Source organism: Desulfobacterales bacterium (assembly GCA_028704555.1).
Classification (GTDB): Bacteria; Desulfobacterota; Desulfobacteria; order Desulfobacterales; family JAQWFD01; genus JAQWFD01.
The window spans coordinates 57,672-102,400 of record JAQWFD010000007.1 but is presented as its reverse complement, the minus strand read 5'-3'; the positions used below and the strand labels follow the sequence as shown (position 1 = coordinate 102,400).

The 44,729-nt window shown below is 49.3% G+C and carries 40 protein-coding genes (1 of these 40 only partly in view); 15 read left to right on the top strand and 25 right to left on the bottom strand.

All coding sequences use genetic code 11. The features are described from left to right. Window positions 1-202: 202 nt before the first annotated feature. The 9 genes from PHQ97_04600 to rhuM all read right to left on the bottom strand — a co-directional run bounded on the left by PHQ97_04600 (window position 203) and on the right by rhuM (window position 14,856). A complete protein-coding gene (locus PHQ97_04600; protein MDD4392016.1) occupies window positions 203-3,007 on the bottom strand; it encodes a DEAD/DEAH box helicase in 2,805 nt (934 codons plus the stop codon). Next, window positions 3,004-4,206 carry a hypothetical protein gene (locus PHQ97_04595; GenBank protein MDD4392015.1) on the bottom strand — a complete coding sequence of 401 codons (1,203 nt, stop codon included), beginning with the start codon at window positions 4,204-4,206 and terminating at the stop codon, window positions 3,004-3,006. Before PHQ97_04595 ends, PHQ97_04600 begins: the two co-directional genes overlap by 4 nt. Window positions 4,207-4,209: 3 nt before the next feature. Continuing rightward, window positions 4,210-4,917 (bottom strand): OmpA family protein, encoded by a 708-nt coding sequence (locus PHQ97_04590; GenBank protein MDD4392014.1) that lies wholly within the window; start codon window positions 4,915-4,917, stop codon window positions 4,210-4,212. Further along, the gene (locus tag PHQ97_04585) at window positions 4,914-7,034 is read right to left on the bottom strand and encodes a MotA/TolQ/ExbB proton channel family protein (GenBank protein MDD4392013.1); all 2,121 of its coding nucleotides are present in this window, start codon (window positions 7,032-7,034) and stop codon (window positions 4,914-4,916) included. The genes PHQ97_04590 and PHQ97_04585 overlap by 4 nt, the downstream gene beginning before the upstream one ends. A 194-nt stretch (window positions 7,035-7,228) precedes the next feature. Continuing rightward, a complete protein-coding gene (locus PHQ97_04580) occupies window positions 7,229-8,719 on the bottom strand; it encodes a class I SAM-dependent DNA methyltransferase (protein ID MDD4392012.1) in 1,491 nt (496 codons plus the stop codon). A 313-nt stretch (window positions 8,720-9,032) separates the two neighbouring features. Beyond that, window positions 9,033-9,680, bottom strand: coding sequence for a Fic family protein (locus PHQ97_04575; protein MDD4392011.1), 648 nt, complete (start codon window positions 9,678-9,680; stop codon window positions 9,033-9,035). Window positions 9,681-9,806: 126 nt separating this feature from the next. Then, on the bottom strand, window positions 9,807-11,450 hold the full coding sequence (locus PHQ97_04570) for a restriction endonuclease subunit S (protein ID MDD4392010.1): 1,644 nt from the start codon (window positions 11,448-11,450) through the stop codon (window positions 9,807-9,809). Further along, the gene (locus PHQ97_04565; GenBank protein MDD4392009.1) at window positions 11,447-14,251 is read right to left on the bottom strand and encodes a type I restriction-modification enzyme R subunit C-terminal domain-containing protein; all 2,805 of its coding nucleotides are present in this window, start codon (window positions 14,249-14,251) and stop codon (window positions 11,447-11,449) included. Before PHQ97_04565 ends, PHQ97_04570 begins: the two co-directional genes overlap by 4 nt. Window positions 14,252-14,622: 371 nt before the next feature. Beyond that, window positions 14,623-14,856, bottom strand: a complete 234-nt coding sequence (gene rhuM / locus PHQ97_04560; protein MDD4392008.1) for a RhuM family protein — start codon at window positions 14,854-14,856, stop codon at window positions 14,623-14,625. A 213-nt stretch (window positions 14,857-15,069) separates the two neighbouring features. Between rhuM and PHQ97_04555 the strand changes: the two genes are divergently transcribed. Further along, window positions 15,070-15,303: a hypothetical protein gene (locus PHQ97_04555; protein MDD4392007.1), complete on the top strand. Its 234-nt coding sequence runs from the start codon at window positions 15,070-15,072 to the stop codon at window positions 15,301-15,303. A gap of 579 nt (window positions 15,304-15,882) precedes the next feature. Here the strand turns inward: PHQ97_04555 and PHQ97_04550 are convergent. The 3 genes from PHQ97_04550 to PHQ97_04540 all read right to left on the bottom strand — a co-directional run bounded on the left by PHQ97_04550 (window position 15,883) and on the right by PHQ97_04540 (window position 17,703). Next, window positions 15,883-16,110: a hypothetical protein gene (locus PHQ97_04550; GenBank protein MDD4392006.1), complete on the bottom strand. Its 228-nt coding sequence runs from the start codon at window positions 16,108-16,110 to the stop codon at window positions 15,883-15,885. A gap of 305 nt (window positions 16,111-16,415) precedes the next feature. Continuing rightward, complete coding sequence (locus PHQ97_04545) at window positions 16,416-17,063, bottom strand: LysE family translocator (protein MDD4392005.1); 648 nt, start codon at window positions 17,061-17,063, stop codon at window positions 16,416-16,418. A 175-nt stretch (window positions 17,064-17,238) separates the two neighbouring features. Further along, on the bottom strand, window positions 17,239-17,703 hold the full coding sequence (locus tag PHQ97_04540; GenBank protein ID MDD4392004.1) for a YbaK/EbsC family protein: 465 nt from the start codon (window positions 17,701-17,703) through the stop codon (window positions 17,239-17,241). Window positions 17,704-18,482: 779 nt separating this feature from the next. Here PHQ97_04540 and PHQ97_04535 point away from each other — a divergent pair. The 3 genes from PHQ97_04535 to PHQ97_04525 all read left to right on the top strand — a co-directional run bounded on the left by PHQ97_04535 (window position 18,483) and on the right by PHQ97_04525 (window position 22,590). Then, window positions 18,483-19,811: a KamA family radical SAM protein gene (locus tag PHQ97_04535; protein ID MDD4392003.1), complete on the top strand. Its 1,329-nt coding sequence runs from the start codon at window positions 18,483-18,485 to the stop codon at window positions 19,809-19,811. A 191-nt stretch (window positions 19,812-20,002) separates the two neighbouring features. Beyond that, window positions 20,003-20,998 carry an ATP-grasp domain-containing protein gene (locus PHQ97_04530; protein MDD4392002.1) on the top strand — a complete coding sequence of 332 codons (996 nt, stop codon included), beginning with the start codon at window positions 20,003-20,005 and terminating at the stop codon, window positions 20,996-20,998. Between the two features lie 11 nt (window positions 20,999-21,009). Beyond that, a complete protein-coding gene (locus PHQ97_04525) occupies window positions 21,010-22,590 on the top strand; it encodes a GNAT family N-acetyltransferase (GenBank protein MDD4392001.1) in 1,581 nt (526 codons plus the stop codon). Here the strand turns inward: PHQ97_04525 and PHQ97_04520 are convergent. The 11 genes from PHQ97_04520 to PHQ97_04470 all read right to left on the bottom strand — a co-directional run bounded on the left by PHQ97_04520 (window position 22,568) and on the right by PHQ97_04470 (window position 33,588). Then, window positions 22,568-23,110 carry a hypothetical protein gene (locus PHQ97_04520; GenBank protein MDD4392000.1) on the bottom strand — a complete coding sequence of 181 codons (543 nt, stop codon included), beginning with the start codon at window positions 23,108-23,110 and terminating at the stop codon, window positions 22,568-22,570. The genes PHQ97_04525 and PHQ97_04520 overlap by 23 nt on opposite strands. Before the next feature lie 67 nt (window positions 23,111-23,177). Beyond that, a complete protein-coding gene (locus PHQ97_04515) occupies window positions 23,178-23,696 on the bottom strand; it encodes a type 1 glutamine amidotransferase (protein MDD4391999.1) in 519 nt (172 codons plus the stop codon). Between the two features lie 40 nt (window positions 23,697-23,736). Further along, window positions 23,737-24,354 carry a YceI family protein gene (locus PHQ97_04510; GenBank protein ID MDD4391998.1) on the bottom strand — a complete coding sequence of 206 codons (618 nt, stop codon included), beginning with the start codon at window positions 24,352-24,354 and terminating at the stop codon, window positions 23,737-23,739. A 360-nt stretch (window positions 24,355-24,714) separates the two neighbouring features. Next, window positions 24,715-25,218: a hypothetical protein gene (locus PHQ97_04505; protein ID MDD4391997.1), complete on the bottom strand. Its 504-nt coding sequence runs from the start codon at window positions 25,216-25,218 to the stop codon at window positions 24,715-24,717. Between the two features lie 202 nt (window positions 25,219-25,420). After that, on the bottom strand, window positions 25,421-26,173 hold the full coding sequence (locus PHQ97_04500) for a tetratricopeptide repeat protein (protein MDD4391996.1): 753 nt from the start codon (window positions 26,171-26,173) through the stop codon (window positions 25,421-25,423). 2 nt (window positions 26,174-26,175) lie between these two features. Further along, window positions 26,176-27,912: a BatD family protein gene (locus PHQ97_04495; GenBank protein MDD4391995.1), complete on the bottom strand. Its 1,737-nt coding sequence runs from the start codon at window positions 27,910-27,912 to the stop codon at window positions 26,176-26,178. A gap of 214 nt (window positions 27,913-28,126) precedes the next feature. Beyond that, window positions 28,127-29,998, bottom strand: coding sequence for a VWA domain-containing protein (locus tag PHQ97_04490; GenBank protein ID MDD4391994.1), 1,872 nt, complete (start codon window positions 29,996-29,998; stop codon window positions 28,127-28,129). Then, on the bottom strand, window positions 29,995-30,993 hold the full coding sequence (locus PHQ97_04485) for a VWA domain-containing protein (protein MDD4391993.1): 999 nt from the start codon (window positions 30,991-30,993) through the stop codon (window positions 29,995-29,997). The genes PHQ97_04490 and PHQ97_04485 overlap by 4 nt, the downstream gene beginning before the upstream one ends. A gap of 9 nt (window positions 30,994-31,002) precedes the next feature. Beyond that, complete coding sequence (locus PHQ97_04480) at window positions 31,003-31,689, bottom strand: hypothetical protein (GenBank protein ID MDD4391992.1); 687 nt, start codon at window positions 31,687-31,689, stop codon at window positions 31,003-31,005. Between the two features lie 33 nt (window positions 31,690-31,722). Next, a complete protein-coding gene (locus PHQ97_04475; GenBank protein MDD4391991.1) occupies window positions 31,723-32,592 on the bottom strand; it encodes a DUF58 domain-containing protein in 870 nt (289 codons plus the stop codon). Between the two features lie 15 nt (window positions 32,593-32,607). Beyond that, window positions 32,608-33,588 carry a MoxR family ATPase gene (locus PHQ97_04470; protein MDD4391990.1) on the bottom strand — a complete coding sequence of 327 codons (981 nt, stop codon included), beginning with the start codon at window positions 33,586-33,588 and terminating at the stop codon, window positions 32,608-32,610. A gap of 831 nt (window positions 33,589-34,419) precedes the next feature. Between PHQ97_04470 and PHQ97_04465 the strand changes: the two genes are divergently transcribed. The 7 genes from PHQ97_04465 (at window position 34,420) to PHQ97_04435 (ending at window position 40,734) form a co-directional block, all read left to right on the top strand. After that, on the top strand, window positions 34,420-35,172 hold the full coding sequence (locus PHQ97_04465; protein ID MDD4391989.1) for an ABC transporter substrate-binding protein: 753 nt from the start codon (window positions 34,420-34,422) through the stop codon (window positions 35,170-35,172). A 122-nt stretch (window positions 35,173-35,294) separates the two neighbouring features. Next, window positions 35,295-35,969 (top strand): amino acid ABC transporter permease, encoded by a 675-nt coding sequence (locus tag PHQ97_04460; GenBank protein ID MDD4391988.1) that lies wholly within the window; start codon window positions 35,295-35,297, stop codon window positions 35,967-35,969. A gap of 9 nt (window positions 35,970-35,978) precedes the next feature. Beyond that, window positions 35,979-36,746 carry an amino acid ABC transporter ATP-binding protein gene (locus tag PHQ97_04455; protein ID MDD4391987.1) on the top strand — a complete coding sequence of 256 codons (768 nt, stop codon included), beginning with the start codon at window positions 35,979-35,981 and terminating at the stop codon, window positions 36,744-36,746. Window positions 36,747-36,749: 3 nt separating this feature from the next. After that, window positions 36,750-37,418 carry an amino acid ABC transporter permease gene (locus PHQ97_04450; protein MDD4391986.1) on the top strand — a complete coding sequence of 223 codons (669 nt, stop codon included), beginning with the start codon at window positions 36,750-36,752 and terminating at the stop codon, window positions 37,416-37,418. A gap of 13 nt (window positions 37,419-37,431) precedes the next feature. Continuing rightward, window positions 37,432-38,853 carry an FAD-linked oxidase C-terminal domain-containing protein gene (locus PHQ97_04445; protein MDD4391985.1) on the top strand — a complete coding sequence of 474 codons (1,422 nt, stop codon included), beginning with the start codon at window positions 37,432-37,434 and terminating at the stop codon, window positions 38,851-38,853. Then, entirely contained in the window at window positions 38,850-40,055 is a 1,206-nt protein-coding gene (locus PHQ97_04440; GenBank protein MDD4391984.1) for a pyridoxal phosphate-dependent aminotransferase, read from the top strand. Before PHQ97_04445 ends, PHQ97_04440 begins: the two co-directional genes overlap by 4 nt. 175 nt (window positions 40,056-40,230) lie before the next feature. After that, entirely contained in the window at window positions 40,231-40,734 is a 504-nt protein-coding gene (locus PHQ97_04435) for a ferritin family protein (protein ID MDD4391983.1), read from the top strand. 45 nt (window positions 40,735-40,779) lie between these two features. Here PHQ97_04435 and PHQ97_04430 read toward each other — a convergent pair whose 3' ends face one another. Next, window positions 40,780-40,938: a hypothetical protein gene (locus tag PHQ97_04430; protein MDD4391982.1), complete on the bottom strand. Its 159-nt coding sequence runs from the start codon at window positions 40,936-40,938 to the stop codon at window positions 40,780-40,782. A 331-nt stretch (window positions 40,939-41,269) separates the two neighbouring features. Here PHQ97_04430 and PHQ97_04425 point away from each other — a divergent pair, with 331 nt between their 5' ends. Then, a complete protein-coding gene (locus PHQ97_04425; protein MDD4391981.1) occupies window positions 41,270-41,908 on the top strand; it encodes a MarC family protein in 639 nt (212 codons plus the stop codon). 90 nt (window positions 41,909-41,998) lie between these two features. Then, window positions 41,999-42,742, top strand: coding sequence for an RluA family pseudouridine synthase (locus PHQ97_04420; GenBank protein MDD4391980.1), 744 nt, complete (start codon window positions 41,999-42,001; stop codon window positions 42,740-42,742). 1 nt (window position 42,743) lies between these two features. Here PHQ97_04420 and PHQ97_04415 read toward each other — a convergent pair whose 3' ends face one another. Further along, entirely contained in the window at window positions 42,744-43,226 is a 483-nt protein-coding gene (locus PHQ97_04415; protein MDD4391979.1) for a cyclic nucleotide-binding domain-containing protein, read from the bottom strand. 364 nt (window positions 43,227-43,590) lie between these two features. Between PHQ97_04415 and PHQ97_04410 the strand changes: the two genes are divergently transcribed. Together PHQ97_04410 and PHQ97_04405 are read left to right on the top strand one after the other, a co-directional pair. Then, window positions 43,591-44,208 carry a CBS domain-containing protein gene (locus PHQ97_04410; protein ID MDD4391978.1) on the top strand — a complete coding sequence of 206 codons (618 nt, stop codon included), beginning with the start codon at window positions 43,591-43,593 and terminating at the stop codon, window positions 44,206-44,208. Between the two features lie 385 nt (window positions 44,209-44,593). Next, a protein-coding gene (locus PHQ97_04405) for a hypothetical protein (protein MDD4391977.1) crosses the window boundary here: on the top strand, window positions 44,594-44,729 show its 5' portion. It continues 317 nt past the right edge of the window; 136 of the gene's 453 nt are visible here — the first part of the coding sequence; the start codon lies at window positions 44,594-44,596; the stop codon falls past the right edge of the window.

Genomic DNA, 44,729 nt, shown 5'->3' with positions numbered 1-44,729 from the left:
TCAGCCACTGCATTACTGCAATTGCCGCATGACTCGAGGCTGGTGTGATTCGCTAAATCTTCTACCATAAGACTCTTTCATTCTCTATCTCTTACCGGTTTTAATCGGCGCTTTCGGTCCGACCCCGGTTCCCTGCTTAAATCTCGGTTGGGTGACTTTTTTATATTTTTTAACCACGAAAAAGATGAACTAAAAAAATTATCTAAATTGAAAGACATTCCATCATCTCTTCCGGTTTTATGCTCCTATCCGCTGTCGGCCTGAGAACATCCCTCGCCAGATCCGCCTTGGATTTTATCAACTCATTCAGCCGGTCTTCCACGGTTACAAATCCAGCCTCTTTTACAATCGGATAATAGACATTCACAGTTTTTCTCTGCCGGATACGATGGACCCGGTCTGTGGCCTGATTTTCCTTAGCCGGATTCCAAGGGCGGGTGTAATGGATCACATGGTTGGCGGCTGTAATATTCAACCCCACGCCTCCTACCTGATGGCCGAGAATAATCACGTTAAATCCCTGCTTCTCAGAAAATATATCGATAATGCATTGTCTATTTTCCGTGATTTCTCCATTGATAATATCAGGCCAGATTCCAAATCTTTCATGGATGCTTTGGCGCAGGATTCGTTGAACTTTTTTAAAATCCGAAAAAATGATCACTTTTTCAGATACTGCCTGAATACCAGAGATAATATCAAGGGTCGCCTTGAGTTTAGGGCAATCGGATATATCTATTTTCGGCCTGATATTATAATCTGTCGTCAGCGCCGAAGGGTGCGCGCAAAACATGATAAGTTTTTGAATCGCCGCCAGGGCAGCCCCTCTGCCTCCGGTTTTTCCAGCGTCAGCGATTTCCCGGTATATTCTCAGTTGCGCTTTTGAAAGAGACACATGAGCGTAATTGATATTTTTTGGCGGCAGATCAAGCGTTTCGGATTTAAGTCGCCGCAGATAATGCCCTTTGACCTTGCCGAGCAATTCCTGAATTTTTTCCTCACGTTTTTCTTCCCCGCTTTCGATAATAGGACGCTCATAGTATTTTCTAAAATCGGCCCAGCTACCCAACAACCCAGGTTGGACAAAATCCATGATGCACCAGAATTCAATCAATCCGTTTTCAACCGGTGTTCCTGTCAAGGCCGCCCGATGCTTGGTTTTCAATGCTTTGACCGCACAGGTGCGTTGTGTTGTTGGATTTTTGGCATACTGCGCCTCATCACAGACAACCATGTTCCAGTCGATTCTCCCAAGTCGCGTCTGATCGCGCCGGAGAGTATCATAGGTCGTCAGCACAACATCAACTTGTTGAAAAGAACTGTCCGGCACACTACGTTGCCGCCTTTCGTATAAAAAAATACGCAGCTTTCCCTTTGAAAACAGTTGGATCTCTCTTTTCCAGTTTTCCATTAGTGTTTTAGGCAAAACGACCAGATGCGGGCCTTTCTCCCCAGATTCTTTCATATTCATAAAATGGGCAATAACCTGAACGGTTTTACCCAAACCCATTTCGTCAGCCAGCAAGCCACCGATAAGATGAGTATTGAGTCTGGTCAGCCACCTGAAACCGTTGAGCTGATACGGATAAAGATCCCCGTTGAAAGTTTCCGGAGGATCAATCACGGGAAGATCATCCGGCAGAAGCTCTACCTCTTCCGGCAACAATTTTTTATCGACAAATTCCAACAACTGAAGATTTTCATAGATGTCCAGCACTGCCCCGGCTGGAATTTTATACGTACCGTTTTCCTGCCTTGTCAGGGTGTTCAAAATTTTGTCAAATTTTTCACCTCTCTCGGGATCGATCCGTACCCAATCCTCGGCATGTAAGACATATTCTTCACCGGTTTCTCTGGAACGTTTGACAAGCTCCCGGTAAGTTTCCGGCGACAATCCTTCCGGCACCTGGAATCCATCCCCACCATGGGATTCTGTGGGTTCCTCATCTAAATTCGCAGCAGGAGACCAATCTTCCAGATCCACTTTCGGGACGGCGTCAAACCAACCACCTGTGGTTTTATTGACATGAATGTAGGGCCGGGAATTATAAACTTTTGTTTTTATGCCTTTTACACGCTCACTGAACAATGAAAGATCAAATCCTTCAGGAATTATCTGCTCAGGATTGGTCAAGAGCTTAGGAACACCTGTACCCTTGATTTTCCCCCCTTTTGGTAGCTCAGACAGTCTGCTGCACAGATCTTTATCCAGAACCAACCGCTTACGCTGGTATCCGGATTCTGCTTTTGTGATGACCGGTTTGATATCACCGGTTAACAAGTCTTCTCCTGAACCGATCCCATAAGACTTCATTCCTTCAACTTCAGGAATCAGGGTGATCTCTTCAGGGCTGTCAACTCGCATATCCAGTTTTGCGTCTGACCGGAAGGCGTATTCTTCGGAAGCCAGGTACTTATCGATCCCGGCGTTTGCCTTTTCGGCGGCGTCTTTTACCGCGGCCAGATACCCCATACGATCCTCAAGACTGTCCCAATTCACATCATTGCCTTGAGCCAGGTCAAACACACGAGCCTGTTCCAACGTTAATGCCGCAATATGTTGATCATCTATAACAAACACCCTGCCGTTGCGATACGGATCTTCTTCACGTAACGGCCCGTAATCCGGATGATTCGCCTCCACCGATATCCTGAAATCCCTGTCACCTACATGCGAGGATGAATCAACCTGCATCTCAAGGGATTTGGCAAACGGAATAGCAAGAACATGAAACAGGTCGCTGTCTTCGTCGGAATTCAATTGATCATAAATTGTATATGGAACGATCCATGCCCCCTTATCTGACGGTTCCAGCAGCCCCTCTACCCACAGGCTGTCGAGAGCTGACCAGAGATCGCCCTGAAAGAGTAATTTTGATAGTATTTCTGAGCTGTTGCTGTTTAACGGAAACGCAGGAACTGGCTCTTCGGTACAGGCAAATCGTATTCCCTCCGGCCGGAATGACTTTGTAAGCATCCGTTTCCGTTTTTTTTTAAACAGTTTCATAATGTCCTCACAAAATAATCAATCCTGTCACGTTCTTTTTCCTGCCACACACCCCGATAATGAAGGATTCTTCCATCCCAACCCGGATAGGCCTTATCCCTGAGCGTCAATGATTTATCTTTGAAATAACCCGCCTGCTGAGTTAAGAATCGTTCGCCTGCCCAGAATTTCTGGAATTCATTCCTTGGATACACATACGCCGCATTTCCAACATTTTTAAATTCCACGACTCCGAATGTCCCAAAATCCAACATGAATCCGTCTTTATCCAGTATCTCCCGGACCCGTTTGACCCTTGCCTGGTCGACATACTGTCTCCAGAAATCCGCACGCTCGCCTTCAAAAAAGTCTTCAATACGCTGTAATATGACCCAGGACAAAAATTCCTGTCTGGATTCTGGATTAACATCCCTCCAGAACGAAGAATCCACAGCCGTCTCATCATCCGACGAGTGCGGTTCGCCAAATGTTTTCCATATATATGCGAGGATGCCTTCATCCCAGTTATTTCTGGCTTTGAGCGCATTTAGATAATGTCGACCGAATGCAGACTGATACGGAACATTGGTCACCCGGGCATATTCTTCGAGTATTCGTCGGCTGCTCTCTTTCTGCAGGGTACCGGCTCTTCCTTTGGCAAGCATCGTTCTCCAGGCCACCTGGAAAAGTCCGTCCTCAGGTTTTAAACGATTCTGTAACAGAAAGTCATCGTATAAAGTATTGGCTTTGGCAGTTTCAACATCACGCAATATCCCCTCAGAAAGCCGGTTTGAAACCAACCAGAACGCGATTCGATCTGATACGCGACTAGATTTTTCCAATGTCGTCATTCCTTTTTGAAAAATCAATTCCCTCAATACTTCTTCAAGAAGATCGCAGGGGTAATGTCTGACCAGCATGAACCAACCCTGAAAAATCACTTGCTCCTTCGGACGGGTTTTCAGAATCCGTGCGGCCTTCATGCCAAGTTTTTTCTTCTGATCATGAATAATTATATGAATACAAGCCAGCAAACGATTCAGATCAAACGCATACGCCAATTCAGTCAGCTTATCAACCGGGCAAAGCTCAAGCCTTTCCCTGACTTCATCCAGAAGTGAACGGGAAATAAGAATCTGATCACCCTTGCGGCGAGGGTGCTGAGCCCTCACCTGCTCGAACAAACTATCCAGTCGGTTGGATTGGAACGTAAGCCTCATGCGTTACTTGATAATCTGTCTTAAAATGTTCAAAAAATCTCTCAGGACATCCGTCTCACTTAATCGAATCGTTATTTCAACACGCCGGGCTTCCGCACATCTTTCATCCACGCATCCGACCGGAAACCGGGTATCCGAATAACCGGCTGTTATCGCCTTTTTTTTCAATAAATCCATATAAGGTTTCATCGCCGGTTCATTCAGAAGGAATGACAAAACTTGTCCGGCGCGTTCCCGAGAAATGAACGGATTGGCGTTTCGAGTGTCTGCTCTGTCTGTATGACCTGATATTTCAACAACCTCTATTCGTTCCAGAAACTGTGGATACCGATATATGATCTCAAGATATTTGGGAACGGCCTGACGCAATATTGCTTCAGCCTCCTGCCCCAGTTCTGTACGGCCGAATCCAAATCTCAGGCTTTTCTCACTGATCACCAGCGCTCCGGTGTTACAATCAACTTCAACATTTTCAATCTCGGACAGATTTCTGTCATGACAAATATCGTCCACCACCTGTTCCCATTCCTTAACCAGATGAGTGGGTTCCACCAAGCGTTTGCCGATATCCAGCAATGTTATGACGGTAGTCAATGCAAAAATCATCAGCAGCCCGGCCATCAAATCGCTGTAGGATGCCCAGAAGGTTTCGATTTCCTCATGCCTTTGGACAGCCCAGGGATTTTGTCCTTTCTTGGAAAATGGCATCATTTACTCATCATCCTCCGGAAAAATCCTCCCCTGTTCTCGGCAGGGCTGCTTTCAGGACCATTCGTGATTTTCATCGGCTGCAATGAATCGGTTATTTTATCCATTGAGCTGCTGATGGTTTTCAGATGCGGTAGGATGTTATCGGACATCCCTGAATGAAGCGTATTAATCTGCCGATCAATGGATGACATTCTCTCGAGGACCGCTTCGCTGTAGTTTCCGTTTCCATTACCGCTATCTCTCGATATGAAGTTGTTAATACGTTCCACGTGGCTGCAGAGTCCATTTAATGTCGTCATCAGTTCGGGATTCATTTGCTGTTCCGGATTCGGTGCCGAATATTTTTCAACGGCCTGATTCAGTTCAATAATGGCGTTATGAACGGGGCTGTTTTTTTCCAACATGGCAGATTGCTGTCTTAATTCAATCGACATTTCATTGGAAAGCCGTTTCAGCTGATCCATACACTCTTTATTGTGCATTTGAATCATTTCCGAACCGGTTTTAAACCCCTCTACCAGTGTGTCCATTCCTCTTTGAAAATCCTCGGAAATCCCGCTGATCGTCTCAACGACATTGGCCATGCGTACAGAAGCTTCGGAAGCCTTTTCGATATTCGAGACGACCACATCGTTTGTGGCATGTCGAAGATCATCCAGAATTTCTTTCTGAGTCGAAATATCCTGACTGATGGTCTTAAGCACACCCTCAAGAGAAACAACCAGTCCCGGCATCTCCTCCATGGACTGTTTGACTTCAAACAGACTGCCACTGAACCGTTCCACCACTTCAGCCACCTTTTCATCATATGTTTCAAGGGCCTTGTTCAGATGGGTTCCGATCCCCTCGGCCAGTTCCCGGATGGTTCCCCGAATCTGTTCAACAACTGCGGCAGAATTTTCCGTGATGGTATTCCATGCGCCTTCCGATTCCTTCCGTGCCCGATCCATGGCCTGGACCTGGGACTGCATTGACTCTTGAAGAATGCCCTGCCCCTCTTTGGCCCGGGTTGCCGAACTTTCAAGCAGTGCAGCAGCCGAAGCAATATCACCTGATGAGGATTTGAGCTTTTGGGAAATACCTTCGAGACCATCCAGGCTTTCGCTGAGTATTTCACCGGCCCTGCCTGTTTTTTCGATCAGTTCGGTCTGAGCGCTAAACTGGCTCTTTAGCTGATTGGTAAACTCCAACAGCTGCTCCCGGATTCCGGTCTGGGCTTTTGTGGTGTCCTCGATAATCCTGCCCATCTTCTGGAACTGCATTTTGAAGGTATCATTCATATACGCCACATATTCCTTCAAAACCGTTTCCATGGCTTCGGACTGCTTTTGCTGAGAATGTTCGAAGTGGTCCGTGATGACATCACTCATTCGGGTCAGCTTTTCATTGAAGCCATCGAGAATTTGTGACTGTTGCTGTTTTGATTCCTTGAGATCGCTTTTGATCCATTCATGGAGATCTTTTATTACCGGAACCAATTGAGTTTCCATTACTTCACCCAATGCCGGGGCAAACGTATCAGAAAGTTTTATAGCGATGTCTGTTGCCATCGTCTGCAGACCATGTTTGATATCGGCCTGAAGTTCCATATATTTTCGGGCATATCGTTCATTGGAGTGACATGGAAATATGTTATAGACCAGATCATCTACGCGAAGAAGAGTTTGCTCAAGGCCATTGACAGCAAAACGGCAAGAAAGCGTAAAGAGAATCGACAAAAAAATACCAAGAAGTGAGGTTTGAAATGCGAGAGAAAGTCCTGAAACCAGATGTCCAACGCCCTGCTTCAAATTTTCAAGCTCATCCAGTCGAAGATCATTCAACCCTAGCATGAGCCCCAGAAACGTACCGAATATGCCTATGGCAACAAAAATTCCCGGCAGCGCTTCCGTCATGCGACGGTTGCGGACGCTATCGAGGACAATTTCAGGCGTTAAAAATTCTCTGAGCCGGATTGGAATCGATGCAGTGTCTTCACCGGATATCCGGGAATCCTCCCAACTGACTCTAAAGGATTTAAAAGCCCTTTCAGCCCATTGGGTTGTGTCAAAAAGTGTAGCCTGAATCTGCTGTCTGAGGGCTTTCGGATCACTATCGGCTTTCAAGTACTTTTTCAACAGCCGTTCATTACTGGAGAGTTGATACCAGCGGCGAAAAATTGGCCAAAGCTGGAAAATCACAGCCCCAAAAAAACAAACAAACTGAAATCCCAAATAATACCATGTCGAAAAGAGCATATCGGACTCCGTTTAATCTGGTGTAAAGCTGAATTTTCAATTTCTCAGGCTGGAAAATTTAATTCACTTAATAGCTAAGCATTTTCCTCCCCAAGATCGGTGACAATCAAACGAAACTGTTCCAGTGCGGCTTCAAGGTCTTCGACGATTTCGCGGGCGATGATATCGGGATCAGGCAGATTGTCAGATTCTTCGAGGCTTTCGTCCTTGAGCCAGAAAATATCGAGGCTGGCCTTGTCACGGTTGACAAGCTCATCATACCCATAGGAACGCCAACGGCCGTCGGGATGGTCTTCACTCCAGGTCGGCTTCCGTTCATGACGGTTTTCCGGATTATAACACCGGACAAAATCATCCAGATCTTCACGTTTCAAGGAATTAGTCTTGAGGGTAAAGTGTATGTTGGTGCGAAGGTCGTAAATCCAGAGTGTTTTTGTCCAGGGGGTTTCCGATGCGGGTTTGCGGTCAAAGAAAAGTACGTTTGCTTTTACCCCCTGGGCATAAAAAAGCCCGGTGGGCAGGCGCAACAGGGTATGGACATCGCAACCATCCATGAGCTTTCGGCGCACAATCTCCCCTGCCCCGCCTTCAAACAGGACGTTGTCCGGCACCACGACGGCCGCACGCCCGTTCTGCTTGAGCAGGGTTTTGACGTGCTGGACAAAATTGAGCTGTTTATTGGAAGTGGTAGCCCAGAAATCCTCCCGCTCAATGTTATCTGTTTCCTTTTTAGCCTTACCGTCTTCTCCCACAATGGTGGTGCTACTCTTTTTGCCAAAGGGGGGGTTGGTCAGCACGATGTCGAAACGATCGCCGGGATCAGCCGCAAGGGAATCGGAAACCGATAGCGGCAATTTCCCGCCGTTGGTACCGATTCCGTGCAGCATCAAATTCATGGCACAGAGCCGGGCCGTGCTCTGCACCAGCTCCCATCCGGAAAAAGTGGCATCCTTGAGTTGTTTCTTTTCATCCCGGGTCATCGTCGGAAAATGGGCGATGAGATAGTCAAGTGCCGCCAGCAGAAACCCGCCGGTGCCGCAGGCCGGATCGCAGATGGTATCCCCCGGTTTGGGTAAAATGACATCCACCATGGCCCGGATAAGGGGCCGTGGGGTGAAATACTGGCCGGCACCGGATTTGGTATCCTGGGCGTTTTTCTCCAGCAGCCCTTCGTAGGCATCGCCCTTGACGTCGGCGCTCATGATCGACCAGTTCTCTTTGTCGATCAGGTCAACGAGCAGGCGCCGCAGCTTGGACGGGTCTTGAAATTTATTCTGGGATTTATTGAAGATGAGGCCGAGCAGGCCTTTTTCTTTGCCCAACGCCTCCAGGATGTGACGATAGTGGTCAAACAGTTCATCGCCGTCTTTTTTCAGCAGGCTGGTCCAGTCGTAGCCTTGCGGAACGGCGCTGGACTCGTTATAGGGCGGTTGGGTGCGCTCGTCCGCCATTTTGAGAAACAGCAGATACGTCAACTGCTCGACATAGTCGCCATAGCTCATGCCGTCATCGCGCAGGACATTACAGTAGTTCCAGAGTTTTTGAACGATATTTGCAGGGGTCATGAATTCGTAATTTCCCGTCTATTGACATTATTAGATATAAATTATATTTTAGAGAAAAAGTCCTGACATGTGCCTGGTATATTTTCTCCCATCGGTTATTACCGGCATCACACGGGCTATCAAACTTTTACCGGACAGAAAATCTTTATGCGAAAAAAATCTCTTTTTAAAACCAATCGTTATCTTAAAAATCCTGAAAAGTATCAGGATGCTCTGATTACGAATGTCTCCAGCTCGACGGTTATCGAAACCAACGCCAGTGTTCAGGCTGTTACTGAAAAGTTGGCTGCCGCCAAGAGCAGAATCTTTCACGCTACCCGGCCGAAGCGGAAACAGAATTTCTGATTATCTCAGAAAATAATTGTTCCATCGGTTTGTAATTGAGTTCCATTCCCGCCTGAACCGCCAGAAAGTACTTGTTCCTCTGTTCAGAAATCCCGCTGAAATCCAGCAACGGAAATCCCGCCTGCAGTGCCATTAACGTTGAGAGCAATCGAGCAATACGGCCATTTCCTTCGCGGAATGGATGAATTAATACCAACTCCACGTGAACTTCGGCTATCGCTTGAACCACCTCTTCAGTCTTTTCGAAAATACAGGGGGTGTATCTTTTTAATTGTTCATGTTCAAACTGTTCCATTAATTTTGCAACTTGCGCGGCCATGGCAAAGGGAAAGTTTCCCTTGCTGATATTGACCTGCCGATATCGGCCGGCCCATTCATAAACCTTGCCCAGCCATATTTTATGAAAATGGCAAATATCAGCGGCCAAAAATTGATGATCCTGATCAATGCAACGTATCAACGTATTCGTGGCCTCTGCCAGGGCATCGGCTTCAACGCTGTCCATATCATCCGGATCCGTAATTTTCAGAAGATTCCGCAAGACCTTTCCTTCGGAGCCGGCCTCATATTGCGCCTCAACCAGACCGGCGACATCATATCTACCATTCGTTTTCATGTGTCCGCCAATATTTGATCTGAAACAAAACCCGGATTCATCCCGGACCGTTTATAGGATTGATAAAACCATCGCTCAAATGCCTCTTCATCAACAACTACGATTCGGAAAAACGGAAACCGGGCATCACGGTTTATGGGGTTTTCCATAAACCTCGCTTTTTTCTGCCGCAAACGGCAGCACCTGATCGCCCGGTTTGGGATAATCGACAGGTTTGGGCCTTCGCGGCTTTCTTCCGGACCTGGATGCTTTCGTTTCGCTTTTCATCTCAAACTGTTTCAGGAGCACACTGGCCGGTTCATCATTCGGAAACTGAGAAACCAGCTTTCCGGAAAAAGCCTTTTTGAGGATCGATTGTCGGAGACGTTCGGCACGCCGTAGATCAGCATCGAGGTCTCTTTCTAATCCGTTTACTAAAGAAAAACGATTTTGCATTTCCAAGACAATTTTTCTCTGTTCTTCTGACGGAGGAATAGGAATTGTGAGTGCCTGTAGCTTTGTGCCGTTGACGTTAGCTTGCCCAACTTGCTGGTTAACGACTGACTTTATCCATTTGCGTCCGTACATTGAGTTAATGTAGTAGCTAATAAACTTTGATTCAATACCCATCAACACCTGTACTCTAATTAAATAAGAGGCAAAAGAGCAAAGTTTTGGTTGCCCTTTATAAACAGCCGTTTTCCCTACCAGTTCTGGACTATTAGTACGATTGAACAATAAATCATTATCCTTTAGTAACAGCTCCGGAAACTCACTATGATCTTCAGGTAAATATTTCAACACACCCAACAAAAGTTCACCTTCAAATATATTGCCCATTCTAAGGACAGAAATTCCATTATTATCTTGATTTGTTTTTGATGAACTCCCATATTGAACTTTTCCTGCAACTTGCTGCACTGTCGCCAATGTCCAACTGTATGGAATTTTATAACCGAATCTCTCAGGACCTTTAGGAACCTTATATTTCTTCTTCCACTGTTCATCCTTCGGCACCTTGCCTTTGGCTTTCATATTGGCAAGTTCATTTTGTTCCCATTTGGTACGGCGTTCGATGAGGATGCGAACAAGGAGTTTGCTTGCGGGCTCAACGTCGGGGTGGGCCTGTCTCCATTCTTCGGTGAGTTTTCCTTCGACGGCGGCTTTAAGAACGGCGGCTTTGTAGCGTTTGAGATTGGCCTTAACGCGCTTGAGGTTGGCAACGGCTTCGTCAAGTCGGGAGAATTGTTTTTCGATTTCCGCAACAATTCGTTTTTGTTGGTTAGGTGGTGCAACAGGAATTAGTAATGCCTCAACAGCCGCCTTGCTTAATTCAACTTGATTGGTCGAACCAGACTGCATTGCTTCAATGCAGCCTTGGACAGATTGACTCATTATCCAATAATGGACATACAACGGTTCAACTTCTTTAGGCCTTACAATTGTTACGTGGCTATCGACCACATACTTTTCGTTTTGCGCTAAATGTTTTATTACAGCTGCACGTCCAATAGTCCCAGTGCCCGTGCTATTCCAAAGGATATCCCCTTCCCGGACATAACGCTCTGGTGCCCACTTACTCCATTGATCAGGATCGACGTATTTCAGATGTTCTTTCTGAATTCCGAACCATCGAATGCACTTCTGATTAATTACTGGCAATCCGCTATTCTCAATGTACTTTGGGCTTTTTCCACGCTGGATATACTCGGTTATATCTCCTATCGTTACAACACTCCAGTTTACCGGAAGCGATGATTCATCGATTGTTACAAATTTTTTATCTATCACGCAGCCAACGCCCCATTCAATTCATCTATCATCATACCCAATTCATCCCCAAATAGCTGATACACCCTGCCGAGCCCGCCCTGCTGGGAAAACGGCGCGTAGTCGAAATCTTCCGTTTCAATGCTCAGATTGGCGGCGATATGATCACGGATCATCACCAGCCACCGGCGCTGCTCTTCGCTGAACTTGCTGCCGCCGGATTCCTGCCGGGCCATCCAGTCATTGAAATTGACCTCCACCTTTTCCGGAAACGGCACCAATTCGTTTTCCCGGTGCATGGCAAAACGGACCAACGATACCAGATCCGTGAGGATATGTGGAGCATTTACTCCTTTTACCTTTGATTTTTCAAGCGCGGCATAGGCATTCCACAGCCTGTCCACCCGTAAGGGACTGGGCGGTTTCTCTATTAGGCCGGCGAGCTCCCTGATGTTTTCAAAGCGGAGCCGGGCCTTGTAGGGGGTGGCGTAGAGAATCTGAAGGGCGGTAATTTCATCCTTATTTTCTTTGATAAACTGCTCGAACGAATCGACCAGCCCTTTGGCCTTTTCAAGGGCAGCGGCCGAAAACCCGGCCTCCAGCACCTGGTCGGTGCTGATGGTGTCGATAGTCTGCTCGTTTTTTTTCTTGATCTCCAAAATCAAGTCCCGCAGTTTGGGATCATACAAAGGTTTAACCGCCTCCCGGATCATTTGGGTTTCGGCCTGTCGGATCTGGTCTTCGGTCGGCTCGACAACCTCCGGATGGTCCTGCTTTGCCCGCTCGATATGGTTATCGGGCTTGAGGGCGGTCACCATATCCGTGGTCAGCTGTTCGATGCTTTTCCCACCGGCAAGGGCTTTTACCTTTTGCCCGTCTTCAGGGCTGATATGCCGGGCGATTCTGGCCAGCCGTCCGGCAATGGAGGAGATGACATCCGGTTCGGTATTGCCAAGGCTTACCGCCTGCATGAGTTTTTCAAGACTGACAGAAGGCTTTCGCTCCATGGGCCGGGAATCGGTCTTGTCCATCTCGCACACACCCACGCAATCAACAATAACGAAATGGTCCTTGCCGTTTGAATCCGGAGTGACGGCCTGCAGATCATCGGCATTGATGATGCGCACGCCCCGGCCCTTCATCTGCTCAAAAAAGGAGCGGGATTTCACAGCCCGCATGAACATGACAATCTCCAGGGGTTTGATATCCGTGCCGGTGGCGATCATGTCCACGGTAACGGCAATGCGGGGATTATAACTGTTCCGGAAAGATGCGATCAGCTCTTCCGGGGTAGCGCCGGTGGTCTTATAGGTGATCTTACGGGCAAAGTCATTGCCCTTTCCAAATTCCTCACGCACCATTTTAACGATATCTTCGGCATGGCTGTCGTCCTTGGCAAAGATAAGGGTCTTGGGGACATGCTCCCGGCCCGGAAAAATCTCAGTCAGGACTTTTTCTTTAAAACTGCGGATAACCGTCCGGATCTGATCCACGGCCACCACGTCACGGTCCAGCCGATTGGGATCGTATTCAAAATCTTCATCCAGCTTTTCCCAGCGGACGGTACGGGTGTCACGGTCGCGCTTGTCGATATAATAGCCTGCCTCGACCCGGGAGCCTTTGTCGGTAATCTCGGTTTTGATCCGGTAGACATCATAATTGACATTGACGCCATCGGCCACGGCGCGCTCATGATCGTATTCCATCACCAGATTCTGGTTAAAAAAGCCAAAGGTCTGTTTGGAGGGCGTTGCGGTCAGCCCGATCAAAAAACCATCGAAATAATCCAGCACCTGGCGCCAGAGGTTATAAATGGAGCGGTGGCACTCATCGGTTACAATGAAATCAAAGGTCTCGATGGGAAAGGCCGGATTGTATTCCAGCGGCGGTGGTTCTTTAAACATCGGAGCAAGCCCCTGGATGGATCGGTCTTCATCCTCTTCGGCAAGCGTCTGGCCCTTGAGCATGGAATACAGGCGCTGGATCGTACAGATGCAGACCCGGGCCGTGGTATCCAGAGTGTTTGAGGTCAGACGCTGGACAATATATTCCTCGGAAAATTTAAAATTATTATAGGGCGAGACATACTGCTGAAACTCCTTGAGCGTCTGCTTGCCCAGATTGCCGCGATCCACCAGAAAAAGGATGCGGCGGGCGCCGGCAAACTTGATCAACCGGTAGATGAAATTGATTGCGGTAAAGGTCTTGCCGCTGCCGGTAGCCATCTGAATCAGAGCGCGGGGCCGATTGGCGGCCAGGGATGTTTCCAGGTTTTTGATGGCCTGGATCTGAGCAGACCACAGGCCTTCTTCATGCAGAGGCGGAAAGGTCTTGAGGCGACCGCGCAGTGTGACAAGATTCGGGTAGCCGTAAGAATCCACTGCGTCATCTACCCGAGGGCCTACATTTTGCGTCTCTTCCATAAAATACCGGGGCTGGTGAAACGCAAACACCTGACGAGAGCGGGGCTCCGGATCAAGATTATTTGTAAACCGGGTAATTTCGCCGGTAGACTGGTAGCAGAAGGGAAGCGGCCTTATCCAGGCGGGGATGCTGTCCGGAAGTCCTTTCAGATATTTATCCGACTGAATTTCAACACCGGTCAGGGTGGTGCCCGCTTTTTTTGCTTCTATGACACCGACCGCCCTGCCGTCCACATAGAGAAGATAATCGGCAAGGCCGTGCCCGGCTTTCAAGGGAAACTCACGGATCGCAACGCCCCGTCCGGCATATATGTTAGCTTCCTTTACGTCCTGGATCTTCCAGCCGGTTTGACTTAATAGCGCATCAATCTTTTCACGAGCTTTTTGTTCGGGTGTCATGATGATATTCGCCGTCATCTTTTTATAAAAAAAATTGATAAAAATTAAAAACTTGCAAACTTTTTTAAGTACCATTAGATAGTCTATAAGTCAATATTGAGAACTACCTATTACACTGTCAAGAAAATGGAAAACCATAAGCACACAATTCTGAGCTCTTTACTCCGATGGGCAATCACGACGGATCGCCCCTACACACGGCAGACATAAGGGAAGAAAAAAAATGGGGACAGGTAAATTATGCTCGATCTCTCAAATACGTCAAATACGAATGAATCCCACCCCGCCAGGTATCACAGAATGCCTTTACCTGCTGAGGCTCACGGGTAATGTGAGGGTCGGACTGGGACGGGCATGAATAAATGCATTTCTCACTTTATGAAGCTTAAATTGCCTCTTTTCCAGACCAATGGCCTGATTTGTTCCAACAGGCCGACCGTGCGCCGCAAATCGTCCAATTTCTGGCCCTGTTCGCGCAGCCGCTGTTCATTCAGGGTGAAACCTCGAACCAGATGCTCCCTCAGCACACTTGTGGTCCATTGGCGGAACTGGGTACCGCGTTTGGAATTGACCGGACTTAGTAAAGGACAAAAATCGGGACTCAAGGCTCACGTATGTGATAATAAACGGGTTGGTATGGGAAAAAACTTAAACCAGGCATCGGCAAAATCAGCTGGGGGGGCAGAATTTTATTACCCCTGCGGCTCTGCGGTAACATCATTTTTTCAGGAATGAAGACTCGGGCCCAAGCTTTCGAAGCCTGTCACCTGAATCCTCTATCAAATAACCATCATACTTTTACCAGACAGATGATCTCCATGCGAAAAAAATCACTCTTTAAAACCAATCGTTATCTCAAGAACTTTAAAAACTATCAGGATGCTCTGATTACGAATGTTTCCAGCTCGACGGCTATTGAAACTGGTGCCAGTGTTCAGGCTATTACCGAAACACTGGCTGCCGCCAGGAGCAGAATCTTTCTGCGCTACCCCACCGAAGCGAAAAAAGAGTTACTGATTAGCTCAGAAAATAATTGTTCCATCGATTTGTAATTGAGTTCCATTCCCGCCTGAACCGCCTGAAAGCACTTGTTCTTCTGTTCAGAAATCCCGCAGAAATTTAACAACGGCAATCCCGACTGCAGGGTATCGATACAGCTGGCCGTTTCGACGGCCTGGAACATGGCCCATTTGGCCCATTTGTGGCCCTTTCCTGTATTCCGGATTTGATTACCTGCCCGATCTCATTTCTATCCCGTCTGCGGAAATTCGATAAATGAGCCATGAGTCCTTTGAGCCCTTTATAAGCCCTTTGTTTTTTAAAATATAGAAAATGCCTTTTCCAGTAGTACCGACTCTTTGGAGGACGCCTTTTTTTCTAAGTACATCAAGATGTCGAGTGGCTGTTGGTTTTGATACACCGAATGCATCCCGATATACCTGATTGTTTATCTGTCGGCCACTGGCACACGCGGCAGTTTTACAATCCCGCATTCAATGGCGTCCATCAGCGAAAAATCACTCATCGTCCATGGAAACAGGGTGCCTTCGGCATATCCAGACCCCCGCAGAAAGAAGGGTGTGGCCGACAGATCCACAATCCGGCTAACGCCAAGCTTTCGACTGGCGACTTCAAGCCCAGTGATCCAGAGCCAGGGCAGCTTCCACCTGGCAAAAAAACGGCCGAATATTGTTGAATTTGTGATGTCGCCAATGCTGAAGCAGCCGGGCGGTTTCGGGTGTCACTTTCCAATCGTTTGGCTTGGGCAGACTTCTCCACTGCTCCACCTCACGGCGAAGATCATTGATAATCGAGGTGGGCGTATTGCTGTTCAGGGGTTGAAAGCCCCTCGACTTCATCGAACACCGATACTGGATCAGACTTGATTTGCAGCCTCATGAAACGATTCTTCTTTATCACGAGACTCAGCCTGAGAGAGATATATAAAGTTCAAATAATATGGAAATTTTTTCGGTTCTTAATACCGAACCGGATAGATATATTCAAAATACAGACGTTTTACTCAGAAATTTAGTTTTAAGCCACCAAGTACGACGGGAATTTAATGTCGAACGACTTGTTACTTATCAAAAAACAATTTATGGCTTGTTCGAGCAATAAAGCAATAATAATGCCACTGCTTCAGGAGGTTGTAAGTTTCTGATTAACGGTTTTCAACCGCAAGGCGCAGGCCAAACACAATCAGGACAGCACCGCTGGATGCCTGAAGCCATTTCGTCACCCGGCCGCCGGTCAAAAATGTTTTCATGTATCCGAAAAAAAAGGTCACCATCGAAAGCCACACCATTCCCATGCCAAAATGAATGCCGGCCAGGAGAATGGATTTGGCAAAAACCGGATCGCCGGGATTGATGAATTGAGGAAGAAACGCCAGATAAAATACGGCCGCCTTGGGATTGAGCACATTGTTGAGCATACCCTCCAGAAAGGCACGCCAGTTTGCCTGTTGTCGAATAGAGGAGGATGATATCCGGCCTGAAAAATCATTCATATTTGCTGCCGGCTTTCGCAGCTCGAGGATGGATTTTATCCCCAGGTATATGAGGTAACCTGCCCCGGCGGTTTTCAGAATATGAAAGGCCGCAGCGGAGTTGACCAGCACAATGGATACGCCGGCTGCCGACAGCGAGGCATGGACAAACAGACCGGTACAGATGCCTGCGGTCGTCATCAACCCGCAGGCTCTGCCGCGAGCCAGAACGCTGCGTATCACCAGCATGGTATCCGGACCGGGCATGAGGGTCAGGACAGCCGCAAATCCCGCAAACGCAATCACCTGATGATCAATCACACGAACCCTCCTGAACTATGAATTAGCGCCCTTGCGGGCGGATTGAGGAGCACTTCGTTTAAGGCAAAAGATAAGAAACAAGAAGCTTTTATTTTATAACATTCTCAAGTGCGCAAAGCTCCCACCCCCTCAGGCACTCAGTCCTTAGTCCTCAGCACTCAGCACTTATACCCTGTCAGATTGATGCAATCGGTGAAATTCGGCAGTTAAGATTTGCCGCAATGTCATTGGGAGACATTTTCAACAGGGTTCCCCGCTGACCGGCGTTAATAAGAACAGTCTCATAAGCCATCAGCGTTATTTCCATCACAACCGGCAGGTTTTGTTTTGACCCGAAAGGGCCAATGCCTCCGATCAGGTATCCGGTCAATCGCTGTGCGGTTGCCGGATCAGCCATTTTCGCATTTTTTACGCCAAATACAAATGCAACCTTTTTCAGATCCAGTTGCATCATACCGGACATGAGCGCCATACAGTAAGACCGGTTCCCCAGATCGACCACAAGCGTTTTTATGGTTTGCGCCAGGGGAAAACCCGTTGCGCTGGCGGCAAACGCCGCGCCCTTCTCTTTGTGGTCATACTTGACGATCTCAAAAACGACGTTCTTTTGTTTCAGTATTTTAACCGCTCTTGTTGACATTTCACTTTAACGAAGCCATCAATTTATATAGTTTATTTGTTGCGTAGTTTAAAAGCCGCTGATGGATGAACGCACCGGCCGGCCACGCCCCAAAAGCAAAAGTACCAGACCGATTAAAAATTGTTGCCTTAAACCGATCAGCGTAGTAAGAAAAAATAAAACGGCTGTCAGAATTCCAACGCTCCTGACAATTCAACCCGTAGCGGGCATCCGCATTCACCGGATCCCGATAACCACAATCTGGAACCCTACTCATTTTCACCCGATTTTTCAAGATGTCTTTGAGGGCTTGATCATAATTTCGGCCACGTTGTCACGGGCTCCGTCCCGCCCATTGTCGGTTTCTCCTACACAATCCGGGGAATGTCGTTCGCCGGCAACGGGCCGGACTTCGAGGCCACGCTTCGGAACTATGGCCGAAGTTATGATCGAGCCCTCTTTGAGCAACACTGATGAGCCATGCCAACATGCCAACGATTCTATGCAGGGGGGTTCCATTGAGGCTCTTTGTCACGCAACTATTTGATTTTTAAAATATATTGATCATGCATATATTTTTTTAAAAAAAAGAAATTTTTTTACCATATTTTCCTTGCGTTTTCCTGAAAAAGGTTTAAATTTCGCAAAAATACAACGTATCAAAAATGGGGTTAATATCGTGATTGTAGATACTCCGACAGCATTCTGATAATCCTGCCGGAATGATTTTTTCTTAAATCGACACTGCGGTTACCACCTTCGGCCAGTCAACTATTAACGTTCATAAAAGGAAACCGAACATGTATCAAAAACCTAATGTGCAATATACAGACAACCTCGTGGTTGAGGAAGATGACGAGCCTCCCAGCCAGCATGCTGTTTTACCCTCCTCGAATTCTGGTTCCCAGAATTTTATCAGCATCTTAGACAATTCCGGGCTTCAACCAACTGAAATTTTTCACCGCAAACGGACCCCTCGCAGCAGTTTAAAAACCCGACTGTTCAGACGTACATTTTATCCCGAAACGACCGATAAACAGTGGAATGACTGGCACTGGCAGATCAATCAGCGAATCCGCACACTGAGCCAGCTCGACAAGCTCCTGGTGCTTTCCGCAGAAGAACGTCAGGCCCTTGAATTTGATGGCTTTAAACTGCCGCTGGGTATGACGCCCTATTATGCCAGTCTTTTATCGGCCGATAACCCGGAGCAGCCCCTGCGGCGTACGGTGGTTCCGACGGTGCATGAATTATTCACCATGCCCGGTGAAGCCAGCGATCCGCTGGGTGAAGAACACCAGAGTCCGGTTCCCGGCCTGGTCCACCGTTACCCGGACCGTGCGCTCCTTCTGGTTGTAGATTTTTGCTCCACCTACTGCCGCTACTGCACCCGCTCACGGATGGTCGGACACGGAGGGGTGAATGCGGGTAAAGCACGTCTGGAAAAAGCCATCGAGTACATCAGAAAAACGCCGGCAATACGCGACGTTCTGTTATCCGGCGGAGACCCCCTCACCCTGAGCGACGATCGTCTGGAATGGCTGCTTGTGAGGTTACGTCAGATTCCGCATGTCGAGATCATCCGCATCGGTACCAAAGTGCCTGCAGTGTTACCCCAGCGCATCACCCCCAAGCTGGTACGGATGCTTCGACGATATCATCCCTTATGGATGAGCATTCATTTTACTCATCCGGAAGAGTGCACGCCTGAGGCAGCCAAAGCCTGCGCGACGCTGGCAGATGCAGGAATCCCCATGGGCTCACAGACCGTACTGCTCAAGGGAATCAACGATTCAGTCGAGATCATGAAAGAGCTGGTACACAACCTGATGATGATGCGGGTCAGACCTTACTACCTTTATCAATGCGATCCGATCTCCGGTTCCGGACATTTTCGTACCCCGGTTGAAAAAGGCCTGGAAATCATCGAGGGACTCCGGGGCTTTACTACCGGCTATGCCGTTCCAACGTATGTCATCGATGCACCGGGAGGCGGCGGTAAGATTCCCTTGATGCCGGATTATACCAGGGGCAGAGAGGGCGACTCACTGATGCTTCGCAATTTTGAAAACAAGATTTACAGCTATCCGGATCCTCAACCGCACACCACGGACATTCAATTGCACTGATCATAAAACTGAAGGCTGGATATTATCACGGTCCTGAGGGTTCCTCTTCCGGACCGTTTCAATGGCCTCGACAAAAATTAAATGTGTGCACATGGGCGGAATTTTTCTCCGTCTTCAAGGCGGTGCCATTTGTTTTTGCCGGGGCCCTCAATATGGTTGCGTCAAATTTTTAACTAACGGAGACAATAAACATGATTATCGGATTGACTTATGATCTTCGCTCCGAATATCTCGCCATGGGATTTGGGGAAGAAGAGACAGCAGAATTCGATCGGGATGATACAATCGATGCGCTGGAAGCCACACTCAATCAGCTTGGGCATGAATGCATCCGCATCGGAAATGCCCGTCAGCTGGTAAAACTCCTGGCGCAGGGCCACCGATGGGATATGGTGTTCAACATCTGTGAAGGACTTCACGGAATCGGAAGGGAAGCCCAGGTGCCGGCCCTTCTGGACATGTACGATATTCCCTATACCTTTTCCGATCCTCTGGTGATGAGCCTGACCCTGCATAAGGCGTTGACCAAGCGGGTTGTTCGCGATGCCGGTCTTTGCACCCCGGATTTCCGGGTTGTCACCGCTGCCGATGATGCATCCCTGGATATTTTCCCGCCCCCGTATTTTGTCAAACCGGTTGCCGAGGGCTCCAGCAAGGGAATCTCGTCCAAATCCGTGGTCAATCGCAAAGAGGATCTGGCCCGGATCTGCAAGGAAATGATTTGCGAATATCGACAGCCGGTTATCGTCGAACGCTGTCTTACAGGAAGGGAATTTACCGTTGGAATCATCGGCACGGGCTCCAAGGCAACCGTACTGGGAACCATGGAGATCCTCTTGCTCGAGGATGCGGAAAAATCGGTATATTCATACCACAACAAGGTAAAGTATGAAAAGCTTGTTCGATACCGGCTGGCAACACCCGAAGGGGATCGATCCGTTCAGGAGGCTGAAGCCCTGGCCCTGAATGCCTGGAAAGTACTGGAATGCCGGGACGGGGGACGTGTGGACGTGCGATGCGATGATGCAGGACAGCCCGGTTTTCTGGAGGTGAATCCGCTGGCCGGACTGAATCCAAAACATTCGGATCTGCTGATTTTATGCTCCCTTCTGAATATTACCTATGTCAGTTTGATCGAGCGGATACTATCATCGGCGGCTACTCGGATTAAAACCGGAAAGGATTGAGGACAAACCCCATGCGTATCGTTATATTGCATCAAGCCGTGACAGAACACAGCAGCCTGGATGAGCGGGATGTCTTAATGCAGGTCGATGCGGTGTCAGAGGCCTTAAAATCCCTTGGCCATGAGCCGACAGCCATTGCCTGTGATTTGAACCTGTCCGCTTTGCGTAACACGCTCAAGGCAATGAAGCCTGACGCTGTCTTTAATCTGGTAGAATCTCTGGACGGCAGCGGCCGGTTTCTTCATCTGGCGCCCTGCTTGATGGAGGCCATGAACACGGCCTTCACCGGCTGCCCGGCGACCGCCCTGCTGACAACCTCTCATAAAACCATGGCAAAATCGGTCATGGCCCACGCCGGCCTGCCGACTCCGGCGTGGATCGGACCCTGTCCTCAGGACAGCAGCAGTCATATGAAATTGGAACCGCAGGATTCACCCGGTCAATGGATCATCAAATCACTTTGGGAACACGCCTCCGCAGGACTGGACGAAACGTCCATCGTCACCGGAAGGCCATGCGAAGTCAGATCCCTTGTCTGCGAGCGCGCCCCCTGCCTCGGTGGTTCGGCTTTTGCCGAAGCCTATATCGATGGCCGGGAGTTTAATCTGTCGCTTTTACAGGACGGCGAATCGGCTGTGGTGCTTCCGCCGGCAGAAATCCTGTTCGAGGGGTACGCTGAAGAAAAACCCAGAATTGTCGATTACCGGGCCAAATGGGAGGAGGATTCCTTTGAATATAATCACACACCCCGACGGTTTGATTTTCCAACCGAAGATACCGCTTTGCTGGAAACACTCCGCAACCTTGCGATACGCTGCTGGCATGAATTTCACCTCAGCGGATATGCCCGGGTGGATTTTCGCATAGATGCTCAGGGCCAGCCCTGGATTCTGGAAGTCAACACCAACCCCTGTATCTCTCCGGACGCTGGTTTTGCCGCCGCCCTTAACCGGGCGGGCATTTCATTTGAATCAGCCGTGGAACGGATATTGGCAGCCGCTTTTCCAACGGATTCCGGACCGGAGTGTAAAGATCGGCTGCCGGCTGCCGGCAAAACTGCAGAACTGCCCCTGGATCAGATTCTGTTCGAATACGAACCGGGAATCGAAGATATCAAACAGGTCCGCCAGCTGGTGAGCAGCACGGATTTTTTCTATCCGGCGGAAGTGGATGTGGCCGTCGAACTGATTCAGGAACGACTGGATAAAGGCGATAAAAGCGGATATTATTTTGTCATGGCCCGATACCGGGGGCAGCTGATCGGCTACGGGTCCTATGGGCCTATCGCCTGTACGGTGTCCAGCTATGATCTGTACTGGATGGCGGTCAACCCGAAGTTTCAGGGGCTTGGATTAGGCCGGCGGATTTTAACCGAAATGGAAAACCGCATCCGTCTGTCCGGGGGCACCCGTATCTATATAGAAACTTCCAACCGGCAGCAATATGAAAGTACCAGAGCCTTTTATGAACGCTGCGGGTACCGGACTGAATCCATTATTGAGGACTTTTATGCGCCCGGCGACGGGAGAGCAATCTACGGTAAGGTTCTTCCGCATGAACCCCAGCGCGCTACGCCGGGTTCTGATCTTTAATGCCTTCCCGGATCAGGTTGAAGCGCCCGGTTTCAAGATCCAGGTCATAGATATTAAAATTGGTACCTGAATCGATGCCGTCATGGTGCACGGCAAAATTGACGGCACAGGAGCCGTCTTTCAGACTTTCAATCCGGTGAAAAACCCCCCGGGGCCAGACCAGCATGGCCGGTCCGTCGTAGACAATTTCGCCGTTTTTTTCAATCCGGTTCGGCGTGATTTCGAAAGATTCCTTCCGGCCATGCTTTTTCGTATAAATATCAATTCGCCTTGTGCCATGGAGAACGACCAGATTATCATCCTGATGCGGATGCATGTACCAGGGGCGGGCCACATCCCCCACCGGTCCCGGAGAGGTGGCACTGCTCTCATGGATTACCCGGTCGATGGCATCTATTCTGGACATGGCCCGGGTGGGGACATTATCAAACATAACCCCCGGGGTACGACGAAACGCATTCAACAGAACAATCCGGTAAAGACCGGGAACGTCATCAAAAATCACTGCCTCATTTAACATGGCTTTTGATCTCCATCGCATTTAAATTTACAGAGATTTCACGGTGACCGGGCATCGGATTTTTTTGCTATTTTGCGGCATATATGATGGCTCTCATAAATACCGGCAGATCATCCGGGGTCCGGCTGGTTATGAGGGTACCGTCAACCACGACCTCCTCGTCCACCCAGTTGGCACCGGCATGAATCAGGTCATCCCTGATCGAATAAAACGAGGTGACGGTCCGCCCGCCGACGATTTCTGCGGAGGCCAGCATCCAGCCGGCATGGCAGATCGCGGCCACAATCTTTCTGGCGGAATGAAAATCCTTTACCAGCTTTACCATCGCCGGATACCGCCGCATGATATCCGGAGCATATCCGCCGGGGATTATCATTCCGTCATAATCTTGCGTTGATATATATTCCGCCTTGAAATCCACTTTTGCCTGAGTACCGGATTTGCCCGTGTACTCAACCGCACTGCCGGAGCCCACCACCACCACATGGCAGCCGGCTTCCTTCAACCGGTAATACGGGTACCAGAATTCCAGATCATTGAACATCTGTTCGACAAGAATAATCATTTTTTTGCCTTTAAGTATCATGTCCCCTCCTTACACGGTTATGGAATCAATCATTGGGTTTTTACGGAAGTTGCCGTACGGCTTCGACACTCAGTGTAACCCGGACAGTATCGTCTATCCCGTCCATCATATACTTCATACCAAAATCACTGCGCCTGATCTTGAATGTGGTTTCAAAGCCGGTTCGATATCCGCCCCACGGGTCATTACCTGAGCCGGTATGTTCCACGATAACGATTATCGGTCGGCTGACCCCGTGAAATGTCAAATTTCCCCGGACCTCATAGGTATTTTTTCCCAAAAGTTTAAACCCATTACCGTTAAACGAAAGTACCGGGAATTTTTCAGCATCGAAAAAATCGGGACTTTTGAGGTGACTGTCCCGCTCCGGATTGAATGTATTGATATGACCTGTTTGAACGGAAATAGAGACAGAGTTGTTTTCCGGATTTTCCGGATCAATGGTTACGGTTCCCTCCGGATCATTGAACCTTCCGTAAAAAAACGCAATCCCCAGATGCTTGATCCGAAATACCAGCGATGAATGAACCGGATCAACCGCATAAGTTTCACAGGATGCACCATAGCAGATTGAAGCGACAAGCACTGAGAAGCTGACCGTGAGCAGCACTGTCCCTTTGCCGATACGACGCGGCAGGTTCATGATATTGTCCATCATCTTTTCCTTTTTTGAATGGATCAGTGCCATGGCCGGCGGACTGAGGGGAAAACGCTATCGCTGGAGGGACACTTCGTTTGAGGCAGAAGACAAAAAAACGAGAGGCATTTATTCTATGACGTCCTCAAGGGAGCAAAGCTTCCACCACTCAGTCTGCATCCTGCTGATAAAATTAATAATAATCCGTGTAATCTGTGGGAAAAAACATTATCCGAAAATTACACATATTTTCGCAGATTAAAGAAAATTCAAGGGCTCGATCATAACTGCGGCCATCCCCCCGTATCGTGCTGGAGAAGCCGGGAACAGGCAGAACGGTCCTCACGACGTTATGGCCGCAGTTATGATCAAGCCCAAAATTCAGAAGGGATTATGCCAGAAATTCCATCCGGTCCGATCCGTACCGCCCTCAACCAACGCACCCCGGTAACTGAACGTGACGGATGTCGTGCCCGGCGGAAGGCTGTAGTGGCGGTTGAATTTCATCTGCTGTATCGGGGCATAATACTCGGAACTGACCAGACGGATGCTTTTCTGAACCCTGCCCTCCGGATCCAGAAAATGAACGGAAAGAAAAAAGTTCTCGACAGCATGGAACGTATACTGATAGCGTTCCGCAAGATCAGCTGCGCCGGATATCCCGATCCGGCCGTTCTCCATTATATACGTGTACGTCAGGGTCAAATCCGCGGTCGTCCATTGCTGAGGTCCAGAGCTGCCCGGCTTCAGTTCAATTCGCTGATCCAAAGGCACCGTTCTGCCCTGGTAGGAAAAAAAGCTGCCCCCGCAACCGGCAGCCAGGCATATCAACCCCACCGCAAGCCAAATCCGGATTCCGGAAAATTTTCCTCTGATAATCGCCATGTATCCGTCTCCTTTTCGATGATGCAAATGACATTTTATATCCACGGCCGGCTCATGATGTGCTGGGATTCCGGCCGAGGGTCACTGAACCGGGCACAGTTGATGGGGAAAAACGGGATAGGGCTCTTTTTTATAATCATTATAAATTGAAAAAGTTGAACATCTCAATATATTTTTTTGCGGGGCACACGAAATAACCGGGTTATATCACACCGATGTCTGAAATATTCACCCACCCGATTTTTTCTTCGGAAAAACGGATCAGATAATGCTGTTCCATTTGTTTGTCAATTCGTACCCGTGTGCCGGAATGAAGCACGAACAATTCGGTCGAATCCGCTGACAGGCCGGACCGGACCGATACTTCGTCAGCCAGAATAACCGCATGCCTGACATTTGCGGACTCATAAAACTGATAGAGTGCCGTCAGGGTAAATATCACGGCAACGATCAGCACGACAGCCGCCGGAAATTTAAACGATCGCTTACGGACCAGCAGCTGAAGAATCATCAACACCCAGAAAACGAGATTCAACACGACGGCGATCCATTGAATGGCGGTCCGGCTCAACAGATTCTTCCAGAAAAACGCCACCCTCAGCAATGGATTTTCCTTCTCTTCGGCCTGATCCCTGACCAGCGAGCGGGCATAGTCCAGATTGAATTTAAGATCCGGCTCATCCGGCATGAACCGTAATGCCCGTTCAAACCATAACACGGCATGTCCGGTATCACCGTTTTTCAGATACGCATTTGCCAGGTTATAGAAAAGTTTTCCGTTTTGGACGCCGGAGTCGACAATTTGTGAAAAATCCTCGATCGCTTCAGAATAGTTTTTTGCATCATAGGCCCTGATTCCGTCGATAAACGCCTGAGGCAGGTCACCTGCAAACGTTACGGCACAGGACAGCACCAGCACTCCCGTCACTATCAATGTAACAAACCGTTTTTTCATAATCAGCACAGACTCCTGACCACCTGTCCGCATTCATCCAAAAGTTTTTTCCTGACCGCATCCGCCAGTTCCACGCCGCCATATCTTGCCGACTCGATATTTTTCAATAGCGTCGATGCCCGCGCGGCCTGTTCATGATCGCATCCGCCGGAGACGAGAATCTGTTCGGCTTCCAGATACGTCAGCGACTCCCCTTTGGTTCCGCTGATTGAAAACACAGCCGATACAAGCGCCTTGTAAAGGCAGGATAAAAACTGTTCCCGATCGGTCATGGAACAGGACGCCTGCTTCAGCATCTGCACGGCACGCCCTGCCATCAGCCGTTTCGGATCATCGGTTTTGTGAGTTACGGCAGATCCAATTTTTACCCCGATAAAGCAGATGAACGGAATCAAAAGATACAGCATGAATCGAACCATGGATAGCGAACTGACAGAGTCCAGCGCATCAAGGCCGGTTTTCAGCGGAAGGATGTCTCTGCCGGTAAATTCCACTTTATTCTGCTTCAATGGTGAAAGCGGCTGCAACGCGGGCGGCTCAGACACGATCAACGCCTCTTTGCCGGCAGATGGACTGGCCTTGATCGTCATCGGATCTGAAGAGAGAATTTTATAAGTCTGATCGTCGATGTCAAAATAACTCACCTGAACGGGTCCCAGGGTATACGTACCATCTTTGACGGCGACCAGGGCCTTTCGGAATATTTTTTTCCCGGAATATCCGGTACTGCTGAACGTAATCTGCTCTTCCGGGCTGTCGCTGTAAACCTTGAACGCATCGGAGACGACAATTTGAGGCTCTCCGGCATCAATAATATTACCGGTCCCTTCGATGGTCAGGGCCAGCGTGGTCGAATCTCCGACAGCAATCTCCGGATTTTCCAGTTCGGCCTGCATGGAAAATTTCCCTACCAGACCGGAAAAAGGGATGCCGGTGTCATTATGCGGCAGTGGTTTTACGGTCACAGTCAGCGGCTCCGCGCTGAATGATCCGGGCTCGAGCTGTCCTCCGCCAAAAAACGGATCATTGAATATCGAATTTCTGCCGCTGGTACGACGGATCACATCGCAGGCCAGAACAGACGGCTCGATGGTCAGCTCGCCGGACCTGATCGGTATCAGCACAAAATTGACTTCCGTCACATTATATTCCCTGCCTGAAATACGGGTGGAAAAGGAACGGGCTGGCTCGACCTCCTTTGCATTGAATCCGGAAAACGCGGGTTTTTCAAGACGGGCATTGGAAATGGACACCGCATAAAAGAGCCTGAATATATAGGTAACCTGCTGGCCCTCATATGGGGCGGGATTTGAGATTTCCGCCGTGACAAATACATCCCGGTTCCCTGCCCCGGCAGCCCCGGCCGTTTTTGTCACCTGAACCGTCATCGGCCGGGTTTTATCGACAATCAGGCCCCCGGAACTCACCGGCAGGGCGGGGATGGTCAGCTGACCGATCCTGGCCGGAACCAGTCTGAAGTTATAAGTAAGTTCTTTACGGACATGATTATTGAGAATCTGAATGCGGGTGCTGGTGCCCTGAGACACAACCCGAAAATCTTTGATAGGAGACGTATCCACGATCCCTTCACCCCCGCTCAACGTAACGGTCAGCTCAACAGATTCATTCACCGTGATCTTCGTCCGGTTCACATCGGCCTGAATATCCAGCCCCAACGCCATCGCCGGCACCATCAGTACCCATAGCATCAATATAAATTTTACCACATGTTTTATCATATCGTTTCCAAAACAATGAAAAAGAAGCGCCCTGCGGACGGATTGAGGAGCGCTATCGCTTGAGGAGCACTTCGTTTGAGGCAAAAGATAAATGCTAAAAAGCAAAAAGGTCGGACACGGGGGGCCGCGCCATACGGCTGTTCTGATTAACTGCTCCCACTTCTAACACCTTCTCGTATCCCTTGACTCACGACTCACGACTCACGACTGTCCATCACCAGTCCTTTTCCACTTGGCGCTTCTGGTAAATCGGCACCATGGCTTTTCCCGGCATGTCCTTGAGCCGGTTGAGCAGGCGCTCAGCCTGCCCGTTTTCGTTCGGGTCTTCCTTTGCATCACGGGCTTGTGCCGCGGTGCCCTGGCCGGAAGACTGCTGCCGGTCGTCACCGGTTTTATCATCCGGCCTGCCGGCGGGACCGGCTTTGCTCTGAGGCTCGGGTTTCCGGTCATCATTCATGCGGCTGCCGTAATCCGGGACATCCTGCTCATTTTCATTCTGCTGCTGACCGGAGCCGGATGTATTTTTCTTATCTGATGAATTTTCCTTATCACCGGATGGCTGTCCTTCCTGCGGTTTATCCCCGGCGCCCCGATCCGGATTTTCGGAAGCATCACCCTCCTTTTTTTTCTGTTTGCTGCCATCATTCGATCCGGGTGGCGACTTCTGCTCTTTCTGCTGCTGCATGACTTTTTTGACAAATTGCATATTGGCACTGGCCTGTTCATCGTTCGGGTCCAGTTTCAGCGCCTGTTCATAAGAGGATACGGCCTCCGGGTAGTTCCCGGTTCGATATTGCACATTTCCGAGATTATAATACGCCTTTTGCCGGATCTGAGGGTTTTCACTGCTCAGGGCCTGTTTGTAATTCTGCCCGGCCGATTCAAAGTCATCGATCCGGTAATAGGTATTGCCGATATTATAATAGAGCTCGGGACGGTCCGGGGCTTTGAGCTGGGCATCTATAAATTGTTTTAACGCGGTTTCGTATTCACCGGTTTCATAGGCTTTAACACCGTTTTGCAGACTCCGGTTCAGGCTCTGCGCTTCAGCGACAGGCCCATTGAGCAAGACCATACCCATGACAACTATCGCCACCCCGGCGCGGACTGAGGGAAGAAACAGCTCTATGATAAATGCGATGATCGCCAGGGCCAGGGGCCACTGGTAACGGTCTTCCCAGACTTGTTTTCTTCCGCCCGATACCGTGGAGGCTTCCATTTTTCCCCGAATTTCCCTGGAATAAATTACATCCAGATCCATATCGCCGGCAACCGAGCGGACATAGGCTCCTCCGGTCAGAACAGATAGGGTTTGCAGCGTCTTTTCATCCAGCCGCGTCAATACGATGCTGCCCGATGCATCTTTTTTGAACCCGCCTTTCGGGTCCGGCACCGGAACGCCTTCGGGTTTGCCCACTCCGACACAAAACAGCTTCACGCCGGCTTTTTTCAACCGCTGCGCGGTCTCTTCAGGGTTTTCCCCAGTGCTTTCACCATCGGTAATCAGGAGGATCGCCTTTTCCGAGCGATCCTGTGTATTAAAGGCCGCGCTGGCCGTATCAAGCGCCGCCGGCAGATCCGTTCCCCCGATCGGCAGAAAATCCGGCGTCAGGGTATTTAAAAACAGGTTGAACGCTTCGTAATCGAGCGTAAGGGGACACTGGAGAAATGCGGTGCCGGCAAACGCGACCAGCCCCACACGGTCTCCCCTGAGCATGTTGAGAAGATCAAACACCTCGCGCTTGGCCCGGTCCAGACGGGTGGGCTTGATGTCATCGGCCAGCATGCTTCGGGAGCAGTCCAGCGCGATAATGATATCGATCCCCTTGCGTTCGATCTCCTGCCATTTATAGCCGTATTGGGGACCTGACAGGGCAACGGACGCAAACATCACCACGCAGAGCATCAGAAACGTTTTAACCCATCGCCGTTTTCCGGCGGCATCCGGAACAATGCAGCTTAACCCCTTTAATGATGAAAATTTCGATAACACAGCCCTGCGTTTTCTCATGCCCAGGATACAGACCAGCAGCAGCACCGGCACCACCCATATCAGAAACAGCATCTCGATTCTTACAAATTTCATGGTATCCTCAAAAATCGCGTATGGGTCAGCACCATCCGGAGCATGAGCAGGCAGACGCCCGTGAGCAGAAACCAGAAGTAAAGCTCCCGGTATTCTGCAAAGGTTTTGACCGTTACCTCGGTTTTTTCCAACTGGTCAATCGTATCATAAATCTGCTCAAGCCCTTCGGTATTTTCAGCCCGGAAATACAGGCCATCGGTTTTCGATGCGATATCTTTCAATGTATCTTCATCAATATCGACCTGCTGATACACGTAGCGCTCGCCAAAGACGGGATGATTGATCAGAAAAGGAGCCCTTCCCCGGCTGCCGACGCCGATGGTATACACTTTAACCGATTTTTGAACGGCAATTTCAGCGGCCGTCTGCGGAGACAGCTCCCCGGTATTGCTCTGTCCGTCGGTCAGGAGAATAATGACATTGGATTTGCCCGGGATATCCTCCAGACGCTTGAGGGAGATCCCAAGGGCATCCCCGATAGCGGTGGCCTTGCCTGCCGCACCGATCTTCAACCGTTCCAGAATCGATACGATGGTGGTGTAATCGCGGGTCAGGGGCAGTTGCGTATAGGCATTGGACCCGAATACAACCATGCCGATACGGTCACCGTTTCGCTTGCCGACAAAGTCCTCCACAACCCCTTTGACCGCTTCCAGGCGGTTGACGATCTCCCCTTTTCGCTTAAAATCCAGCGCTGCCATGCTCTCGGAAAGGTCGACCGCCAGTATGATATTAATCCCCTCGGTTTTCACGCTGAGCTGCCGGGTCCCCCACTGGGGCCTGGCAATCGCCACAATCATCAGCACCAGGGCGGCATATTTCAAAAATGGCACGATCCATTGGAACTTCAGCACGCCAGAAGGCCGGATTTCCTTTGCCTGCAAAAGACTTGAAATCCGCATCCGTGGATGCCCCGGCCGCTTCCGGCGCACATACAGCGATACCGGAATGGCCAGAAGGCACAGGAAAAAATAGGGTGAAGCAAATTGGAACATGGTTATCTGTTATTGGTTAAGGGTTAAGGGTTGGCCACTGTCCTCTAAGTCCGCGGGGGCTGTCGCTTTCACAAAGTTTTTTACAAATTCAAGATGCGCTGCCATCAAGAGCCGATCCGGTGTAAAACCGGCAAACTTTACGGGGTCACTCGCGTTGAAAAATTCCTTCACCCCGCGCTGCAGGTCCGTGTCAAGACGCAACTGAACGATGCAGGGAATGAGTTCTTCTGTCGTCATTTCAACCGCATCGATATCAAATCTTTTATCAATATAGCCCCTCAGTATCATGGACAGCTGAAAATAAAACTGCCGTCCGTCCGTATTCATCAGATCAGCGGCCTGATCCAGCAGCTGAAACGCTTCCTCCTTCGGGCAAAGGTGTGCGACAACATCCTGAACCGGCTTCCGGCGCCATTTATTCCAGAAAATCAACACGGCTGAGATCAGGGCAAGGCCCGCAATCGCAAGGGCGGCATAAACCGTATATCGAATATAGTCCGAATTAAATCCAATTTTCTCTATCGGTTTTATATCATATATATCAGATGATTGTGCCTGATCTGTTAAAGCGTTGCTTTGAGATATGGCAGCCGGATCGATCGCCGGATCAACAGCGGGTTCCGCCGCGGCTGCAGCCAGGCTGCCAAGCATGACCATCAGGATCATTATCAGGGTTATGGGGTTCTTTGAGTTCATCGGGATCTTTGAGTTGTCTGGGTTGCTTTTTTATCATTTTCCCCTTGCCCGGAAATATCGGAGCAACGGGTCCACCACATGGTCCGAGGTGCTGATCTCCACGTAATCAATATCTGCCGATTTGAGCCTGTCCAGATTCGTTCGGTACGCGCAGATGGTCTGCTGCGCAAACAACTTGCGCGTGTTGGCATCGGAAGCATCCAGCATCGCCGTCCCTCCGGTTTCAAGATCCTCCACAGAAAGAATTCCGGCTTCGGGAAGCCTGAATTCACCGGGATCGGAAAGCACGATTCCGATGAGTTCATGTTTTTTGGACACAATTTTCAACTGGCGAATATATTCAGGGGACAGAAAATCGGATATCAGAAATGATACGGTTTTTTTGCGGCACACTCTGCCCAGATACCGGACCGCGCTCTGGATGTCGGTCTGCCGGTGTTGAGGCTCAAACGAAAAAATTTCCCTGATCACCCGCCAGACATGGGCCGAGCCTTTTTTCGGAGGGATATATTTTTCAACCCGGTCGGTAAATAAAACGGCGCCGACCTTATCATTATTCTTTATGGCATTAAAGGCCAGGACACCGGCAATTTCCGCAGCAGCTTCCCGTTTGATACTACCGGTGGTTCCAAAACTTCCGGATGCACTCATATCCACCAGAAGCATCACCACCAGTTCACGTTCCTCACGGTAGAGTTTGACATACGGGCGTCCCATCCGTGCAGAGACTTTCCAGTCGATGCTCTTGACATCATCGCCGGGGGAATATTCCCGCACTTCCTCAAATTCGATACCCGAGCCCCTGAACACCGAGCGGTATTGACCGGCCATCATGGTATTGACCATCCGGCCCGTTTTAATGTGCATTTTTTTAATTTTTTTTATAAATTCCGGATCAAGCATATTCAATTCCCGGGATCAGGGCACTTCAACAGAATCAAACACATGGCCGATAATCTGCTCCGTGGTAATATCTTCGGCCTCCGCCTCATAGGTCAGAATAATCCGATGCCGCAGGACATCCGGAGCCACGGTTTTTATATCCTGCGGCGTCACGTACGCCCTTCCCTGCAAAAACGCATAGGCCCGGGCAGCCAGGCTCAGAAAAATCGTCGCCCGGGGGGAAGCGCCGAACTGGATATATTCGGCGATATCAATGTTATAGTCTTTAGGATTCCGGGTGGCAAACACCAGATCCACGATATAGTCTTTGAGCTTTTCATCCATGTAGATTTCTTTGATCAGGGAAGCAATTTCGTTGACCTGTTCATGCGTGATCATCTGCCGGACTTCTGACGGGGCATCAAACCCGACCCGCTTCATGATCTCTTTTTCTTCGCTTTTATCCGGGTAATCGATCAGAATCTTGAGCATGAACCGGTCCACCTGTGCTTCGGGAAGCGGATAGGTACCTTCCTGCTCGATTGGATTCTGGGTGGCCAGAACGAGAAACGGATCCGGAAGCGGAAACGTATGGTCACCGATGGTCACCTGCCGCTCCTGCATGGCTTCCAGCAGTGCGGATTGTACTTTGGACGGGGCCCGGTTGATTTCGTCAGCAAGAATGATATTGTTGAACACCGGTCCTTTTTTGATGACAAAATCAGCGGTTTTGGGACGGAAAACCTCCGTTCCGATCAAATCGGCCGGAAGCAGATCCGGGGTAAACTGAATCCGCTTGAAACCGGCCTGGACCGTATTGGCCAGCGCCATTACCGCGCTGGTTTTGGCCAGACCCGGAACCCCCTCAATCAGCACATGCCCCTTGGTAAACAAGCCGATCAAAAGCCCGTCAATCAAGGCTGACTGCCCGACCAGCACCTTCCGGATTTCGCTTTTAATGCTGTTGACCAGCGCATGTTTTTCCTCAACCCGTCGGGTTAATTCTTCAACAATCACGTTTTTCTCCTTGATTTATAAATATGCAGCCATATCGTGACAAATCCGTCCGGCTCAAACACAGCCGATCATGATATTTCCTTCAGTTTTAAGTTGAAAAGCTTCGCCTCAGGCCGCCATGCGTCGTTACGCGGCGACCCGATTCTTGGGCTTGATCATAACTGCGGCCATATTTTGCTGTGCGTAGTCTCTGAGTCCCGCCCATTGCCGGCGTACGACATGGCACGATCCGGGGAAAAGATGTCGGAGCCATGAAGCGTTAAGAAGCGCAAACGGTTTGAGGCATCCCGAGTTTTTGCGTTTTAGCTTGATGGGCCCGGCATCCCCCGGATCGTGCTGGAAAAGCCGTCAACGGGCGGGACGGACCCCGTGACATTGTGTCCGCAGTTATGATCAAGCCCCGATTCTTCTTTTCCAACAGCCTGTTAAATGAAATATTTTAAGTAAAATATCCGGTTTGTCAAGTCATGGTTCACGGCTGTTGAACATCGGCTGAAAAACTGATACGGTGTTTAACAGCATACACCATCCATCATTTGCCTTCCTTGAACTTAAAAAAATGTCCGGACCTGATTTTTTTGGTATTCCTGACGGATACATATTTTTCAAAAATTTTTCATATGACAGGTTACCGGACCGAGAAACGCGATTACATTGCTTCCGGCAAGGATACTTCTTGACAGCCTCTGTTTCAAACTGTTATTTTCGTCTTTTTTTAGCACCACACACTACGATATCCTTATGGATTTCGCGTAGGTACTTCTTAATCATATCGTCGATGATTTTTTTCAAACAATCATTAACCCACCAAATTAAAAGGAGACAGACATCATGGTCAGAAAATCATTATGGCTGCTGGCGGCTGTTCTGACGTTCGCTCTGGTGTGCAGCAATGGCGCTTTTGCCGAAACAACTTATATCAATGGCATCGATGCAAATTTTCCGCCCTTTGCCTATGTGGACAAATCCGGTAATCCAAGTGGTTTCGATATCGATGCCATCAACTGGATCGCCGGGGAAATGGGTTTTACGGTAAAACATCAACCCATGGACTGGGACGGCATCATCCCGAACCTGGTAGCCAAAAAAATCGATTTCGTAGCCTCAGGCATGAGCATTACTCCGGAACGGGAAAAAATCGTCAACTTCAGCACTCCCTACTGGATTATCAAACAAGTTTTTGTCGCCAAAAAAGACTCGCCCAATACCGTTGATGACATTCTCAAGGCTGGAAAAACCCTCGGTGTTCAACGGGGCACCACCGAAGCCGAATGGCTGAAAGACAATTCGCCCAAAAACGGATGGAATTTTACGCTCCGGTATTACGATTCCGCACCCATGGCTGTAGAAGATGTCATTAATGGCCGAATCGATGCAGCCGCCATGGACGATGCGCCGGCCAAAGATGCGGTTTCAAAAAAACCGGCAAAAATACTGGGTACATTTGGCATGAACGATGAAAAATTCGGAATCGCGGTCCGAAAAGACGACACGCAGCTTCTCAACACCATGAATGAGGGTCTGAAAAAACTGATGGCTGATCCTTACTGGCAGGAACTGGTTAAGAAATACCTTGATAAATAGTTCGTTTTATGGCTGTTATAGTTTTTAAAATGATACCCAAAATGGAAGGCGCTGGGCAATCCGCCGCCTTCCATTTTTTTCTGTTATGCGCGTTCTGAAAGACGGATTGATTCCGAATTCATATGCTGGATAGTTTAGTTACCATAAAGGAAGCCCTGCCCTATTTGCTGCAGGGAGCTCTGGTCACCATCAGCGCCGTTGCAGGCGCAATGGGGCTTGGGCTTGTTCTGGGTATCACGATGGCGGTGGGCCAGGTATACGGAAACAGACTCATTCGCACCCTGGTCGGAGTCTATGTCTGGTTTTTCAGAGGGGTGCCGGTTCTGGTGCTCCTCTTTCTGTTTTATTTTGGACTGTTTTCACTTCTGGAGCTGAATCTGAGCGCCTTCTGGTCTGTAACCCTGGTGCTTGGCATGACAACCGGAGCCTATCAGTCCCAGATATTTCGAGGAGCGATCCAATCACTTCCCCAGGGACAGTTAAAGGCAGCCCGTGCCTTAGGCATGAGCGATGCAAAGTCTATCCGCTCCATTATTCTTCCCCAGGCGTTACGCCTCTCGATTCCGGGCTGGTCCAATGAATACTCCATCATTCTTAAAGATTCAGCACTTGCGTTTGTTCTGGGCACTTCCGAGATCATGGCCCGAACCCATTTTGTAGCATCACGGACCTATAAACATCTGGAACTGTATTTAACTGCCGGGGTTCTGTATTTTATCCTGACATGGCTTGGGGTTAAAGCCCTTTCAAAACTTGAACGAAAAGTCCGGATACCGGGCTATACTCATCAGGAATAGTTGTTACCAATGATAATGGAACCGATACCCATTCTGCAGGTGGAACAAGTTTCAAAAAATCTGGGAGGAAAAAAAATCCTCAAATCTGTTTCCCTGAACCTGAACAAGGGCGATCTCAAAGTACTGATCGGCCCTTCCGGCGGAGGCAAAAGCACCCTTCTTCAGTGCATCAATTATCTGATCCCCCCGGATTCGGGCCATATCGTGCTGGAAGGCCAAACGGTCAGCACCCACAACAAGCAGCAACTGTTCGAATTTCGGCAGCAGGTGGGAATGATTTTCCAGGATTTTAACCTGTTTGATCACCTGAACGCTCTGGACAATGTGACGATTGCCTTGCGAAAGGTCAAAAAAATGAATAAAACCGACGCAAAGCAACTGGCGATGATCGAACTGGAAAAAGTCGGGGTGGGCGACAAGGCCAATCTGTATCCGGCCCAGCTGTCCGGAGGTCAAAAGCAAAGAGTCTCGATTGCCAGAGCCCTGGCCATGGACCCGAAAGTCATGCTGCTCGATGAACCCACGTCTGCACTGGACCCTGAACTGATCGGAGAAGTTCTGGCAGTCATCCGCAACCTTTCTCAGGGCGGTATGACCATGCTGATGGCAACCCATCAGATCGGATTTATCAAATCCCTGGCCGATGAAATCGTATTCATGCAAGAAGGTGAAATCATTGAACGCGGACGTCCGAACGAACTGTTGTCCCCGGACTCAGGAACCCGGACCGCCGACTTCTGCTCAAAGCTCAACGACCTGAATGGGGAGGTCGTTTAACTGATGGATGTGGCTTTTTATACGAATCAATTGATACCGGCGCTGAACCGGGGCCTGGGGATGAGTCTGATGTTGATCATTCCATCGGCAACCGGGGGCCTGTTTTTCGGAATCATCATCGGCACCCTCCGGTCCATCGGACACCCCCTGGTCCGGAAATTAACCAACAGCTATGCGATCCTGTTCCGCGGCACCCCACTGGTGGTTCAACTTTTTGTACTGTACTTCGGTCTTCCCAATTTAGGAATTTATCTGAGCCCCTATGCGGCAGCTGTCATCGGTTTCATGCTTTGCAGCAGCGCTTATCATTCCGAATATATCCGCGGCGGACTTCTGTCCATCAAAAAAGGACAGCTTCTGGCCGCCCAGGCATTGGGATTCTCAACCGTAAAAACCATGGTGTACATCGTTATCCCGCAGGCAATCCGAAAAGCGCTTCCAGGATGCGGCAATGAAATCATCTATCTGATAAAATATTCATCGCTGGCCTATATCATCACCTGCATCGAACTGACCGGCGAAGGCAAAATCATCGCAACGAAATATTTCCGGTTTACGGAAGTCTTCCTTGTCATTGGACTGTATTATTTAATTCTTGTCACACTGACCACCTTCGGACTGAAAAAGCTCGAAAAAAAGCTCTATATCCCCGGATTTGGCCATCATCACTAATCAGGTGCTGCACATGTACGATTATTGTCCCCTTTCCCATGAAATTTTCCAGCGCATGATCCATGAACTCGGACCCGAATGCGTATTAATCGATACCAATTCCATAAATCCGTACGACAGGGATGCATCAGAACTCCGATACATGCCCGATGTGGTGGTGAAACCGCGAGCCGTCCACCAGATTCAAAAACTGATGGCGCTGGCCAATGAATACCGGTTTCCGGTCACGCCCAGAGGAGCCGGCACCGGACTGGCCGGAGGCTGTCTGGCCGTTCAAGGGGGTGTGGTGCTGTCTCTGGAACATATGAACCGGATTCGAAAAATTGACAGCGCCAATCTGGTAGCAGAAGTGGAACCCGGTGTCCTTACTCAGGACCTGAGAGATGCCGCCCGCAAAAAAGGTTTATTTTACCCCCCGGACCCCGCTGGTATGGACAAAAGCACCATCGGCGGAAATGCCGCAACCAACGCCGGAGGGCCGGCCTGTGCCAAATACGGCACCACAAAAGACTATGTTCTGGAACTGGAGGCCGTCCTTCCCAGCGGCAGGCGGATCCGAACCGGAGCCAAAACCCGCAAAGGGGTCGTCGGCTACGACATGACCCACCTGCTGGTCGGCTCGGAAGGCACGTTAGGAATCATTACCGGATTGACCCTGAAACTGATTCCACACCCCCCGGCGGTAACAGGGCTGACCGCCGCATTTTCTGATCTTGATACGGCAATGCGGGCGGTAATGGAAATCATGAATCACGGGCATCTGCCGTCGGCCATCGAGTTTCTGGATAAAAAATGCCTGAAGCTGGTGGGTGATCTGCTGCCATTTCAAGTGCCGGGAGATCAGGCCTCGCTGCTGATTATCGAAACCGACGGGGTCCGGGAGCCGATAGAACATGAAATTTCTCAAATCGGACAGATCTGCGAAAAAATCGGGGCCACCCATCTGATGCCGGCTCCTGAAGAAAAAGACCGGGAGCGTATCTGGGGGGTCAGAAGGCAGGTATCGCTCCGTATTCATGATCATTCGGCCCTGTATATCGCTGAAGACATTGTGGTTCCTATCGGCAGGATTGCCGATCTTGTCAACGCACTGCCCGAATTCGAACGCCGATACAATCTTTACATTTATGCCTTCGGCCATGCCGGTGACGGCAATATCCACTTGAATATTACGGCGGAAAACCGGGACCATATGGATCGGGTTGAAAAAGGCGTCAGGGCCATCCTGTCACTGGTGCTGGAGATGGACGGCACCATATCCGGAGAGCACGGCATCGGGGCAGGAAAAATGAATTATCTGCCAATGGAACTGGAACCGGAGAACATCCGGTTGCAGGTCGGCATCAAAAAGCTCTTTGACCCGAACCTGATCCTGAATCCGGGAAAATTATTCCGGATGGATAACGGTGAAACCGAGACAGGAACTGACGCATGAATACGACCAACGATACACCCGCTGTGACATCACCGGTGATCAGCCGCAGGGTAAGTCAAATTTCCATGTCCGCGACCAAGGAAATGCCCATCCTCGCAGCCAGGGTCGGGGGATGTGTGTCCCTGGGCCAGGGCATACCTTCTTTTTCCACGCCTGCCTATATTCTTGAGGCTGTCTGCAGGGCCTTGAAAGAAAATCCGGACATTGGCAAATATACGCTTCAGACCGGTCTGCCTGAACTTCGCCGCGCGGTATCCGATCACCTGAAAATAGAAAAACATATCGATACCGATCCCGAACATGAGGTACTGATTACCGTCGGAGCCATGGAAGCCCTTCTGGCGGCCATTCTGACCGTAGTTGATCGCGGTGACGAGGTGATACTGCCCTCCCCTGCCTATGCCTCCCATATCGAGCAGGTGCTTCTGGCCGAGGGAAAGCCCGTGTTTGCCCCCCTCCGAAAAGAAAACTGGGGACTGGATATCGATGTCATCAAACGTGCCGTAACACCCCGGACCCGGGCGCTGATCCTCTGCAATCCGGGAAACCCGACCGGCGCAGTCTTTTCCGATGAAGATGTCGTTGCCCTGTGCCGGCTGGCCGCCGAGAAAAATTTTGTCATCATTTCGGATGAAACCTATGACTATCTGACCTATGACGGCAATATTCCCCTGAGCCCGGCAAGCCTTGCCGAATATAAAGACCGGATCATCACCATTTCCTCATTTTCCAAGAAATACGCCCTGACGGGCTGGCGAATCGGATGGGTAACGGCATCCCGGCCCCTGATGAGTCAGATCATGAAAGTCCACGACTGCACCGCCATATGCGCGCCGACCCCGTCTCAGTACGCGGCGCTCGCCGCATTGTGCGGGCCTCAGGATTATGTGGAATATATGCAAAACGTATTGAAAGGCAGACGGGATCTGTGCTGCAGCCGGATCGATGCGCTCAACGGGGCATTTGACTATGTCCGCCCAGGCGGCGCCTTCTATATCATGGCCCGCTACTGCTTTACCGATGAATCCTCCCGGGATGTCGCCATAAGACTGGTCAATGAAGCCAGGGTTATCACCGTACCCGGCGCCTCTTTCGGCCCCGGCGGAGACGGCCATCTCCGACTTTCTTTCGGAAGCAGCGAAGATGTCATCAACGAGTCGTTTGACCGAATTGCAATCTGGCTGAAAAAAAAGAACCTTTAAGCCGGCGGAGAACCCGGATTCGCAAAAATTTCTCCACAGCCCCATAACCCTATCATTGACACGCCGTATTGTTCACCGTTACAATGCAATGGTAATCAGATATCTTCTGTCTATCCAGAACCAACCCGCATTCTTGGCTTTTCCCAAAAACTGATCCAGTTCAGGAGGATACGGCATGCCCGAAGAAAACGCTCTGGAAATATTAAAAAGCGCCCTGCTTCTGGAACGACGGGGGGGGTTGTTTTATCGTAAAGTGGCTCAAATTTCTGTCACACCCGCAGTTAAAGAGTTTTTTGAACTGCTGTCCACGGAAGAATTCAGCCATACACTCATTCTGAACCGGCAGTTTTCATTCTGGATGGAAAACCGCAGGTTTTCGTCAGATGAAAATACCATCAAAAAGCACTCAACACTGGCGTCTTCAATTCTAACCCAAAACGTCATGGATCAGATTGAATCAGCTGGATTTGAAGCGGCGGCAATTTCAGCCGCCATATCAATGGAAGCCCTCTCAGTCAGTCTTTATTCGCATCGGTCTTCGACGGCAACCGATCCGGAGGAAAAAACTCTGTATCAGTGGCTTTGGCAGTGGGAAAAAACCCATCTGGATTTTCTTTACTCCCTCAACCGGCAACTGACGGAAAAAATCTGGTTTGACAATCACTTCTGGCCGTTCTGAAAACCAAGATGCACCATCGGTCAGTTACTGGTGAATCCGGTGTTTTTACCAGGTACGCATATCCGATACTGAATCGGTATTCTGAAGAAGATCATCAATGATCGTGCGATAGTATAATTGCTCTTTTTTCAATCGCCTGGCTTCATATACGAAAGCACCAACAAGCATCGCAAGACAAAAGGCCGTGGCCACCATGTATCCCATAAATAGATCGTCTCCTTTCCGGACGGACACTGATTAACTGTAATGAATATGTATTCAACTTGATTACACAACGTGTAATGATAAATCTCTCTCAGGCCTGCCAGACCTGTTTGTATAACATTTAATCATGAATGAAGCAAAAAAGGTGCCATCGCCATATTAAATTCTAACATCTTGATATTTTTATAAATTTAATTTCAACTCGCATATCCATACGGATTTTGAGGGCAATATTTTCCGTCAGACCGGCAATTGAATCACCCCGATATAAATGGGCTATGGACTTCAACGAATAACTGAAAACCAATTAACGATCCAAGAGAGTAAAATCATGAACGATTTCTGGCTCTGTTTTGTCCCGATATTTATCGCTGTGGACCCGATCGGAGTGATTCCCATGTTTCTGGCTCTGACGGAAGGCATTCCAATTCACAAAGTTCACCGTATCATATGGCAATCCGTGCTGACCTCCGTAGCAGTTGCCATTGTCTTTCTTGCCATCGGTTCATCAGTCCTCAAAATTCTTGGTATACAGATCGCCGATTTCATGATCGCTGGCGGAATTTTACTTTTCTTCTTTTCCATGGGTGATCTGTATGCCTCTGAAAAAGCACAGAGAAAATTCGATCCGGACACACTGGGAGCGGTTCCCCTCGGGGTACCCTTAATCGCCGGGCCGGCGTTGCTTACAACATCCATTATTCTGATGAATGAGTACGGATTTATTTTTACCGCTGTTTCCATTATCCTGAATATCCTTCTGATCGGCGTCATATTCTGGTTTGCAGAATCTATCAACAAAATCCTGGGAGACGCGGGAGCCAAAATCCTGTCAAAGATCGCCAGCCTTCTGCTGGCCGCCATTGCGGTGATGATTGTCCGAAAAGGGATTTTCTATTTTATTCAAAGCGGTGTAGCCGCCGGTCTCCAATCCATCGACTTCAGACTTTGCTTTACGCGGCATGTCTGATATACTGCCGGGGTTCAACGACCTGGCCCCCCCGGGAAAAGGGGTGGGGGGCTCAATCAAATTTCATGCGTTTGGGGACAGGAAGACGGCGTGCAGATTATCAGTAACAAACAGTTTACGATGCCGATTCTGGCAACGGGCAAAGGCTGGCTGGTTGTGGACAAGCCATATGATATGAGTGTTCATAATGATCCCGGAAATGACCTGTGTTCCGTCATCGCTTCATATATCGGGCAGAACGAATCCTTGCAACGCCAGTTGGCCTATGATTGCGGATATGGCGTTCATGCTCCGCACCGCCTCGATAAACACACCAGCGGCGTAATACTGGTGGCCTGTCGATGTGATGTATTCCGGGATATTTCATTTCAATTTGAAGAACGTCGAACCCGAAAACGCTATATTGCGCTGTTACATGGAAACCTGGAACCCATTGGAGATGATACCACCGCGCGTGAATGGAAATGGCCGTTATCCCGGCAGGCCGGGGGCAGGCTCAATCCTCAGGGGGACGGCCTGATGCTGTCATGCGAAACCCGTTACCGGCTGCTGGCCTCCAGCCCCCATTACTGTCTTGCGGAATGCGTCCCGGTAACCGGCAGAAGCCATCAAATACGCCGCCATGCCAAACTGGCCGGCCACCCGGTTGTCGGAGACAGGCGCTATGGATCATCCAGAGCGATAGCCTTTCTGAAACAACACCTCGGATTTGACCGGCTGGCGCTCCATTCCATGGCAATCACATTCCAGCCGCCTGATACACGGCAGCCGGTCACGGTCATATCACCTCAGATACCCGAGCCGATGCAGGCACTTCTCAACGGGGACCGTTGAACTAACATTTTTGACATGGATGAATCATCCGAATATCATTGCGCCACCTGAAATTCGTCTTGATCAACCGTTGTGCCGAAATGACCGCCAGGTTACGCATAAAAAGATATCCGATATCATATTGTTTCCCGAACAGATCCTTGAGCTGTTTCTCATCAAGTTTCAAAGCACGGATATCATCGATAGCAATAACATAGGCGGATCTTCGTTTTTTTTCCAGAAATCCGATCTCGCCGAATATATCACCTGCTCGCAGGATCACCATCTGCTCTCTTTGAACACCCTGAGACAGCATCACATCGAGCTCAATACTGACCCGGCCTTTGCAAATCAGATATAAATCATAACTGATGCTTGACTCCTCGATGATGATTTCTTTGCTTTTGAACTCAAATTCCTGAGCACACCGGAGCACCCGGTTCAATTTATCATCATTAAAACCATTAAAAATATCAAGGCTTGAAAAATCTTCTCGGGTAATCATGACGGATATTTCCTGTCGTTTAAATAATGATTATGGCGAATACTGACTTCACAGAAAAAAATAATTTTACACCGTCAAGCCTTAAATATCAACGTTATCTTTCCCGTACGCCGCAGCGTTGTGTTGCTTGACGCATTGCATGAAATCAGCAGTTCAGAGGTCCTGATTCCATGTATTATGAACTGAGGCCAGGCGTTCTGAATTCCGAATTTCATGCTTTATCCAATCTGCTATTTGTGTTATTTTGTTAAATAATTCTTTAAAACCATATTAAATGGGCTACCTTGATTCTCCTGTTTTTGTTAACAGGGTGTAACGTTGACAATCAACAACCTTATGCTGTCAGACCTTCAGACGGGGTGCCATGGATTTCAAATGGCTTGAAAACGGAATTGATATTTCAAACCGGATTCGGCCGCTTTCAAAATCCTCACGGGTATCGGCCATTTCCGTTCGACCTGAACCGGACAAAAACCCATCATCAAAGCAGTCGATATCACCCGTGCAATCCTATCAAACCCGATATGACAGGATCCCGGAACGAAAGCCGGCGATTACAGCAAATCAGATCATGTCTTCTCCTGTCGTTACGCTGACCGCGGAGACGAGTCTGGATAGCGCATGGCAGCTCATATGCGACCGCCGGTTCCGCCACCTGCCGGTTGTTGACAGACAAGACAAGCTTATCGGGATCATCTCCGATCGTGATATACTCAGGCAAACCGCGCAAATCTGCAGGCATCAGGCATACGGATCGGATCATCGGGATCCGGTTCACATAACCATTCAAACCATCATGAAATCGCAGGTACTGACCGCAGGGCCTCAAACGGAAATTCGCAAAATCGCCAGAATTTTATTTGAAGAACGAATCGGTTCCATGCCGATTATCAACGCCCATGACAGCCTGGCTGGCATTATCACTCGCAGCGATATCCTTCGAACGTTGATCTGCCAGGCGCCTATCGAACTCTGGATCTGAAATTAACAGTCAAGAGTCGTGAGTCTTCGGTCGTGAGTCGGGAGTCGAGAGTCTTCGGTCGTGAGTCTCCAGTCGTGAGTCTCCAGTCGTGAGTCTCCAGTCGTGAGTCTCCAGTCGGGAGTCTCCAGTCGGGAGTCTCCAGTCGGGAGTCTCCAGTCGGGAGTCTTCAGTCATGAGTCGGAAAGCCTTTAACCCTTCAACCCTCAGCCATTAGCCATTAGCCATCAACCCTTAACCCTTAACCCTTAACCCTTAACCAAGGAGATCTGCCATGAAAAAGATGATGTGGGAAAAACAAATGAATGATGCATTGAAAAAAGCCAAATCCGAGTTCAAACCGATTCTGCTGGATTTTTTCAATCCGGACTGAATCGGATGTCAACAGATGGATACGGTTACGTATCCCGAGTCTTCGGTTATTTCTTTTATCAGCGATCACATGATACCCCTTCGCGTAAGGTATGATGCGCAGCCGACAGCTGGTGATTTTAACGTCAAATGGACGCCGACGATCGTCACGC

Bases quoted from the DNA above. Each gene is read 5' to 3' on its own strand.
- PHQ97_04600 (MDD4392016.1), bottom strand. From the start codon at position 3,007: ATGAAACTGTTTAAAAAAAAACGGAAACGGATGCTTACAAAGTCATTC.
- PHQ97_04595 (MDD4392015.1), bottom strand. From the start codon at position 4,206: ATGAGGCTTACGTTCCAATCCAACCGACTGGATAGTTTGTTCGAGCAG.
- PHQ97_04590 (MDD4392014.1), bottom strand. From the start codon at position 4,917: ATGATGCCATTTTCCAAGAAAGGACAAAATCCCTGGGCTGTCCAAAGG.
- PHQ97_04580 (MDD4392012.1), bottom strand. From the start codon at position 8,719: ATGACCCCTGCAAATATCGTTCAAAAACTCTGGAACTACTGTAATGTC.
- PHQ97_04575 (MDD4392011.1), bottom strand. From the start codon at position 9,680: ATGAAAACGAATGGTAGATATGATGTCGCCGGTCTGGTTGAGGCGCAA.
- PHQ97_04565 (MDD4392009.1), bottom strand. From the start codon at position 14,251: ATGACACCCGAACAAAAAGCTCGTGAAAAGATTGATGCGCTATTAAGT.
- PHQ97_04555 (MDD4392007.1), top strand. From the start codon at position 15,070: ATGCGAAAAAAATCACTCTTTAAAACCAATCGTTATCTCAAGAACTTT.
- PHQ97_04550 (MDD4392006.1), bottom strand. From the start codon at position 16,110: ATGAAGTCGAGGGGCTTTCAACCCCTGAACAGCAATACGCCCACCTCG.
- PHQ97_04540 (MDD4392004.1), bottom strand. From the start codon at position 17,703: ATGTCAACAAGAGCGGTTAAAATACTGAAACAAAAGAACGTCGTTTTT.
- PHQ97_04535 (MDD4392003.1), top strand. From the start codon at position 18,483: ATGTATCAAAAACCTAATGTGCAATATACAGACAACCTCGTGGTTGAG.
- PHQ97_04530 (MDD4392002.1), top strand. From the start codon at position 20,003: ATGATTATCGGATTGACTTATGATCTTCGCTCCGAATATCTCGCCATG.
- PHQ97_04525 (MDD4392001.1), top strand. From the start codon at position 21,010: ATGCGTATCGTTATATTGCATCAAGCCGTGACAGAACACAGCAGCCTG.
- PHQ97_04520 (MDD4392000.1), bottom strand. From the start codon at position 23,110: ATGTTAAATGAGGCAGTGATTTTTGATGACGTTCCCGGTCTTTACCGG.
- PHQ97_04515 (MDD4391999.1), bottom strand. From the start codon at position 23,696: ATGATACTTAAAGGCAAAAAAATGATTATTCTTGTCGAACAGATGTTC.
- PHQ97_04510 (MDD4391998.1), bottom strand. From the start codon at position 24,354: ATGATGGACAATATCATGAACCTGCCGCGTCGTATCGGCAAAGGGACA.
- PHQ97_04505 (MDD4391997.1), bottom strand. From the start codon at position 25,218: ATGGCGATTATCAGAGGAAAATTTTCCGGAATCCGGATTTGGCTTGCG.
- PHQ97_04500 (MDD4391996.1), bottom strand. From the start codon at position 26,173: ATGAAAAAACGGTTTGTTACATTGATAGTGACGGGAGTGCTGGTGCTG.
- PHQ97_04495 (MDD4391995.1), bottom strand. From the start codon at position 27,912: ATGATAAAACATGTGGTAAAATTTATATTGATGCTATGGGTACTGATG.
- PHQ97_04490 (MDD4391994.1), bottom strand. From the start codon at position 29,998: ATGAAATTTGTAAGAATCGAGATGCTGTTTCTGATATGGGTGGTGCCG.
- PHQ97_04485 (MDD4391993.1), bottom strand. From the start codon at position 30,993: ATGTTCCAATTTGCTTCACCCTATTTTTTCCTGTGCCTTCTGGCCATT.
- PHQ97_04480 (MDD4391992.1), bottom strand. From the start codon at position 31,689: ATGAACTCAAAGAACCCCATAACCCTGATAATGATCCTGATGGTCATG.
- PHQ97_04475 (MDD4391991.1), bottom strand. From the start codon at position 32,592: ATGCTTGATCCGGAATTTATAAAAAAAATTAAAAAAATGCACATTAAA.
- PHQ97_04465 (MDD4391989.1), top strand. From the start codon at position 34,420: ATGGTCAGAAAATCATTATGGCTGCTGGCGGCTGTTCTGACGTTCGCT.
- PHQ97_04460 (MDD4391988.1), top strand. From the start codon at position 35,295: ATGCTGGATAGTTTAGTTACCATAAAGGAAGCCCTGCCCTATTTGCTG.
- PHQ97_04455 (MDD4391987.1), top strand. From the start codon at position 35,979: ATGATAATGGAACCGATACCCATTCTGCAGGTGGAACAAGTTTCAAAA.
- PHQ97_04450 (MDD4391986.1), top strand. From the start codon at position 36,750: ATGGATGTGGCTTTTTATACGAATCAATTGATACCGGCGCTGAACCGG.
- PHQ97_04445 (MDD4391985.1), top strand. From the start codon at position 37,432: ATGTACGATTATTGTCCCCTTTCCCATGAAATTTTCCAGCGCATGATC.
- PHQ97_04440 (MDD4391984.1), top strand. From the start codon at position 38,850: ATGAATACGACCAACGATACACCCGCTGTGACATCACCGGTGATCAGC.
- PHQ97_04435 (MDD4391983.1), top strand. From the start codon at position 40,231: ATGCCCGAAGAAAACGCTCTGGAAATATTAAAAAGCGCCCTGCTTCTG.
- PHQ97_04430 (MDD4391982.1), bottom strand. From the start codon at position 40,938: ATGGGATACATGGTGGCCACGGCCTTTTGTCTTGCGATGCTTGTTGGT.
- PHQ97_04425 (MDD4391981.1), top strand. From the start codon at position 41,270: ATGAACGATTTCTGGCTCTGTTTTGTCCCGATATTTATCGCTGTGGAC.
- PHQ97_04415 (MDD4391979.1), bottom strand. From the start codon at position 43,226: ATGATTACCCGAGAAGATTTTTCAAGCCTTGATATTTTTAATGGTTTT.
- PHQ97_04410 (MDD4391978.1), top strand. From the start codon at position 43,591: ATGGATTTCAAATGGCTTGAAAACGGAATTGATATTTCAAACCGGATT.